Source organism: Castellaniella hirudinis, assembly GCF_042651965.1.
Lineage (GTDB): Bacteria > Pseudomonadota > Gammaproteobacteria > Burkholderiales > Burkholderiaceae_B > Castellaniella > Castellaniella hirudinis.
The window spans coordinates 55,968-111,869 of the sequence record NZ_JBHSDY010000002.1; the positions used below are offsets into that span (position 1 = coordinate 55,968).

Sequence of the window (55,902 nt, forward strand, 5' to 3'; positions counted from 1 at the left end):
AGCTGAACAATCCGGTGCCGCGCTTACTCCTGGGCCTGATCGCCGCCTTGTTCGCCTGGGGCATCTATTACATCGTGGCATCGGCCCCCGACAGCCCCGCCGCGCTGGGCGACCACCGCGACCCGGGCCTGCTGGCCGGCACAGCCGTCCCACAGGACCAGACCATCGACGGCCGACGGATCTTCACGACGGCCTGCCAGGCCTGCCATCAGGCCGAAGGCCAGGGCCTGCCAGGCGTCTTCCCGCCTCTGGCAGGCTCAGAATGGGTCCAGGGCGCGCCCGAAGTCCTGACCCGCATCGTCCTGCATGGCGTGACGGGGGCCCTGACGGTATCCGGCACCCTGTACCATGGCGAAATGCCGGCGTTCGGCCATCAGTTCAATGATGCCGAACTGGCGGCACTGCTTTCCTACATCCGCAGCGCATGGGGCAACGACCAGCCGGCCATCGAAGTCCCGCTGGTCGCCGCCGTCCGCAAAGCCACGGCCTCCCGGAATCATCCCTGGGCCGGAGAAAATGAACTCCGGCACGAACCACCCTAGCCTCTTCATCACATCATGACCAGCTTCATCACACTGCTGCTGTTCCAGGTTCTGGGCGAGGCGGCGGCCTTCGCGCTTTCCGTCCCCATCCCCGGGCCCGTGATCGGCATGATCCTGCTGCTTCTGTGGCTCATCGCGCGGCAGCAGCAGGACAGCGAGCTGATCCGGTTTTCCTCGCGCTTCCTGCGCCACCTGGCCTTGCTGTTCATCCCGGCGGCCGTCGGCATCATGACGCAATTCGAACGCCTGGCGAACGAATGGCCCGCCATCCTGGCGGCCGTGTTCGGCAGCACCCTGGCGTCCATCGTCGTCACGGCGTATCTGGTGCGCGGCCTGGACGGCGAGGACTGACATGCACGCCACCTTCGAGCACGTCATCCGCCTGCCGATCACCTGGCTGCTGGCGACCCTGGCCGTCTACCGCCTGGCCCTGACGATCCAGCGCCGGGCGAACTTCTCGCCGCTGCTGCATCCCGTCGCCGTCTCGACGGCGCTTCTGGTCACGGTCCTGATCCTGGCCGAGGTCGATTACGACACGTATTTCAGCGGCGCCCGCATGATCCATCTCTTGCTGGGACCGGCCACCGTGGCGCTGGCCATTCCGCTGTTTCACCAGATGAAGATCATCCGGCGCCATTGGTTCAGATTCTGCCGGGGCGCGCTGCTGGGTTCGGGCATCTCCATCGCACTTGCCATGGGATTGGCCGCCCTGTTCGGCGCGTCCAGGACCACGGTGCTGTCGATCTCGGCAAAATCCGTGACCATGCCCATCGCGCTGGAGTTGTCGGAGAAACTCGGCGGGCTGGCCTCGCTGACCTCCGCGCTGGTCATGTTGACCGGCGTGGCGGGCGCCCTGATGACGCAGGCCGTGCTGGCCCGGCTACGGCTCTCGGATCCCTGCACGCACGGTTTCACCCTGGGCGTGGTCGCCCACGGCATCGGCACCGCCCGAGCCATGCAGGTCAGCCCGCGCGACGGGGCCTTCGCGGGGCTGGGCATGGGGCTGGCCGGTTTGCTGACCGCCGTGTTCCTGCCCCTGGCCTTCCGCCTCGCGGGCTATTGAATACGGGCCCGCCGAGGCGGGCACCGGGTCTCAGGCGGAAAAACTTATTCCGCGCCGATCACCTTCAGGCCTGCGGCCGCGCAGCCGGCGTCGATGTCGCCCGAGGGCGCACCGCCGACGCCGATACCGGCCACCAGCGCCTTGCCGAACTTGACCGGCAGACCGCCGGCCTGGATGACCATGCGGGAATCCATGTCGCGCAGACCGTCATTGGCGGGCTTGGAGGCGATGAACTCGGCCAGGCCGGCGGTGTCGCGGCCCATGCCGGCGGACGTGAAGGCCTTGCCGATGGCGCTGCTGGCGGTGTGAGGACCGGCGTTGTCGCCCTTCAGCAGGACCTTGGTGCTGCCGTCACGCGCCACGATGGCGACGCTGACGTTGTGGCCTTGGGCAACGCACGCCTTCAGGGCGGCGTCGGCGGCCTTGGTCGCCAGTTCCAGCGGCAGGTACGGCGCGGTGGGCAATTGGGTCGCGGCGGAGGCCAGGATCGGCGAGCACAGGAGAGCGGCGAGGGAGAGTTTGCGGATCATGTCGGTTCCTTTCAAGGGTGTTCGGGGTTGAATGAGTGAACACGTGAAAGGTTACCGGCCGCCCGGCCGCGCGGATATTCGTGGGGTTCGCGCGCAGGTCCGTAGTTCTACGGAGTCCCCGGCTGGCCCTCGATCCACAGACGCGTCAGTTCGGCCTGCGAGGTGGTGCCCAGCTTGGCGCCGATGGCGGCGCGGTGGGTCTCGACAGTGCGCGGCGACAATTCCAGCGCGTCGGCGATCTGGCGCGTGGTGTAGCCCTGGGCGACGCGATCCAGCACCTGGCGCTCGCGCGGCGTCAGCGCCGCCAGCAGTTCCAGGGTCTCGGCTTGCTGCGCGCGCCGCCGCAACTGGCCGTCCAGCGCATCCTGCCCGCGCTGGATGGCATCGATGAGGTCCTGTTCGTCGATCGGCTTGGACAGAAAGTCGATCGCGCCGTTGCGAAACGCGCGCCGGCACGCGTCGATGTCGCCATGGCCCGAGATGACGATGATCGGCCAATCCACGCCCTGGCCTACCAGACGTTCCTGCAGCTTGAGCCCGGAGATCCCCGGCATGCGGATGTCCAGGATCAGGCAACCGGGGGCCAATCGATCGGCCTGGGCCAGGAACAGGCCCGGATCGGCGAAACCCCGGGCCTCGATGCCGACCGTGGACAGCAGCAGGCACAGGGCCTCGCGCACGGCCTCGTCATCGTCCACCAGATAGACGGGACAGGTCATGACGGATCCTCCTCTTGCGCCCCGGCCAGCGGAATCGCCATCCGGAAGGTCGCGCCCGGATTCGGCCCATCGATCAGATCCAGGTCGCCGTCGATCCGCTCGACCAGGCGCCGGCTCAGCGCCAGGCCCAGCCCCATGCCGCCTTCCCGCGTGGTGGCGAACGGGGTGAACAGGTCCGCGCGGATGTCGGGCGCAACCCCGGGGCCGTTGTCCACCACGTCGAGCACGGCACGGCCCCCCTGCGGCCGCAGATCGACGGCGATCCGGGCATCCGCCCGCCCCTCCACGGCCTCGATCGCGTTGCGCACGAGATTGAACGCCGCCTGTTCCATTTCCACCGGATCGGCCCGCACCAGGACGGGATCGCCGGGCACGGAGAACTCGATCCGCACCCCGCTGGAGGCGGCCTTGGGCGCCAGCAGCGCCTGGACGTTGCGCACGGTTTCTCTCAAGTCGAACGCGGCGTTCGACGGCGGCCGGGGACGCGACCAGTCGCGGAACCGGTCCAGAATGGCCGAGGCGCGGCGGGCCTGGGCGATCATGCCGTCCAGCACGGATTCGAGCGCGGCGCCCTGCCCCGACGCCGCCAGGCGCCGGCCGGCCTGCGCCTGCGCCAGAATCGCCGTGAGCGGCTGCGTCAGTTCATGCGTCAGGCCGCTGGCCATCTCGCCCAAGGCATTGACCCGCGAGGCGTGGGCCAGGCGTGACTCCAACGCGTTGATCCGCGCCTGTTCCGCCACCACACGGGCGCGCGCCCGCTGCCGCCAGGCGCCAAGCGCCGCCCAGTAGAGCAGGCTGACGAGGGCCAGCAGCAGCGCGGTCGGCGCAGGCGGCAAGCGATCGGCCCAGCCGACGTTCAGGCCGGTTTCCAGGATCAGCGGCTGGGACGCGCTATCGATGACGCGGCCGGACCGCACGACGCCGGAAGGATGGCTCTGGCCCGCCAGCGGCCGGCCGTCGGGCATGGCCAGGGCCAGAACGACACCCGGCCGGTGCCAAAAGGCGCCCGCCTCGTCGACCAGTTTTTCAGCGTTGATCCCCAGCGCCAGGCCGTAGCGCGCCGCAGGCGTGTTGGGACTGCGCTTGACCATCAGATAATGATGCGCCCGTCCCGGATAGGGCATCAGCGCGATGTCCCCCGTGGATGCGCGTGCGGCCGCGCGTATCCTGTCCGCGAGATCCGGGGCCAGGGGGCCGGTGCCGATCACCGGCGCCTGCGCATCGAGCGGCACGAGCTGCACGTCGTCGATGCGCGGATAGAAATGGGTGATCGTGGACGCGACCTCCAGGAAGAGTTCGCGCTCCGGCTCGGCGGACGCCGAAGCAATGGCCGACAAGGCCGTCAGGTGCGCATCGTGCTGGCCCGCCCGCTGGGACAGCAGCCGGTTCAGGGCACCGCTTTCCCGTTCCAGTTCCTGAGCCAGCGACCGCTGCTGCCACAGCGCCATCGCGCCGATCGCCAGCAACAGCAATAAGCCCCAGGCCAGGATCGCCCAGGGTCTCGCGCGCATCGATCCACGCGACGTCGGCCGATCCCGCATAGGCACGCTCCGGAGGCAGTTGATCCAAGAGTCAAATGATACCTTGGTGCGTGGTGCACACCGCCCAGACGCACTTGAGCGCAACGCCGGCCATCAGGGCCGTTCAGGCTTGCGACGTCAAGACGATGCGACAGACATCCAGCAGCAAGGTCTTCAAATGCTGGATGGCGGGATCTCGCAGGCTGTCTGACCGCCACCCCAGTTCGATGACATAAGGCCTGAGCGAACTGGCGAAAGCCCGCTACGACTTCGACGTGGTGGGCCATGACGCGCGGCAGGACGTGTTCTCACGTAATGACCGGTCCGTGTGTAACCATCAAGGGGGTATGGCACTAACAGCACACAGACAGTCGCGGTGCTCATACGCGACGTTCATACTGCGGATGATCCGAGTGCGCCGACCTGCCGAACAGGCGGCAAATCGGCGCCAGACAATCATTGGGAAGCGACAGCCCCAGGAGCCCACGTGACGAGCGCCCAAACCCAAAAACCCACGAAAGACCCCTCTTGCCTGCCGGCTATGCCGGCATCCACGGCGACATCGTGGAACTGCTGGACGCTGCGCGCCGGGCAGCAACGCGCAGCGTCAATGCGTTGATGACGGCCAGCTATTGGGAAATTGGCCGACGTCTCGTGGAGGCTGAGCAACAAGGCAGGCGACGCGCAAGCTACGGCGAGCAGTTGATAGAACGGCTGTCCAACGACCTGACCACCCGGTTCGGGCGGGGATTCGGTGTCAACAACCTGGAAAATATGCGGCGGTTCTTCCTTGCATATCCCGCCTCCGAAATTTCCCAGACACTGTCTAGGAAATTGGGCGGCGTCCCTGTCTTGGAGAATTCCGCGACGGTGTCTCGGAAATTCACCCTGGCCGAACTGGCCGGGGCGTTCACTCTGCCGTGGTCGGCCTATGTCCGGTTACTGTCGGTGAAAGACGAACACGCCCGCCAGTTCTACGAGGTCGAGGCGCTGCGCGGCGGCTGGAGCGTGCGCCAGCTTGACCGGCAGATTGGCAGCCAGTTCTACGAGCGCACCGCGTTGTCGAAAGATAAGGCGGCAATGCTGACTAAGGGCGCCTTGCCCAAGTCAGAAGACGCCGCGACGCCGGACGATGCCATCAAAGACCCCTACATGCTGGAGTTCCTGAACCTCAAGGACGAGTATTCCGAATCCGATCTGGAGGCGGCGCTCACCCAGAGGCTGGAGGATTTCCTGCTGGAACTGGGCGAGGGGTTTACCTTCATCGGGCGGCAACGACGGCTGCGTATCGACCAGACATGGTATCGGGTGGACTTGCTGCTGTTCCATCGTAAGTTGCGCTGCCTGGTCATCATCGACCTGAAACTGGGCAGCCTGTCGCATGCGGATGTAGGCCAGATGCACATGTATTGCAACTACGCCAAGGAGCACTGGGCCTATCCCGATGAAAACCCGCCTGTGGGTTTGATCCTGTGCGCCGACAAAGGCCAAGCCCTAGCGCGGTATGCGCTGGAAGGCTTGCCGTCGAAGGTGATGGCGGCGAACTACCGTACTGTGCTGCCGGATGCCGAACTGTTGCAGAAGGAGTTGGAGAATACGCGGCGCTTGCTCGAATCGCGCACATCGCATTAGCCAAGAAAAGGCCATGCGCTGTAATGCGGAACGTTGATCATCAGCAACTTTCCAAGCTGTTGATTTTAAATGGTGCCCGAGGCGGGAATCGAACCCGCACGGCCGAAGCCGAGGGATTTTAAGTCCCTTGTGTCTACCAATTTCACCACTCGGGCAGATGTGATGCGGCATTGTACCGAAAAGGGCCCCCACGCCACGCATGCTGACGCAGGCTCGCTGCCCCCCGAGGGGGCTCTTTCGCCTTGGAGCGGCCCGGCGGCGAAAGGGGCTCCCACACCCACCCTAATTCAACACCACCGCGTGCACCCGATCCCGCCCGGCCTGCTTGGCGGCGTAGAGCTGGGCGTCGGCGGCGGCCAGCAGTTCCGATGCGTCGGCCCGACCGCCTGCCAGGGTGGCGATGCCGATGCTCAGGGTCACGCGCGGGCGGTCTCCCTGGGTATTCAACAGTTCGGGCCGCGCCACGGCCGTACGGATGCGCTCGGCCACGATCCGGGCCGACTCTGAATCGGTCTCGGGCAGCAGGCAGGCGAACTCCTCGCCGCCGTAGCGTGCCGCCAGGTCGGCGGAGCGGGCCACGTTGTCACGCAGCACCTGCGCGATGGCGCGCAGACAGTCGTCGCCGACCTGATGGCCATAGAGGTCATTCACGCGTTTAAAGTAATCCACGTCCAGCATCATCAGGCTCAGGGGCGAGCCCGTACGCCGCCAGCGCGCGTGCTCACGCGCCAGCGCCTGATCGAAATGCCGGCGATTGGCCAGGTGGGTCAGGCCGTCGGTCTGGCTTTGTCTTTCCAACTCCTGGTTGGCGGCCTGCAGGGCCTCCTGCTGCCGCAGAATGTGCTGGTTGCGCTCGGCCAGCAGGTGGGACAGCCGGCGGTAGCGGCGCAAGGCCAGCACGCACACCAAGGCCAGCAGCACGGCAACAACGCTGGCGACCTGCAGCAGGGTCCGCTGGCTGCGCTGGGCCACGTAGCGCTCGATGAGCTGGACTTCGCCCTCCTCGTGCCGCGCGATGGATGCCGACACGTCCAGCGCCGCGAGATACCGGTCGAACACCCGCACCAGTTGCCGATGCTCAGAGGTGTCGCTGACGTAGAACCGATAGGCGCGCGGATATTCGTGCAGCACCAGGACGACCTCCAGGTCGAAATATTCGTGGCTGTAGCGCTTCTCGGCAAAAATGCTCTGGTTGAACACGGCCACGTCGATCTCGCCCGCCCGCAGCGCCTTGAACAGGCCGTCGCTGGAGGACTGGTCGTAAGTCCGCAGCCGATCCGTCGGCACCATATCCCTGAGCATGGGCTCGAATGCGACGCCATGCATGACGCCGACGCGGTAGCGCGCCAGATCGGCCATCTGGTGAATCTGCGGCTGCACGCCCTTGCGGGCGATGACGGCGTAGTGGCTTTTGTAATAGGGCTGGGTAAACAGGCCACGCAGCGCCCGGTCGGGCCGCAGGCTGAGCGGAATCATGACGTCGGCGCGATGTTCCTGAACCCCGGCGATCTTCTCGGCCACGGTCCAGCCCGGCGCCGGATCGATCTCATAATGCAGCCCGAGCTGGGCGGCAATGAAACACCAGGTATCGATGCCGACACCGGTATAGACGTTCCGGTCCGGGTCGAAGCGCGTCATGGGCGGGGCGTCCAGCACCACCACGCGCAAGGGCGGCAAGGCGCTGAGTTCGGCTCGCTCATCGGTACTGACGATGACGGGCTCACGCAGACGCACATGCTGCGCACCCGCGCAGTCAGCGGCCGGAGCAGCCAGCGCGGCCCACGGCAGCATGCACCCCAGCAACAATCCCGACAGAATCGACGGAATCCGCCCTATAGCAAGCATCCTTCGCCGGTGTCCAGAAAATGCTCGATCCGCGCGCGCCATCCGCTGATGTCCAGGTGCTGCGCGCGCAGCCAGTCTTCGTCGTAGTACGTCGTGGCGTAACGGTCGCCGCTGTCGCAGATCAGCGTCACCAGGGACCCGGTCCGCTCCTGCCGCCGCATGAGCGAGGCCATGCACAGCACACCCATGAAGTTCGTGCCCGTCGACCCGCCGACGCGGCGGAACAGCCGGTCGGACAGCACGTGCGCAGCCGCGATCGAAGCCTCGTCGGGGATGCGGATCATCTCGTCGATGACCGTCGGGATGAAGGAAGGCTCGACGCGCGGGCGGCCGATCCCTTCGATGCGCGAGCCGGTCGCCGTGATGCCCATGTCGCCGCTTTGCCAGGCCTCGTAAAAGGCGGAGCCTTCGACATCGACCACGCAAAGCCGGGTGTCCAGGTTGCGGTAGCGGATGAAGCGCCCCAGCGTGGCCGAGGTGCCGCCGGTGCCGGCGCTCATGACCACCCATTCGGGGACGGCATGGAACTCGCCTTCCATCTGGCGGAAGATGCTTTCGGCGATATTGTTATTGCCGCGCCAGTCCGTGGCGCGCTCGGCGTGCGTGAACTGGTCCAGATAATAGCCGCCCGATTCGTCCGCAATGGACTGGGCCGCGTCATAGACTTCCCGGGCATGGTCCACGAAATGGCAGCGCCCGCCGAAACGTTCGATCGCCTCGACCTTCTGCCGGCTGGTCGAACGCGTCATCACGGCGACGAAGGACAGGCCCAGCAGCCGGGCGAAATAGGCTTCCGACACCGCCGTCGACCCCGACGAGGCCTCGACCAGCAGCGTGTTTTTGCGAATGCGGCCGTTGCAGATGCCGTACAGGAACAGAGAGCGCGCCAGACGGTGCTTGAGGCTGCCGGTCGGGTGCGTGCTCTCGTCCTTGAAGTAGATGTCGATACCGCGCAACCCCGGGAAATCCGGCTTGACCAGGTGCGTGTCGGCGGAACGCCGGCCATCTGCTTCCAGAATGCGGATGGCCCGACGCGTCCAGTCCCGATCTTCGGGCGCCAGGACGCTGCGCCCCTGAGTGCAGTGATTCATTTTGTGTTTTTCCCTGGACCCGGTCACGAGCGGATGATGACATATTACAAGTTCTGTCGTCACCAGGCAGGCGTTTGTACACTAACGGCAGGCGAACCGATGATGCTGGCGGAGGCGGTGAGATTCGAACTCACGAACGGTTGCCCGTTGCCGGTTTTCAAGACCGGTGCAATCGACCACTCTGCCACACCTCCGCATGAAGACCGAGAGTGTAGCGCATAATGCCGCTTGCACATTCGAAGGAGCGCCACATGCAAGCCATTGAAATCACCGCGCCGGGCGGCCCCGAAGTCCTGCGCCTGACGGACCGCCCCACCCCGGCACCCGGCCCCGGCGAGGTGCTGATCGAAGTCGAAGCCGCCGGGGTCAACCGGCCCGACGTCTTCCAGCGCCAGGGCAGTTATCCGCCCCCCGCCGGCGCATCCGACCTGCCCGGCCTGGAAATCGCCGGCCGCATCGTCGGCGGCGATCCGGAATCCGCCGGATTCAAACCGGGGGATGCCGTCTGCGCCCTGGTGACCGGCGGCGGCTATGCGCAATACTGCGTGGCGCCCGCCGCGCAATGCCTGCCCGTGCCGGCAGGCCTGTCCATGGTCGAGGCCGCCGCGCTGCCGGAAACCTATTTCACGGTCTGGAGCAATGTCTTCGACCGGGGCGCCCTGACGGCCGGCGAGACCCTGCTGGTCCACGGCGGCGCCAGCGGCATCGGCACCACGGCCATCGCGCTGGCGCGCGCCTTCGGCCACACGGTCTATGCCACGGCCGGCAGCCCCGAACGCGTCCAGGCCGTCGAAGCCCTGGGCTGCGCGCGCGGCATCGACTACCGCACGCAGGATTTCGTTGCCGAGATCAAGGCGCTGACGAACGGCCGCGGCGTGGATGTGATCCTGGACATGGTGGCGGGCAAGTACCTGGAGCGCAACATCGACGTGCTGGCCGACGACGGCCGGCTGGTGATGATCGCCCTGCTGGGCGGCGCGAAAGGCACGCTGAACTGCGGCGACGTGATGCGCCGCCGCCTGACGGTGACGGGCTCGACGCTGCGGGCGCGCCCCGTGGCCTTCAAGGCCCGCATCGCGCAGTCGTTGCGCGAGCGCGTCTGGCCGCTGCTGGAGTCCGGCGCGGTACGGCCCTCGATCCACGCGACTTTCCCGCTGGCCGAGGCGTCACGCGCCCACGCGATGATGGACGCGGGCGAGCAGATCGGCAAGATCGTGCTGACGGTGCGCTGAAGCGCCGGCCCGCTCATCCGGCGCTGCGCAGCAATTCGGAGAAACGGGTCTCCACCCATCGCGCCGACGCGCCGGGCCGCGTGCCCCGGCGCCACAGTACGCGCACCGGCAGCGGGGGCAGCGTCAGCGACGGACACTCCAGTTGCCTGAGCGACTTCGGGTAGCTCTCCTCCCGTGCGATATTGACCGGCAGGATCGCCCATCCCAGCCCATCGGCCACCATGTCGGCGATGCTGTAGAAACTGTCCGAGCGCCACACGCGGGGGCTGTAGGCCTGCTCCCGCATGTCGTCCGCATGCATCAGGATCTGGCGATGACGGGCCAGTGCCTTGCGGCCGGCCAGCCCCGCCTCCAGCAGCGGATGGCCGCTGGACACGAACACGCCCTGCGGCACCGCGCCGATATGGTGCTGGTCGCAGTGCGCATAGGCAGGTCCCCTGTCGAAGTGAAAGGCCGCGTCGGCCCGCCGGCCGGCCACATAATCCGCGACTTCCGCAGCCGTGCCGTTGAGCAGGGTCAACTCCAGATGAGGGAAACGGTCCGACAGTTCCCTCACCAGGGCGCTGATGGCCATGTAGGGCAGCGCCTCGTCGAACGCCAGCGCCAGCCTGGCGTCGTCGCCGGCCGCCAGGGACAGGGCGCGCTGGTCGAGCTCGGACGCCTGCCGCAGGAGTTCCCGGGCCTCCAGCAGCAGCACCCGGCCGGCGTCGGTGGGGCGCGCCCGGTGGCCCGAGCGATCGAACAGCATCACGCCGAGATCGGCTTCCAGCAGCGCGATCGCCGTGCTGACGGCCGATTGGGCTTTTCCCAGGCTCCGGGCGGCGGCGCTGATCGAACCACTGTCCGCCGTGGCGATGAACTGGCGCAATTGGTCTAGATCCCAGCGCATGAGTCGTGGATTATCTATCTATTAATCAGATCGATTCCATCTTTATGGATCGCAAAACAAGAAAGATAATGTCTTCAGCTCCTTGTATTGTCAAGGAGGAAGGATATCGATCATGCACGCCGAACACATCAAACTGCGCCCGCTGGAGCGGGTGGATCTGCAATTCGTACATCAGTTGGACAACAACGCCAGTGTGATGCGCTACTGGTTCGAAGAACCGTACGTGACCTTCACCGAACTGCAGTCCCTGTACGACCAGCACGTCCACGACCAGAGTGAGCGGCGCTTCATCGTCGAATGCGATGGCCAGCGCGCGGGCCTGGTGGAACTGGTGGAAATCGACCACATCCACCGGCGCGCGGAATTCCAGATCATCATCGCGCCCGAACACCAGGGCCGGGGCCTCGCCACCCGCGCGACACAACTGGCGATGGAATACGGCTTCAGGGTGCTGAACCTCTACAAGCTCTACCTGATCGTGGACATCGAAAACAAGAAGGCGATCCGGATCTATACCCGGATGGGTTTCCAGACCGAGGGCGAACTGAAGGACGAGTTCTTCGTCAACGGCGAATACCGCAGCGTCCTGCGGATGCGCCTGTTCCAGCACGACTATCTGGGCAGGCATCCGCCGTCGCACATCCGCCTGACGGAGACGACCGTCTACTGATCCGACGGCCGTGCGGCGGACGAGACCGGCCGCTGTCACGAAAATGGGCGTCCCGGAGGACGCCCATTTTGCTTTCCCCGCACGGCCCGAAGACCGTGCGAAGGATACGGACAGCGATTACTGCGCGGCCGGGGCGGCCGGACCGCCTTGGGCTTCGATGCCGCCGATCGCCTTGACCGACAGGCGCAGACGGCCGCGTTCGTCGGCCTCGATGACCTTGACGCGCACCGACTGGCCGACCTTCAGCACGTCGTTGATGTCGGCAATGCGGTAGTTGGCGATCTCGGAGATGTGCAGCAGACCGTCACGGCCGGGCAGGACCTGGACGATGGCGCCGAAATCCAGCAGGCGCTGGACGGTGCCCTGGTATTCCTGGCCCACTTCGACGTCGGCGGTCAGTTCCTTGATGCGGCGCTCGGCTTCGTGGGCGCGGTCCAGGTCGGCGCTGGCGATGGTGATGCTGCCGTCGTCGCTGATGTCGATCTGGCAGCCGGTTTCCTCGGTCAGCGCGCGGATGGTGGCGCCGCCCTTGCCGATCACGTCACGGATCTTTTCCGGATTGATCTTGATGCTGAGCATGCGCGGCGCGAAGTCGGACAGTTCCTGGCGGGAGCCGTCGATGGCTTCGCGCATCTTGCCCAGGATGTGCAGGCGGCCTTCGCGGGCCTGGGCCAGCGCGACCTGCATGATTTCCTTGGTGATGCCCTGGATCTTGATGTCCATCTGCAGGGCGGTGACGCCGCTGACGGTGCCGGCCACCTTGAAGTCCATGTCGCCCAGGTGATCCTCGTCACCCAGAATGTCGGTCAGGACGGCGAACTTGCCGCCTTCCTTGATCAGGCCCATGGCGACGCCCGCCACGTGATCCTTGACCGGCACGCCGGCGTCCATCATGGACAGGCTGCCGCCGCAGACCGAGGCCATGGACGAAGAACCGTTGGATTCGGTGATCTCGGACACCAGGCGCAGGGTGTACTGGAAGTCTTCGGCGGCGGGCAGCAGCGGCGACAGCGCGCGCTTGGCCAGACGGCCGTGGCCGATTTCGCGGCGCTTGGGCACACCGAAGCGGCCGGTTTCACCCGTGGCGAACGGCGGCATGTTGTAGTGCATCATGAAGCGGTCACGGTACTCGCCCATGATCGAGTCGATGATCTGCTCGTCCTGCTTGGTGCCCAGCGTGGTGACCACCAGCGCCTGGGTTTCACCACGCGTGAACAGGGCGGAACCGTGGGCGCGCGGCAGCACGCCCAGGCGGATGCTGATCGGACGTACGGTGCGCGTGTCGCGGCCGTCGATGCGCGGTTCGCCGTTCAGGATCTGGCCGCGGACGATTTCCGATTCCAGCGCGAACAGCATGTTCTCGACTTCGACGTGGTCGGGGGCGGCGTCGCCGCGGGCGGCGGCGTGCTCGGCCAGCTTGGTGCGGACTTCGGTGTAGACCTGGCGCAGGCGCGTGGTGCGTTCCTGCTTGTCACGCAGTTGGTAGACGGCCTGCAGGGGTTCGAAGGCGGCGGCGCGCACGGCGGTGGCCAGGACTTCGTTGCGCGGGGCGGCTTGCCAATCCCATTCGGGCTTGCCGGCTTCGGCCACCAGTTCGTGGATGGCGTTGATGCAGGCCTGCATTTGTTCATGGCCGAACACCACGGCGCCCAGCATCACGTCTTCGGACAGTTGCTTGGCTTCGGATTCGACCATCAGCACGGCCGCTTCGGTCCCGGCGACCACCAGGTCCAGCTGGGACTCGCCGCGCACTTGCGAGGCGCTGGGGTTCAGGACGTACTGGCCGTCGATGTAGCCCACGCGGGCGGCGCCCACCGGACCGTTGAAGGGGATGCCGGAGATCGCCAGCGCAGCCGAGGCGCCGATCAGGGCGGGAATGTCGGGATCGACTTCCGGGTTGACCGAGACAGTGTGGATGATGATCTGGACGTCGTTGTAGAAACCGTCCGGGAACAGCGGGCGCAGCGGGCGGTCGATCAGGCGGGAGGTCAGGATTTCCTTTTCGGAGGGCTTGCCTTCACGCTTGAAGAAACCGCCGGGGATCTTGCCGGCCGCATAGGTCTTTTCGACGTAATCGACGGTCAGCGGAAAGAAGTCCTGGCCGGGCTTGGCGGTCTTGGCAGCCACCACTGTGGCCAGCACCACCGTGTCGTCGACGGACACCAGCACCGCACCGCCGGCCTGACGGGCGACTTCGCCGGTTTCCAGGACGACGGTGTGCGGGCCGTACTGGAACGACTTGCTCACTTTGTTGAACATTTTCTGATCCTATAAAAGGGACGCCTGCGGGGCTCTTGCCCGCGACCCGCCCACCAGAGGCGGGGCCGATTGCGGCGACCCATGACAAAAAGCCGCGCACGCTGCCAAAAACGATGCAGCGTACACGGCTCGTGCAAAGGGAGCAAAGCCCCCGGGCATTACTTGCGCAGGCCGAGTTTTTCGATCAGTGCGCGGTACGAATCGGGGTTGCGGCCCTTCAGGTAGTCCAGCAGCTTGCGACGGCGGCTGACCATGCGCAGCAGGCCGCGACGCGAGTGGTGGTCTTTCTTGTGGGTCTTGAAGTGGCCGGTCAGTTCGTTGATGCGGGCCGTGAGCAGGGCGACCTGGACTTCAGGAGAGCCGGTGTCGCTGGCGGCGCGCTGGAATTGCGCAACGATGTCGGACTTGACGATATCTGCAACAGACATTTCTATTCCTCAATGGACAAGCGGCAGCACCGAGGCGCGCTGCCGTGGGATCAAATGAAAACGCCACGCAAAACGTGGCGCGGAAAGATTATAGCGGATTACGGCCGGGAATGCGCGCCCGTCAGGACTGTTCTTCTGCGGAACCGTCACCGTTGTCGGCGCCCCGCATGCGCTGCCCCAGGCGGCGCGCCCGGCGCACGCGCCAGACCCACAGCACCCAGCCCGACAGGCTGTAGACCACGAACAGCAGGAACAGCACCACCGGCGGATCGCTGGACACGAAGACGAAGACCGCCACCACCACCAGCATGACCCAGAACGGCACGCTGCGGCCCAGCGCGAAAGACTTGCCGCTGAAGAACGGCGCGTTGGACACCATGGCCACGCCGGCGTAAATCGTCGTCCCGAAGGCGACCCAGGCGATGATGCCGTCGGACAGGGACAGTTTGTTGTCCACCGACAGCCAGACGAAACCGGCGATCAGGGCGGCCGCCGCCGGGCTGGGCAGCCCCTGGAAGTATTGCTTGTCGACCTTGCCGATATTGGCGTTGAAGCGCGCCAGGCGCAGCGCGGCCCCCACCACATAGACGAAGGCGGCCAGCCAGCCCCAGCGGCCCAGGCCCTGCAGCGACCATTCGTACATCACCAGCGCGGGCGCCATGCCGAAGGAAATCATGTCGGCCAGGGAGTCGTACTGCTCGCCGAAGGCGGACTGGGTATTGGTCAGCCGGGCCACGCGTCCGTCCATGCTGTCGAACACCATCGCCAGGAAGATGGCGATGGCCGCCACCTCGTAGTGCTGGTTCATGGCCTGGACGACGGCGTAGAAACCGGCGAACAGGTTGGCGGTGGTGAAAGCGTTGGGCAGCAGATAAATGCTGCGGCGGCGCTGCGGTTCGTCAGGCATCAAGTGTGTTGGATCGAGTGCGTTGAGTCAGATGCAGATCAAGCTGCGGGGGCGTCATCGCCGGCCGAAGCGACAGGCAGTTCGGCCAGGACCGTGCGGGTGGCCTTGACCTTGTCGCCCAGGGCGACCCTGGGGCGCGTCCCTACGGGCAAGTATACGTCCACCCGCGATCCGAAGCGGATGAAGCCGTAGCGCTGCCCCGCATACAGGGCCTGTCCGGCCCGGGCATGACACAGAATGCGCTTGGCCACCAGCCCGGCGACCTGAACGGCCGTGACCGTCTGCCCGTCGGCCGTGCGCAGCACCATGGCGTTGCGCTCGTTTTCCAGCGAGGCCTTGTCCAGCGCCGCGTTGAAGAACTTGCCCGGAAAGTACTCGATCGACTGCACCTCGCCGTCCACGGGGGCGCGGTTCGAGTGCACGTTGAAGACGTTCATGAAGACGCTGATCTTCAGCGACGGACGCCCGCCTGCATAGGGGTCGGCCGCGTCCTCGACGCAGACGATGCGGCCGTCGGCCGGACACAGCACCAGGCCCTCGCCCTCCGGCGCCTCGCGCGCGGGGTCGCGGAAGAACTGCAGGGCGAACACGGTGAACACCCAGAACGGGAGGGACGCCCACGGCGACCACCAGGTCACCAGCAGGGACACGATCAGCGCGCCGGCCAGAATGGGCCAGCCTTCGCGGGCGATCAGAGGATGCGGATAAGGAGGGATTTTCATGGTAGGCGCAAGAATAACCCAAATGAGGGGCGATGTCGGAAAACCGACGCCCCGCCCCTCAGGCCGCCAGCGGCGGCGTCACGTTCAATATTGATACGACACGCTGACGCGCAGGCTGCGGCCCGGCTGGGTGTACCAGTCGATGGGCCGGGATGGATTGCCATCGGGCACGTCCAGCGCATTCCAGTATTTCCTGTCGAACACGTTGAACACCCCGGCCTGCACGCGCAGTCCCTTGACGGCGGCGGGCGTCCACCAGGCGTTCAGATCCATGACTCCATAACCGGGCGCCTGGAAATCGGCCTTCGGATCGGCGACCTGCGTGCGCCGCCGCGCCAGCGTGGAGACCGCCTCGGCCCCCCATTGCGGCGTCCGGTAGCCCAGCGCCAGAATGGCCTTGAGCGGCGCCACGGAGTTCAGGTACTGGTCTTCGTCCAGATCCCGGCCATGGGTCCAGGCCAGCGAACCGCGCGTGTACCAGTGCGTATCGAAATCCCAGTGACCTTCCAGCTCCACGCCGTAGATGCGCACCCGGGCGCGGTTGACGGTGCCCGTGACCCCCAGGGGGTACACCCCCGCCCAGGCGGAATCCCAATTGGGAGAATCCGGCCCGATGGCCACGCTGTCGATATAGTCCCGGTAGCGGTTGTCGTAGAAACTCAGGCGCGCGCCGCGCGCCGCATCGCCCGCCTCGATCCCCAGTTCATAGCCGTGGCTGACCTCGGGCTTCAGGTCCGGATTGCCCACGCGCAGGTACGAACCCGGCGCGCCGTAGTTCAGATACAGTTGGGACGCCGAGGGCACCTTGTAGCCATAGCCGTACTTGGCGTAGAAGGACAGGTCTTCACGCGGCGCGTATTTCGCCAGCAGGGACGGTGAGACACGCTGACCGCTGCTGTCCTTCAGCGAGGTCACGTCCGCATTGGGATTGGCCGCATAATCGCCGCCGCTTTGCGGCGACTGGCGGTAGGCGTCGAAACGCAGGGAAGGCGTCAGCGCATAGCGGCCCTGCGCCCACGAGATCTCGTCCTGGGCCCAGACCGACCATTGATGGCCTTTCACTTCTGGCATGTCGGCCTGATTGGTGTGCAGGAACTCGCAACTGCGCGGGCCCATGAAAGCGCCGGAAGGCAGCGTCGCCGGGCAATTATCGTAGCCGCTGGAATACTGCGAGTTGCGGTTCCGGCTCCAGTCCAGCCCCGCGGACCAGTGATGCTGCACCGATCCCGCGATGAGATAACCATCCGACTGGCTGACCAGCCCGTAATCCATCTCCTTGACCGAATTGCCGCGGCCATACGGACCATAGGGATATTGATAAGCAAACATCGACCCTGGCGGCCTCGCCCCGCGCGCATCCGGGATGCGCACGCCGTCGTTGCCGCCCTCATGGCGGCTGCGCTGCCAGTACAGCTTGATCTCGCCATTCTGAATCGCGGCCTTGGAGGCTTGCGCGTGAAACCCGTAGGACAGCACCGCCCGCCGGCGCGAGTCCTTCTCGAAACCATTGTGGCCCTGCTCGTAGGAAGTGCCCGTCCCCTGTTCGGACAAGAGCTCGCTGTCGCTGCTGCGGTCGAACAGCTCGCCGCTCAGGCCCAGGCTGTGCTCGGCATTCAGGTCATGCTGCAGCTTGACCAGCAGGTTGCGCTGCGTATAGGCCAGGGGATTCGGCTTGTCGCGCTTCGTCCCCAGGCCGCCGGTCTCGCCCCAGTTCTTCAATTCGTGTCCCCGGCGGATACCCGCCTGCAGCAGCCAGCGGGTATCCCCCTGCCCCAGGCGGCCGGCCAGCGCCGCCGCCACGCTCTGGCTGTCATCGGCGCCATCGAAGCTGCTCTTGACCAGGGCGCCGAAATCCCGGCCCGAGGACAGCAGGTCGTCGGGCGCCAGCGTGCGCAGGTCCAGATAGCCGGCCAGGGCGCCGGACTGGGCTCCGGCGGCGCCGCGCACCAGGTCGATGCTGGACAGGGTGTTGAAGTCGATGGTGTTCAGGCCGCCCTTCTCGCCCCGGGCGCCGTCGTTCAGCCAGGGAATACGGATGCCGTCCACACGGGTCACGACGCGATCGCCATCCTGGCCGCGCACATTGATGCTGTTGGTCTCGCGGCTGAAACCGACCCCTGGATCGCCCCGGCGGGCGAAATCTTCCCAGCTGTCGATGCCGCGTTGTTCGAGCGCTTCCTTGGCGATGACCGACGATCCGGGCGGCAGCGCCCCGTCGGCCTGCCCTTCCACCCGCAACGGAGACAGCGTCTGGACCTCCGGCGAGGCCTGCGGACCGGACGGCGTCTGCGCCAGACCGACCGGCGCAACCAGCGCCAGGCAGATGCCCATGCCTATTCTACGTGCCATGCTCTTTCTTCCCTTATTTTAAATTCAAATGATTTTTAACTTGAAAATGATACTTGTTCTTATTTGCAATATCAATAACTCAAGTAGGGATACTTCAACAAGTTTTGATACCCTTGAAGCTGCAAGCAAAAAAAAACACATCCGATGACATCGAGGAGACATGCCATGCGTAGTTCTCTGGGCCTTGCCCATTCCCGAAAAGCACGCACAGGCCACAGGCTCCACCCGATTGCCGGCGCGGTGCTGATCCTGGCATTGGCGGGGCTTTGCGCCCCTGCCCTGGCGACTGACTACACGGGAGCCAACGGCACCTCCGGCGCCGATGCCACAGCAGGGGCGCTCCAGGAGGCAACGGCGGCAGCGGCGGTCCAGCCCTCTTTTCCCCTGGGCCATCCATCGGCAGCGGCCACGTGCGTGGCGGCGCCGGCGGCAACGGCGGCGCGGGCGCGGGCGGCGGCACCAACACCCAGGCCGGTGCAGGCGGTGACGGCGGCAACGGCGGTCAGAGCCTCGTGTTCACGGGGGTCTCGGGTCCGTCCCTGACCAGCGAAAGCGGCGCGCTCATTCAAAGCGGTGTCGGCGGCGCGGGGGGCAGCGGCGGCGCAGGGGCCACGGGCCTCAGCGGCGCTCCAGGCAGCAACACCAACGGCAGCAGTGGCGGAAGCGGCGGCAACGGCGGCAATGGAGGCGACGGCAGCGCAGGCATCAGTGCCACGGCTGTCACCATCACCAACCGGGGCGAGATCACTGGCGGTGACGGCGGCAGCGGCGGCAGCGGCGGTGCTGGCGGCAACGGCGGCAACGGCGGCGATGCGGGCGGCGGCGGCGGCAATGGCGGCAATGGCGGCGACGGCGGATTCGGCGGATGGGGCGGCGCAGGAATCTCTGCCACCGACACCACGATCATCAACAGCGGCACCATCTCCGGCGGCGCAGGCGGCAACAGCGGCGCAGGCGGCAGTGGCGCCAACGGCGGCAACGGTTCTCCGACTGGCCTGACCGCCCCCGACGGCCCCTCTGGGATTCAGGGGCAAGGCGGCGTCGGCATCAGAGGCAATGACCTTGCCATCGTCAACAGCGGCGCCATCTCCGGCGGCCAGACCGGAGGGAGTGGCGCCCGCGCCAATGCCATCGAATTCACCGGTGGGAACAACAGCCTCGAACTGCAAGCCGGCTGGTCCATCGAAGGCAATGTCGGCGGAACCGGCACGAACACGCTGATCCTGGGCGGCCACACCACCGATGCCACGACGTCCTTTGACGCGTCCCGGATCGGCGGCTCCCAGCAATTCCGGGACTTCGCCCTCTTCCAGAAAACCGGCGCCGGCACCTGGACGCTGACGGGCAGCGGAACGCAAGACTGGACCATCGATGACGGCAGTCTGGTGGTCAATGGCACGGCCGGCAACATCATGCTCAACGGTGGCACGCTCAGCGGCATCGGCACAGTGGGCCATGTCAACGCCGCACCCGGCAGCACGATCGCCCCGGGCAACTCCATCGGCACGCTCAATGTCGCCAGTGTCACCTTCGACGCCGGTTCAATCTACCAGGTCGAAGTCAACGCAGCGGGGCAATCGGATCGGATAGAAGCCGGCGGCACGGCCACGATCCATGGCGGCACCGTGCAGGTCCTGGCCGGGTCCGGCAACTACGCGGCCCGGACCGACTACATCATCCTGAGCGCCGCCAATCCCCTGATCGGCACTTTCGACGGCGTGACCTCGAACCTGGCCTTTTTGACGCCTTCGCTCCGCTACGACACCCACCGCATCACCCTGTCGATGGCACGAAACGCTGTCCGCTTCCCGACCGTCGGCCGCACCCCCAACCAGCGCGCGACCGGCGCCGGCGTGGAAAGCCTGGGCGCGGGCAATACGGTCTACGACGCCGTGACCAGTCTGTCGGCCGATCAGGCACGCACGGCCTTCGACCAGCTTTCAGGCGAGATCCATGCCTCGGCCGGCAGCGCCCTGACCGCCGGCAGCCAGGCCATCGGCAACGCACTCGGCCAGCGGCTCCAGTCCGTCCTGGGATCGGTGGGCGCCGGACACTCGGGGAACACCACCGCCGCCGCCCCGCGCCTGCTGGCCTACGGCTACGGCGCCACGGCCGCGGACAGCGGCGGCCTGGCGACCCTGGGATCGCCGCAAGCATCGGCCGACAGCGGGCGCTTCAGCGCCTGGGGTTCGACCTTCGGCACCTGGGGCCGCACCGACAGCGACGGCAACGCCGCCGGTCTGCACCGGTCCAGCAGCGGCTTTCTGGCCGGTGTCGATGGGCTGGTCGCGCCCAAGCTGCGCCTGGGCGTCCTGGTGGGCTACAGCCACGACCGCTTCGACACCGACGGCAGCGACGCGTCCGGGTCGAGCGACAACTATCACCTGGGCCTGTACGGCGGCTCGCAGCACGGCGCGCTCAGCCTGAAGGCGGGTGCGATCTACACCTGGCACCAGGTCTCCACCCGACGCTCGGCCGCCTTCCCCGGCTATACCGACCGCCTGACGGCCGACTACGACGCCCGCACCTTCCAGGCCTTTGGCGAGGTCAGCTATCGCATCGACGCGTCGGCGGCCTCGTTCGAGCCCTTCGCCAATCTGGCGTACCTGCGACAGCACACCGACGGCTTCACCGAACAGGGCGGCGCCGCGGCGCTGCACAGCGCGTCCGGCAACAGCGACACCACCTACACGACACTGGGCCTGCGGGCCGCCATGCCCTTCGACCTGGGCCGCGCAACCGGGACGGCACGCGGCCTGATCGGCTGGCGCCATGCCGCCGGCGACACCACGCCGCGCACGACGCTGGCCTTCTCCGGCGGAGAGGCCTTCTCCGTCGCCGGCGTGCCGATCGACCGGGATGCCGCCGTCCTGGAAGCCGGCCTGGACTTCACGGTCGGAAAGCGCACCACGCTGGGCATCGCCTACACGGGGCAATTCGGCGCGCGCAGCCACGACAACGGCGCCCGGGCGCATCTGAACATCCGGTTCTGAAGCCCCCCGGGGAAGTCCCCCGCGCCTTCGGCTTGCCACCCACCCACGCGATCCGGCCATAAAAACGGCCGGGGCCGCCCTATCCAGGCAGCCCCGGCCGTTTCCTGGACCGGGCCGGAACCCGGCCTGAGCCGGGCGATGATCAGTTCTTGGACTGGTCGACCAGCTTGTTGGCGGCGATCCAGGGCATCATGGCGCGCAGCTTGGAGCCGACCTGCTCGATCTGCGATTCCGCGTTCAGGCGGCGACGCGAGGTCAGTTCCGGGGCGCCGGCGGCGTTTTCCAGGATGAAGTTCTTGGCGTAGACACCGGATTGGATGTCGGCCAGGCACTGGCGCATCGCGGCACGGGTTTCGTCGGTCACCACGCGCGGGCCGGTGACGTATTCACCGTATTCCGCGTTGTTGGAAATCGAGTAGTTCATGTTGGCGATGCCGCCCTCGTAGATCAGATCCACGATCAGCTTCAGTTCGTGCAGGCACTCGAAGTAGGCCATTTCCGGCGCGTAGCCGGCGTCGACCAGGGTTTCAAAACCGGCCTTGATCAGTTCGACGGTACCGCCGCACAGCACGGCCTGTTCGCCGAACAGGTCGGTTTCGGTTTCTTCACGGAAGTTGGTCTCGATGATGCCGGCACGGCCGCCGCCGTTGGCCATGGCGTAGGACAAGGCCAGGTCGCGGGCCTTGCCCGAGACGTCCTGGTGCACGGCCACCAGGTGGGGCACGCCGCCGCCCTGGGAGTAGGTGTTGCGCACGGTGTGGCCCGGAGCCTTGGGGGCGATCATGATGACGTCCACGTCGGCGCGCGGCACGACCTGGCCGTAGTGCACGTTGAAGCCGTGGGCGAAGGCCAGCGCGGCGCCCGCCTTCAGGTTGGCGGCGACTTCGCTGCGGTAGACCTGGGCGATGTTCTCGTCGGGCAGCAGCATCATGACCAGATCGGCGGCCTTGACGGCTTCGGCGACTTCCTTGACGGTCAGGCCGGCGTTCTCGGCCTTCTTCCAGGACGCGCCGCCCTTGCGCAGGCCGACGACGACCTTGACGCCGGAATCATTCAGGTTTTGCGCGTGCGCGTGGCCCTGGGAGCCATAACCGATGATGGCAACGGTCTTGCCCTTGATCAGGGACAGGTCACAATCTTTGTCGTAGAAAACTTTCATGTTGGATACTCCGATTTTTTAATTCTGAAAAGAGAGGTTAGGTACAACTGGGCGCCCGTACAGCAAGACGCCCGTGCGAGGTTTAGAGCGCTTTTAGAGTTTTAGAACCCGTTCGCCGCGGCCCACGCCGGAGACGCCGGTGCGGACCGTTTCCAGGATGGCGCTGCGATCCAGCGCCCCGATGAAGGCGGCGATCTTGTCCTGCACCCCGGTCAATTCGATGGTGTAGGTCTTGTCGGTGACGTCGATGATGCGCCCGCGGAAGATTTCCGCCATGCGCTTCATTTCCTCGCGCTCCTTGCCGACCGCGCGGACCTTGATCAGCATCAGTTCGCGTTCGACGTGGGGGCCTTCGGACAGATCGACGACCTTGACCACGTCCACCAGACGGTTCAGGTGCTTGGTGATCTGCTCGATGATCTCGTCGGAACCGACCGTGACGATGGTCATGCGCGACAGCGTGGCATCTTCGGTGGGCGCAACGGTCAAGGTTTCGATGTTGTAGCCGCGCGCCGAAAACAGCCCCACCACGCGCGACAGGGCGCCGGGTTCGTTTTCCAGCAGAATGGAAATCACGTGTTTCATGGTCTTATCCCCTCACAGATCCTCGGAACCCAGCAGCATCTCGGTCAGGCCGCGGCCTGCCTTCACCATGGGCCAGACGTTTTCGGTCTGATCAGTGATGAAATCCATGAACACCAGACGGTCCTTGTATTTCGTGAACGCTTCGCGCAGGGCGGGCTCGACGTCGGCCGGCTTGTCGATGCGCATGCCGACGTGGCCATAGCTCTCGACCAGCTTGACGAAATCCGGCAACGCATCGACGTAGGATTCGGAATAGCGCGAACCGTATTCGATCTGCTGCCACTGGCGCACCATGCCCAGATAGCGGTTGTTCAGGCACAGGACCTTGGGCGTCAGGTGATACTGCTTGCAGGTGGACAGTTCCTGGATGTTCATCTGGATCGAGCCCTCGCCGGTGATGACGGCGACGTCGCGGTCCGGATTGGCCATCTGCACGCCCATGGCGTAGGGCAGGCCCACGCCCATGGTGCCCAGGCCGCCGGAATTGATCCAGCGGCGCGGTTCCGGGAAGGGATAGTACTGGGCCGCCCACATCTGGTGCTGGCCCACGTCGGACGTGACGAAAGCCTGGCCGCCCGTGACTTCCCAGAGCTTCTGCACCACGAACTGCGGCTTGATGAGCGTGTCGGAGTTGTCAAAGTCCAGGCACTTGCGGCCGCGCCAGGTGTCGATCTGCTTCCACCAGGCGTCCAGGCGCTGTTCGCTCAGGCCCTGCTCGGCCATCGACTGGGCGTACAGGCCGATCAGGTCCTGCAGGACTTCTTTCACGTCGCCCACGATGGGCACGTCCACCCGCACCCGCTTGGAGATCGAGGACGGATCGACGTCCACGTGCACGATCTTGCGCGGCACCTGGGCGAAGTGTTTGGGATTGCCGATGACGCGGTCATCGAAGCGCGCGCCGATGCCGATCAGCACGTCGCAGTTCTGCATCGCCATATTGGCTTCGTAGGTGCCGTGCATGCCGGGCATGCCGACGAAACGCTCGTCCGTGCCCGGATAGGCGCCCAGGCCCATCAGGGTCGTGGTGCAAGGAGCGCCGGTCAGCCGGACCAGCTTGCGCAGTTCGTCCGCCGCGTTGGCCAGCACGACCCCGCCGCCGGCGTAGATCATCGGACGCTCGGCGGCCAGCAGCATCTGCACGGCCTTCTTGATCTGCCCCTGGTGGCCCTTGGTCACCGGTGCGTAAGAGCGCATCTGGACCGGGCCGCGCGGCGGCGTGTATTTGCACATGGCCACGGAGACGTCCTTGGGAACGTCCACCAGCACCGGGCCGGGACGGCCGGAGCGCGCGATGAAGAAGGCGCGGCGCATGGTTTCAGCCAGATCCTTGACGTCACGCACCAGGAAGTTGTGCTTGACGCAGGGCCGGGTGATGCCGACCGTGTCGCACTCCTGGAACGCGTCCTGGCCGATGGCGTGCGTGGGGACCTGACCGCTGATGATCACCATCGGGATCGAGTCCATGTAGGCCGTGGCGATGCCGGTGACGGCATTGGTCACGCCCGGGCCGCTGGTCACCAGACAGACGCCGGTCTTGTGGGAGGATCGGGAATACGCATCGGCCGCGTGGACGGCCGCCTGTTCGTGCCGCACGAGCACGTGCTGGAATTTGTCTTGCTTGTAGATCGCGTCGTAGATGTAGAGGACTGCCCCGCCGGGGTAGCCAAACACGTGGTCTACGCCTTCCTCGATCAGACAACGCACGACGATGTCGGCGCCATTGAGTTCCATGATGATTCCTTTCTTGACCTGTGTCGGACACCAAGCGGCCTGTCGGCAGCCCGGGCCAGTCCCGGCGATCCGCCACATGATCCGACGCTGGGCGATTCACGGAATCGCTTTGCCCGGACACATTGCGGGACCAGTCTGTACCCCTTGGCACCAGACACTTCGCGCCTTCAGGCGCAATGTGGTGGAAATGGACGCCCCGGACCGCGCTTGTGACACATCCTGGGACATATAAAACGGAAGACGAAAAAAACCGGGTGTGTGACCCGGGAGTGCTCGCCACGCCGGACGACCGCGATGGGGTCGACCGAAGGGCCTAATTTACCGCGTTGCAACATTGGCCGCAAGCGGACCCATCCAGCGGGCCAGATCAGCACCGCGCCCTAGCGACCCCGCCCGGCAAGCAGCCCCGGACTCGGAACTTCCTTAGATACTTAAAACAGCGGGTTCTCTATACTTCTCATTCGCTCTACTTCCCATTCGTTCACCCGCTCCCCGGATGCCGGCCGCATGATCCTGCCCACTTCGCAGTTGCAGCGCTTTTTCTACAGCCACTATTTCTTCGGCGGGCTGCGCCAGGCCACGGGCGTGCTGCTGCCGGCCCTGGTGCTGTCGGGCCTCTTCGGCTGGCACGCTGCCGGCTTCGTGGCGGCGGTCGGCGCCGCCTGCGTCGCCATCCTGGATCAGCCCGGCGGCCCCCGGCGCTACGGCATCAACGGCATGTTCGCCGCGCTGTGCCTGGGTTCGGCCACCACCGCCCTGACCGGCCTGGCGTCCAGCCACCTCCTGGCCATCTGGCTGCTCGTGCCCGCCCTGTGCTTCGGTTTCTCGATGCTGACGGTCTACGGCAAGCACGGCGGCCTGCTGGGCTTTGCCTGCCTGCTGATCATGACCCTGACCCTGCGCACGCCGCTGACGCTGGCCGACGTGCTGCAGCACACGCTGACCTCGTTTCTGGGCGGGGCCTTTTACCTGCTCTACAGCGCCGCCGCCCACCGGCTGATGTGGCACCGCGAGGAGCAGCAAGCCCTGTCCGTGGCGTTGTTCGCCACGGCCGATTACGTCGCCGCGCGGGCGCGCTTCTACGACATCCACCTGGACCTGGACGACAGCTACCGCAACCTGATCCGCCGCCAGGCCCTCATGACCGAAGCCCACCAGGCCGCCCGCGACATGGTGCTGCGCGAACAGCCGCGCGGCACGGCCTCGCACGCGGACCGCCTGCGCCAGGGGCTGCTGAACCTGTTCGTGGACATGATCAACCTGCTGGACAGCATGGTGGCGACCCACACGGACTACGCCACCCTGCGGCGCGCGCTGCCCGACAGCGACATCCTGCTGTTCGTGCGCGACGCCATGATCAAGCTCTCCGCCAACGTGGCCGAGCTGGCCCTGAACGTGGCGCGCAACCGCCGCCACCGGGTGCGCAACAGCGTCAAGGCCGAACTGCGCGCCCTGGAATTCGAGCTGCAGCAACTGCGCGAAGGCGGCATGCCGCACTCCGACCCGGAACTCTATGCCCTGCTGGTCCAGGTGCTGCGCCGGCTGCGCAATATGGCCCGCCAGGTCGACCGGATGGCGGACCATTCCGTGAACCCCTTCCCGCCGCAGGCCAACCCGCTGCGCGCGAACCAGTCCCTGAACCGCTTCCTGACGCGGCAGAAATGGCGCGCGGGCCTGCTGACGCGCAACCTGAACCGCCAGTCCGCGCACTTCCGCTACGCGCTGCGCGTGGCGGTCGCGGCGCTGCTGGCCATGCTGGTGGGCGCGATCCTGGCCCACACCCCGCTGGTCAGCACGATCGACCCGGGCATGGCGGGCCACGGCTACTGGATTGTCCTGACGGTACTGATCATCATGAAGCCCGGCTTCGCGCTGACCCGCCAGCGCAACGGCTGGCGCCTGATGGGGACGCTGATCGGCTGCGGCCTGTCGCTGCTGCTGTTCAGCCTCGTGCACAACCCCTATCTCTTTCTGCTGATCCTGGTGGCCTGCAGCGTCCTGGGCTACAGCCTGGTCCAGGTGAACTACACCCTGTCGGCGGTGTTCAACACCCTGTTCGTGCTGCTGATCTTCCATTTCCTGGCGCCGGGCTCCAACGCGGTCGTGGGCGAACGCCTGGTGGACACCGTGATCGGCAGCATCCTGGCGCTGACCTGCAGCTACATCCTGCCGTCCTGGGAACGCAACACCCTGGACGAACTGGCCCGCGCGCTGCGCGCCGCCAACGAAGCCTTTCTGCAAGCGGGTCTGGATCACGTCCACGCCGCGCGCGCAGCGCGGTCCGCAGACACGGCGGATGCGATGGACCCCGGCGAGGCCGACGTGCGCTGGCGCCTGGCCCGCAAACACGTGCACATTGCCTTCAGCAATTTCGCCGCGGCGTTCTATCGCATGATGGACGAGCCCGTCAGCCGCCAGCGCCACGTGCCCGAGCTGAACCGCCTGCTGATCCAGAACCATACGCTGGCCTCGCAGATCGCCGCCGTGATCCCGAACCTGGCCTTGATCGACGACGAGCCCGACGGCATCCGGCAAGCGCTAGCGGCCACGCAGGACGCACTGGCGGGCCGGGAGGCCTCGCCGCCCAAGGTCATCGAGACCGAGGGCGACTACGCCGCCCTCGCCTACCCCTTGCGCCAGATGATCAAGGCCGCGCAGCGCATCGAGGAAAACATGCAGGCGCTGGAAGCGCCGCCGGCCGGGACGGCGGCGCAGGCCCGGCCGGCGATGACCGCCTGACGCCGGCCCCGGCGCACGGGGCCTGCGCCGGCTGCGTCTATGTGATCGCCGCGCCCATGATCAGGTCGGGCAGCCAGGTGACGATGCCCGGGAACACGCACAGCAGCACGATGGCGACCATCATCACCAGCACATAGGGCAGCGCCCCCCGGAGGATTTCCTGGGTGGGCACGTCCGGCGCGATGGCGTTCAGGACGAACAGGTTCAGCCCCACGGGCGGCGTGATCAGGCCGATTTCCATATTGATCGTCAGCACCACGGCGAACCAGTAGGGATCGAAACCCGCCTGGGTGATGATGGGCAGCAGCAGCGGCGCGGCCATGACGATGATCGCTACCGGCGGCAGGAACATCCCCGCCACCAGCAGAAAGACGTTGATCAGCCCCATCAGCAGCCAGCGGTTGATCTCCAGCGCCGCGATCGCCGCCGCCAGCGACTGGGTGATGAACAGCGACGACAGGGCAAAGGCGAACAGTTCCGCCGAGGCCATGATCATCATGATCATGACGCTTTCGCGCATCGCCGAACTGAACACGTCGACGTAGGTCTTCATGCGGAACAGGCGGTAGATCAGGACGACCACCACCAGCGTCAGCAGCGCGCCGGCCCCGGCGGCCTCGGACGGGGTGGCCACCCCGCCGTACAGCACGAACAGCATGCCCAGGATGATCAGCAGCAGGGGGAGGACCTTGGGCAGGGAGGCGAGTTTGTCGCGCCAGGAATAGTGCTGGGTCCCGCCGCCGAAGCGAAAGCCCTTGCGGCGGGCGTCGTACAAGGCCCAGGCCATGAACATGCACGTCAGCAGGATCCCGGGCAGCACGCCGGCCAGGAACAGCCGGCCGATCGAGGTCTGGGTCGAGATGCCGTAGACGATCATGGTGACCGAGGGCGGGATCAGGATGCCCAGCGTGCCGCCCGCCGCAATCGAGCCGGTGGCCACCGAGGCCGGATAACCCCGCCCCAGCATTTCCGGGATGCCCATCTTGCCGATGGCGGCGCAGGTGGCCGGGCTGGATCCGGTCATGCCGGAAAAGATCGCGCAGGCGCCGATGTTCGACAGCACCAGGCCGCCGGGCACTTTGTGCAGCCAGCGGTCCAGGGCCTTGTACAGGTCGCCGCCGGCCGGCGTGCCGGCCACGATGGCGCCCATCAGCACGAACATGGGGATGGCGACGTAGCCCAGGTTGGCGATGCCGGCGAACATGGTTTCCGCCAGCACGTAGATCACGTCCGGCCCCATGTCCAGGAACAGGCCGACCACGGCGGCCAGCCCCAGGGCGAAGGCGATGGGCATGCCGGTCGCCAGCATCAGGCACAGGCCCAGGATGATGCAGATCCCCGCAAGGGCAGGCGTCATGACGGCTCTCCCGACAGTTTCATGAGTTCGACGACGTACTGCAGGCTCAACAGGACAAAGCCGAACACGACCGGCGCCAGCGGCATCCACAGCGGCACGGCGGCCACGCTGGGCGTCGTCCAGCCGCCTTCCAGGGCCTCGAACAGGTGCAGCCCGGTGGCTGCGGTCATCAGGAGGCAGAACGCCAGTCCCAGCCAGGCGCCCACGCGGTCCAACCAGCGGCGGGTCCGGTTACCCACCAGCATCTGGATGAAATCCACACCGACGTGCCCCTTGGTCATGAGCACATAAGGCGCACCCAGGAAAATCGCCGCCGTGGCGCTGAACACCACGGCCTCGGTCTGCCAGATCGTGGGTGCGCGGAATACGTAGCGCATCAGGATCATCTGGCAGACCACCAGCATTGCGAACACCAGCAGCAGGGCCGACAGCACGCCGCAGGCGCGCGACAGACCTTCCACCCAGCGTGTAAAGGTTCGATTCATGCAAACTCCTCGTGCGTCGCGCAAGGCGGGGGAAGCCGGCGGCTTCCCCCGGACGGACCGGACGCTACTGAACGGCCAGCGCCTTTCTCAGCAGTTCGTCGCCGCCCTTCACCTTCTCGGCGAACAGGCGGTAGGAAGAGTGCTTGGCCACCGCCATCCAGGCCTGGTAGTCCTCGGGCGACATGGTCACGATCTCCACCCCGGCCTTGGCGTAGATGTCGCGCATCTTCTGTTCGCCCTTGAGCGATTCGGCGGTGAAGTAGTCCTCGGCCTTCTTCGCCGCAGCCAGGATGGCCTCGCGCTGCTTGGGCTCCAGACCGTCGAAGACCTTCTTGGACATCAGCACCGGCTCGTACATGAACCACAGCGCGTTCTCGCCCGGCGCGGTCAGGCACTTGGCCTGCTCGTACAGGCGGTAGGACACGAAGCTGTCGTTGGACGTATTGGCCGCGTCCAGCACGCCCGTCTGCATGGCCGAATAGACCTCGGACGAAGGCATGGACGAGATCGATGCGCCCGCCGCCGCCAGCATCTGTTCGAAGGCCGGACCGGCGGCGCGGATGACCTGGCCCTTGATGGTGTCAGGCCCGGTGATGCAGTTTTTCTTGGAGGCGAAACCGCCCGCCAGCCAGGCGTCTGCGATCACCACGGCGCCCTGCTTCTCCACCAGCGCCTTGATGTCCTTCATGAAGTTGGACTGGTTCAGGCGCTGGGCATGCTCGTAGTTGCGCACCAGGCCCGGCATCAGGGTGGCGGAAAACTGCGGCACGCGGCCCGAGGCGTAATCCAGAGGAAAAGCCGCCATGTCCAGTTGTCCGCGCGTGAGCGCGCCCCACTGTTCCGTGGCCTTGTACAGTGAAGAACCCGGGAAGACCTGGATCTTCAGTCCCACATTGGCTGCCTCGACCTCGCGGGCGATGAGCTGCACCATTTCATCGCGCGGATCGCCCTGCCCGCCCGGGAACTGGTGCGAGGCCCGCAAAGTGGTCTCCGCCAGAGAAGTGCCCGAGCCGGCCGCCAGGGCCAGCCCCAGCATGGCGCATAGCATGTGTCGCTTCATGGTTGTCTCCTGATGATTTTTATAAAGGTCGCCGGCCCGGGTCCGGGCGCGGCCATGGCCCCGGCGGGGCCTATCGAACGCCCCTTTTCATTTCAGGTCCGCGTACTGCTGCCGCAGCACGTTCTTCTGGACCTTGCCCATGGCATTGCGCGGCAGCGCATCGATCACGTGAATTTTTTTCGGCACTTTGAAGTTGGCCAGCCCCGACTTCAGCCCCGCCTGGATGGCGGCCGGGTCCACCGACGCCCCGGCGCGCGGCACCACCACGGCCACCACCGCCTCGCCGAAGTCCGCATGCGGCACGCCGATGACGGCGGATTCCTGGACGCCGGGCATGACGTCGATGACCATCTCGATTTCCTTGGGATAGACGTTGTAGCCCCCGGAAATGATCAGGTCCTTGCTGCGGCCGACGATGCTCAGATAGTCGTCGGGGATGCCCGAGCCGCCCAGCATGCCGATGTCGCCGGTGCGAAACCAGCCGTCGGCGGTGAATTCCTCGCGGGTCTTTTCCGGCATGCGCCAGTAGCCGGCGAACACATTGGGACCGCGCACCTGGACGTGGCCCGGCTCGCCCGCCGCGACGGGCCGGTCGGCATCGTCCACCACCCGCACCGTCTCGCCCGGCAGCGCCGGCCCCACGGTGCCGGGGATGCGCTCGCCGCGCGCCGGGTCCCAGGGGTTGGATGTGATCATGCCGGTCTCGCTCATGCCGTAGCGTTCCAGGATGGTCATGCCGGCACGGTCCTGGAATTCGCGGAAAGTATCCACCAGCAAGGGCGCCGAGCCGGAGATGAACAGCCGCATATTCGTGCAGGTCCCGCGCGTGAAGCGGGGATCGGCCAGCAGGCGGACGTAGTAAGTGGGCACCCCCATCATCAGGGTGCAGCGCGGCAGGTAATGCAGCGCCTGATCCACGTCCAGTTTCGGCAGCCAGATCATGCGCGCACCCGCCAGCAGCGCCCCATGCGACGCCACGAACAGGCCGTGGACGTGGAAGATCGGCAGCATGTGCAGCAGCACGTCATCGGCGCGCCAGCCCCAGAAGTCCCGCAGCGTCAGCGCATTGGCTGCCAGATTGGCGTGCGTCAGCATGGCGCCCTTGCTGCGTCCCGTGGTGCCGGAGGTGTACAGGATGGCGGCCAGGTCCCCGGGCGCGCTGTGCGCGGTCTCGAACACCGGGTCCATCGTCGCGGCCGCCTCGACCAGCGACCCGCCGCCGTCAGCGTTCAACGTCAGCACCTGCAGGGCGCCCCGGGACCGCGCCAGGGGCTCGCACCAGTTCTTGGCGCCGTCCCCGCAGACCACCACGGCAGGCTCGGCATCGCCCAGGAAATAAGCGACTTCGGCCTCGCGATACGCCGTGTTCAACGGCAGGTAGACCAGACCGGCGCGCAAAGTCGCCAGATACAGCATCAGCGCCTCGGGGGATTTCTCGACCTGGACGGCGACGCGCGCGCCCGCCGGGGCGCCGAACGAGCGCAGCAGCGCCGCCATGCGGCCGCTGATCTCATCGATGTCCGCCCAGCGATAAGTGCGCTCGGGGGTTTCGATCGCCACCGCGTCCAGATCGGACGGGAAGCCGCCCCGCAGCACGGTGTAGAGATTCGCGTTGTCCAAGTCATTCTCCTGTGAAAACGGGGTCGCTGCCCTGCAGAAAAGCCTGCACACCCTGCCGATGGTCGGGACCGTCGGCGTAGGCAAAGCAGGCTTGCCATTCGGCGTCGCTCAGAGGCGCCGGGTCGCCGGCCAGACGCGCGGCAGTCCATTTGTTCAGGCGCGCGGCGCGCGGCGCGCCCGCGCACAGGCGCGCCACCGTGGCCGCCAGCTCGGAGTCCAGGGCATCGGCCGCCACGACCCGCGTCAACAGGCCCTTGACCAGGGCTTCGTCGGCGTCGAACACCCGCCCTTCGAGCAGGATTTCCAGCGTCACGGCGCGGCCCGCCAGTTCCAGCAGCCCGCGCATCTCGTCGGGCGCCATGGGAAAGCCCAGGCGATTGATGGGCGCGCCGAAACGCGCGCCCCTCGCGGCCAGGCGCAGGTCGCAGCGGCTGGCGATCTCCAGCCCGCCGCCCACGCAGACGCCCTCGATCGCCGCGACCACCGGATGGACGCAGTCCGACACCGCACGCAAGGCCGGAGCCAGGGTCTGCCGGTGATAGGCCATGACACGCGCCTGATCGGCGCGTACCCGGGGGAATTCACGGATGTCCGCCCCGGCGGCAAAATGCCCGCCCGCACCGCGCACGACCACGCAGCGCAGGCTATCGTCGGCCGACAGGCGCGCAAAGGTCTGCGTCAGTTCGCCCCACATGGCGACCGTGATCGCATTCAGCCGCCCGGGATGATCGAGCGTGACGGTGGCCACCGCGCCCTCGACGCGCAGGCGCACGCGTCCCGCGCCGGGATCCGGATGCATCGAGTCGGGACTCGGGGTATCAGGGCTTGCGGGTTCAAGACTCATAGCCACTGCACGCCTCGGGACATGCGGGGCTTGCCCTCGGCCAGGCGCGCCCGGTTCTCGTCGAGCTGTTCGGGTTCGTACACGTAGTTCACCATCATGCCGCAGGACTGCTCCAGCCCCCGGGCCGAGGCGTCCGCCGCCCAGTTCACGCGTTCGATGCGGGCGCCGTTGCCCAGGTGGAAACGCGCCACCGCATCCAGCGGATCGCCGTCACGCAACTGAATCAGATAGTGAGCCGCCAGCCGCAGTCCGCTGCGGCGCACGGCGTCCGGCGCCTCGCCCTGCGCGGCGGCGCGCAGGCGTTCCAGCCAGCGGACGCCGGCTTGCGCATCGTCGGCGGCGGCCTGGCGCTCGGCCTTGTCCTTCAGCAGCGCCTGGAGATCCCCGCCGGACTGGCGGCTCAGCCAGTCGGCAAAGCCGGGAATCGGCGACAGGGTGGCAAAGGACTTGAGCTGCGGCAGTTCGCCCAGCAGTTCCTCGATCACCCGCTTCAGCAGGAAATTACCGAAGCTGATGCCGCGCAGGCCTTTCTGAGTATTGGAAATCGAATAGAAGATCGCCCAGCGCGCCTTGCCCAACCCGTCGACCGGCCGCGCCGGGTCGATCAGGGCCTGCACGTCCGCCGCCATCTGTCCGTCGAAGGCGACCTCGACGAAGATCAGCGGCACGTCGCTCATGCGCGGATGGAAAAAGGCATAGCAGCGCCGGTCGGCGGCCACCCGGCGGCGCATGTCGTCCCACGAGCGGATTTCATGAACGGCTTCGTAGCGGATCAATTTTTCCAGCAACGAGGCGGGCGAATCCCAGTTGATGTGGCGCAGTTCCAGCATGCCGACGTCGAACCAGTTCGACAGCAGGGCCGCCAGTTCCTGTTCCAGCACCGACAGCCCAGCGACCTGGTTGCGCCAGCGCAGCATGTCGGCGCGCAGTTCCACCATCAGTTCCAGCCGGTCGCTTTGCGCATACAGGCGGCGGAACAGCCGCGCGCCCCGGTCGCCGCGCGGCTCGATGTCCACCCCGGCGCGCACCAGGCAGGCCAGCAGGGAACGGCGCTCGTCGGCATCGGCGGCGCGGTAGCGTTCCGCCCATTGACGCGCCAGTTGGTTGGCGCCGCCGTCGGTCAGCGAGGCCTCGTAGAGCGCGCGCAGCGCGTCCGGATCGGGCAGATGGTCACGCTCCAGCCAGCGGCCCAGGCGCGCCAGCAGGCCGCCGGCCCGGGGAGCCTGCGGCGCGTCGTCGGGGACGATGGCCCGGCCGCCCGAGGACTCGGCGGATTTTTCGGTGTGCGCAGCCCGTGCGGCCGGCTTCAGATCAACGGTGTTCATGAGGAGTCTCCACGGCCTGAACGGCACGCAGCCCCGACGTCATGGCGGCCGGCTCGTCCCGGTGCGCCAAGGCACGCAAGGCGTCGAGCTGGCGCATCAGGTGCTTGCGCGTCACGGCTTCGGCGCCTTCCGGGTCGCGCGCCTTCAGGGCGGCGAAGATCGCCAGATGCTCGGCGCAGGATTCATCGATCCGTCCCGGATAGGTCAGGCTGCGGTGGCGCGACAGGCTGAGCACCTGGCGCAGTTTGTCGATCAGGCCGGACAGCCAGGGGTTGTCGGCCAGATCCTGGATGGCGACGTGAATCCGGGCGTTGGCCGCGTAGTATTCATCGATCGAACCCCGCTCCGCGTAGCGGCGCAGATCGTCATGCAGGGGTTCGAGCCGCCGCAGGTCGGCGTCCGTGATTTTCCGGGCGGCTTCGAAGGCGCACCGGCCCTCGAGCATCGCCATCAGGGGGAAGATGTTTTCCAGGTCGCGGCCGGACAGTTCGTTGACGAAACAGCCCCGGCGCGGCTCGATGCGCAACAGGCCCTCGGCCACCAGCACTTTCAGCGCCTCGCGCAGCGGCGTTCGGGAAATACCCAGCGACTCGGTCAGGCGGACCTCGTCGATCCATTCCCCCGCCCGCAACTCCTCGGCCTGGATCATGCCGCGCAGGCGATCGGCGACTTCCTGGTAGAGAATCTTCTGGACGATCCTGGCTGCCATCGAGGCCTCCTGCGCAGAGCCCGGAAATTAATAATTCATAATTACAGGGATAGCGTGCCATGGCCTTGGACGGCCCGGCAACCCGCGTTATCCCTACGTGATGCCCAGGGATCAGGCGGAACGCCGGAACACCAGCCGGTCGGCGGTGGATTCGCGCGGCGCGTAGGCATAGCCCTCGGACGTGAAATCCCGCAGGCCGGCGACGTCATTGATGCCATGATCGATGACGTGGCGCGCCATCAGGCCGCGCGCCCGCTTGGCGTAGAAACTGATGACCTTCCAGGCGCCGTTTTTCTCGTCCTGGAACACGCATTCGACCACACGCGCATTCAGCGCCTTGAGGTCCACGGACTTGAAGTATTCGCCCGAGGCCAGGTTGAGCAGAATGCGGTCGCCGGGCAGCGCGTCCAGGCGCCGGTTCAGCTCGCCGGCAATGCGGTCGCCCCACCAGGCGTACAGGGTGGCGCCCCGCTCGGTCCGCAGCCGCGTGCCCATCTCCAGCCGGTGGGGCTGGATCAGGTCCAGCGGCCGCAGCGCGCCGTACAGCCCGCTGAGAATCGCCAGGTGCGCCTGCGCCCAGTTCAGTTGCGCATCGGACAGTTCCGGCGCGCGCAGGCCCTCGTAGACGTCGCCGTTGAAGGCCAGGACGGCCTGGCGCGCATGACGGGCGTCAGGCGCGTCCACCCAGGCGGCATAGCGGTCGGCGTTCAGGCTCGCCAGGGCGTCGGACAGGCCCATCAGGCCCGCCAGATCGCCCGCCGACAGCGTCTGCAGCGTCCCGATCAGCGCCCGCGTCTGCTCGGGGAACACCGGCTGCGACTGCAAGGTCGTGCGTACCGGCGTGTCATAGTCCAGCTTCTTGGCCGGGGACAAGACCATCAACATGCGGCGTCCCTCGGCGTCAGCGGGCGGTCCAGCCGCCGTCGATGGACAGCGTGGTGCCGGTCATCTGCGCGGCGGCGTCCGAGGCGATGAAGACCGCCGCCTGGCCCAGTTGTTCAGGCGTGACGAATTCCAGGGACGGCTGTTTTTCGGCCAGCAGTTCCTTGGCGGCGGCTTCGATGTCGATGCCCTTTTGCTGCGCGATCGCCTGGATCTGCTTTTCGACCAGGGGGGTGCGCACCCAGCCCGGGCAGATGGCGTTGCAGGTCACGCCCGTGCCGGCGTTTTCCAGTGCGGTGACCTTGGTCAGGCCCACCACGCCGTGCTTGGCGGCCACATAGGCCGACTTGTTGGCCGAGGCCACCAGGCCGTGCGCCGAAGCGATGTTGATGACACGGCCGAATTTCTGCTGCTTCATCGTCGGCAGCGCGGCGGCGGTGCAATGGAACACGGCCGACAGGTTCAGGGCGATGATGGCGTTCCACTTGTCGGCGGGAAAGTCCTCGATCAGGTCCGTGTGCTGGATGCCGGCGTTGTTGACCAGGATGTCGAGGCCGCCCAGCGCCTTGATCGATTGCGCGATGAAGTCGCGCGCGGCCTGGCCGTCCATCAGGTCGGCGTTCAGGTACGCGGCCTTGACCCCGAAGTCCTTTTCCAGCCCGGCGCGCTCACGCTCGATGGCGGCGGCCTCGCCGAAACCATTGATGACCACGTCGGCGCCCTGGCGCGCCAGTTCACGGGCAATGGCCAGACCGATGCCGCTGGTGGAACCGGTGACGACCGCTTTTTTACCTTTGAGCATGATGCTCTCCTTCCGCAAGAATTCGGGAAAAACCACCGGATCAGTGTAACGCGGTGCGGCTGAATGCCGCCTTGCACCTCCATGGAGGCGCTGCTAATATGAACGCCGTCTGGAGATGGCATTCCTCCATGAAACCGCCGCGCATTGCGGCTGATGATGCCTACGGCCTTCGGCTCACCGCCGGACCGTAGGCATTTTTCATTTTCATCACCGGAGTCCTCATGCCCGCATCCCTGCTTGCCATCTCTCTGGGCGCATCGCTCGGCGCCATCCTGCGCTGGGTGCTCGGGCACGCCCTGAACGGCGTGTTCCCCGCGCTGACGCTGGGCACGCTGGCGGCCAACCTGCTGGGCGGCTACATCATCGGCATCGCCATCGCCGTGTTCGGCGGACACGCGGGCCTGTCTCCCCAGATGCGGCTGTTCGTCATCACGGGCTTCTGCGGCGGGTTGACGACCTTCTCGACCTTTTCCGCCGAACTGGCGGTGATGCTGGAACAAGGCCGATTGGGATGGATGGCCGCCGCGATCATCCTGCACGTCGCAGGATCATTGATCATGACCCTGCTGGGCATGGCCACGGTGGCCTGGCTGCGCGCCCTGTCCTGAAGACCGTCAGCCGGCCGCCTTGGCCATTTTGGCCGCCTTGCGGCCGGCCAGCCAGCGGCCCAGGATCACGACCAGCAGCGCACCGGCGGCTTCCACAGCCAGTTTCAGCGCCGTGGACGGCGTTCCCAGGTGCTCGATGACCATCACGTCGGTGACCAGCATGCCGCCCGCGATCCAGCCCAGCAGACCGCCGCCGAACGTCACCACCAGCGGATAGCGATCGATCAGCTTCAGCACCAGCGTGCTGCCCCAGACGATGATGGGCACGCTGACCAGCAGGCCGAAGATCACCATGCCGATCTGATGGCTGGGATCAGCGCCCTGGGCCGCTCCGGCAATGGCGATGACGTTGTCCAGGCTCATGACGAAATCCGCAATGATGATGGTCTTGATCGCTGCGAGGACCGAGGAGCCCCCGTTGATCTTGTCGTGATGACCGTCATCGGGCAGCAGCAGCTTGACGCCGATCCAGAGCAGCAGCAGCGCGCCGGCGATCTTCAGGAAGGGGATGTTGAGCAGCGTCAGGGCAAAGGCGATCAGCGCCACGCGCATGATGATGGCCCCGGCGGTGCCCCACAGAATGCCCTTCATGCGCTGGGCGTGCGGCAGATTGCGGCAGGCCAGGGCAATGACGACGGCATTGTCGCCACCCAGCAGGATGTCGATCAGAATGATCTGGAAAATACCTGCCCAATGTAGCGTTTCGAGAAATTCGAGCATGAAGATCCTCTGGTGAGAGATGGTCGGTTATTGAAACGAACCGCCTGGAGGATCAAGCCATTTTCATGGCGGGAAGACGAACCTTGCCCTAGGCGGCAAGGTCTTGCTCGCAACCGGAATCTGTTCGAAGGATTCCCTGGGTTGCCCGGGCACCGGGTGTTGCGCGCGAAGCGCAAACGCCGTCATGACGATGCCGCGGAAAGTGAGCTACTCCCCTTGAAGACGCCATTATAGACGAATTCAAGCGCGAGGGGCTCAATCCGGCCCGGCCGCCACGCAGCGATCACGCCCCTGACGCTTGGCCTCGTACAGCGCGGCATCGGCCTGCGTGATCAGCGCCGCCGAGCCGCTGGCGCCGTGCTCGCCAGAGTTGGGCACCTGGCTGCACACGCCGGCGCTGATGGTCACCCAAGGCCCCGCCATGGAATCGGCGTGCGGCATCTGGACGGCGCGCACGGCGTCCACCATCTTCCGGGCTATCGAGGCAGCGCCTTCCGCGTCGGTGTCGGGCAGCACCGCGACCAGTTCCTCCCCGCCATAACGCGCCACCAGATCCGTACCCCGACGCAAGCAGCTCTTCACGGCGCGCGCCACCGCCTGCAGGCAGGCATCGCCCTGCTGGTGACCATAATGATCGTTGTACCGCTTGAAGCAATCCACATCGATCATCACCAGCCCTACCGGGCGCTGAGCGCGGCGCGCCAGGGCGCAGATCTGCTCCAGCCATTCGTTGAAATGCGCGCGATTGGCGATGTCCAGCAGCGCATCGGTACGCGCCAGGGTGTTCAGGCGCGCATTGGCGTCTTCCAGTTCGCGGGTGCGCCGGGCGACGCGCTCTTCCAGGTGCAGGTTGGCATCGATCAGTTGCGCATTTTGTTCCGACAGCGCGGAATAGAGCTTGCCCACCATTTTGATGAGCACCTGGGCGCTGTGATCATGCGAATTACGTTCGCGTTCATACGCTTCCCCGGGGCTCAGACCCCGGCGGATCAATGCCATCTGCCGCGCCATGCTCTGGTCGATGCCCAGGATGTGCAGCCCCAGCCAGGACGTCAGAAAATCAATCAACGCGGTGCCCGCCTTGGTGTTGCCCATGTAGGCACGGCGATTCCCCTGCCCACGCACCTGATCCACGAACTGCTGATGGGCCATGCGATGGCCCTCGACATGGCGTTCGTCCAGGCGGAACCGCATCATCATCCCTTCTTCTTCACGGAAATGATATTCGGCGTAGGACAGCAGCCGGGCGTAGATATCGGCCAGCAACGTCTCATCGCTGCCTGCGGGTGAAAGCAAGGCCGCATTCAACTCATTGAACAAATTGATCAAAGCATGATGCTGTTCATCCACGGAATCCAGCCCCGTGACGAAACCGCCATCCCACGCGAAAACGGTATCCATGCCAGCCGCCTGTCCCGGTATTCGAAATAGATAAGCCAACATACTAAACGCTGCTCCCGGTGGCATGACGACGCCGGGCAGAAGTCTTGATATGGATTAAGAAATACCATCCTGCGCGAGAGCTTCCGGCATCACGCGCGATCCGAGCTTGGGATAAGATGACGGGAACTCGCAGGACAGGATTCGCCACACATCAAAGGGGTTTCTCATGCCGGGCCGTATTGCCATTCACCTGAACGACGACACCGTTTGCGAACGCCGCATGGACATCGGCCTGCGGCTGGCCAAAGAACGCGGGGCGCAAGCCGTCGGGGTCTACCCCTCGGCCAGCGTCGCCGGCCTGCAGCAGGATGAAAACATCCTGCCCCAGGACGTCCGCGCCAAACTGCGCACACGCCGCGACGAGCACCGCGAAGCCACCCGCGTCCAGTTCCTCGACAAGGCCCAGGCGCTGGGCGTCCAGGCCCACTGGCGCGCGCCCCACGGCGACGCCGAGGACGGCCTGACCCTGCACGCCCGCTACTGCGACCTGATCGTCATGAGCAAGGCGGATACGACCGACAGCCTGTCGTCGCTGCGGCTCAACCTGCCGGAAGCCGTGGTCATGGCCTCCGGCCGCCCCGTGCTGCTGCTGCCCAATTTCGGCACCATCGACACCATCGGCCAGCGCGTCCTGTTCTGCTGGGACCAGCGCCGCGAAGCCGCCCGCGCCTTCTCCGACGCGGCGCCGCTGCTGCGGCACAGCCAGGCGCTCACCATCGTGGAAATCGACCGCGACGACAAGCTGGCGCGCGACCTCGACATCCACGAAAACGACCTCGCCGACTACTGCGTCAGCCTGGGCTATCCCAAGCCCAAACACGTGCTGAAGGACAGCAAGGGCTACGGCGTCGGCAACGTCATCCTGAACACCGCCACCGATACCGACGCCGACCTGATCGTCATGGGCGCCTACGGCCACAGCCGCATGCGCCAGTGGATCATGGGCGGCGCCACCAGCACCCTGCTGTCCACCCTGACGGTGCCGGTGCTGCTGGCGAATTGAGGTCTTGACCGGATCGATCGGGCCTTTTCCCCCTGGAGTTCTGCTTGCTGCACCGGTTCGAAAGCCTGCTTGATCCGTTCCCGCCCGAGGACGCGCCCCCGCCGCCCAAAGGCCTGTTTCCCTTCTTGTGGGCCTGCACGCACGGCGCGCGCCGCGCCATTGCCGCGCTGGCGCTGCTGAGCGCGGGCGTTTCCATCTACGAAGCCTGGCTGTTCGCCTTCCTGGGCCAGGTGGTGGACCTGCTGGAGGCCTGGCGGACCGGGGCCGAGGCCGCCGCGCACGCCCAGCGCGTGCTGTGGGGCATCGCCGCCATCCTGGTCGCCAGCATCGCCCTGGTGACGCTGCGCACCCTGATGCAGCACCAGGTCCTGGCCATCAACCTGCCGCTGCGCTTGCGCTGGAATTTCCACCGCCTGATGCTGCGCCAGAGCCTGGCCTTTTTCTCCAACGAATTCGCGGGCCGGGTCACGACCAAGGTCATGCAGACCGCCCTGGCAGTGCGCGACGTGCTGCTGACCTTCAGCGAAATCGTGCTCGGCATCGGCGTGTATTTCATCACCCTGATCGCCGTGGCGGGCGGCTTCGACGGGCGGCTGATGCTGCCCTTCATCGGCTGGCTCGTCCTGTACGGCCTGGCCATGGCGTATTTCGTGCCGCGCCTGGGCAAGGTCGGGCAGGAGCAGGCCCACGCCCGCTCATCCATGACCGGGCGCGTCACCGACGCCTACGCCAACATCGCCACCGTCAAACTGTTCTCGCACACCCGGCGCGAAGCCTGGTTCGCCCGCGCCGCGATGGAAGATTTCCAGGACACCGGTTACCGCCAGATGCGGCTGGTCAGCCAGTTCGAAATCGTCAACCAGACGCTGGTGGCGGTCCTGATCCTGTCGACGGGCGGCTACGCGCTGTGGCTCTGGCACGGCGGGCACGTCGGCACCGGCGCGGTCGCCGCCGTCACGGCCATGGCCTTGCGGGTCAACGGCATGTCGCACTGGATCATGTGGCAGATGGCCTCGCTGTTCGAGAACATCGGCACCGTGCAGGACGGCATCGCCACCCTGACCCATCCGCCCAAGGTGCTGGACGCGCCCGACGCCCAACCGCTGAAAATCAGCCGTGGCGAAGTCGTCTTCGAACAGGTGTCCTTCAACTACAACGGCGAACGTCAGGTCTTCGACGGACTCGACCTGCACGTGCGTCCCGGCGAAAAGATCGGCCTGGTCGGCCGATCCGGCGCCGGCAAATCCACGCTGATCAATCTGCTGCTGCGCTTCTACGATGTGGACGGCGGCCGGATCCGGATCGACGGCCAGGACATCGCCCACGTGACGCAGGACAGCCTGCGCGGCGCCATCGGCATGGTGACGCAGGATACCTCGCTGCTGCACCGCTCGATCCGCGACAACATCGCCTACGGCCGCCCCGACGCCGGGGACGAAGCGATCCGCACGGCCGCGGTGCGCGCCCAGGCCGATGAATTCATCCAGCAACTGGGCGACCCGGGCGGCCGCCGGGGTTACGACACCCTGGTGGGCGAACGCGGCGTGAAGCTGTCCGGCGGCCAGCGCCAGCGCATCGCCATCGCCCGCGTGATGCTCAAGAACGCGCCCATCCTGCTGCTGGACGAGGCCACCAGCGCCCTGGATTCGGAGGTCGAGGCCGCCATCCAGGAAAGCCTGGACGAGATCATGCAGGGCAAGACCGTCATCGCCATCGCCCACCGCCTGTCCACCATCGCCGCCCTGGACCGGCTCATCGTCCTGGACGAAGGCCGCATCATTGAACAGGGCAGCCACACCGAACTGCTGGCGCAAGACGGCGTGTACGCACGCCTGTGGCGCCACCAGAGCGGCGGCTTTCTGGCGCAGGACATGGACGACGTCGCCACCGGGACGGCCTGACCCGCGTCCGCGCCGGTGTGCCGCCTGGTGCTCAGCCGTACGCCCGCACGAAGAACGCCACGGTGATGAAAGCGGTCAAGAGCAGCGTCCCGGCCCGGACGATCGGGGCCGGGATGCGTTTGCCCAGCAAGGCCCCGCCATAGCCGCCCAGGATGGCGGCCACCAGCATGATCAGGGTTTCGCGCCACTGCACCGCGCCGGCCGCGATGAAGATCAGCACCGCCATGGTGTTGGCGGCGGTCACCATCAGCGTGCGCGGCGGATGCATGCTTTTGATGTCGTGCGTGCCCAGCAGGCCCCAGACCGCCATCATCATGATGCCGACCGCGCCGCCGAAATAACCGCCATACACCCCCAGCCCGAATTGCAGGCCCAGCACCAGGGCCGGGCGCACGCGCCAGCGCGCGCGCATCCATTCGCCCAGGCGGCGGCCGAACCCCAGGGCAAAGGCCGCCACCAGCAGCAGCCAGGGCAGCACCAGGTCGAAGGCCCGTGTGGAGGTATGCAGCAACAAGAAGGCGCCCGCGATGCCGCCCAGCAAGGTCGCCACCAGCAGTGGCCGCAGGCCGACGTCGCCCACGCCGACGAGCCCGTCGCGGTAGGCCCAGGCGCTGGCCATGCCCCCGGGATACAGCGCAACCGTGCTGGACGTATTGGCCAGCACCGGCGGCACGCCGGCGGCGATCAGGGCGGGCAGGCTGACGAACGAGCCGCCGCCGGCCAGGGCGTTCATGGCGCCGGCCGCCACGCCGGCCCCCGCGACCAGGATCAGAGGGTCCATCGGACGGACGCGGAACGGTCGAGGATGAGGACGAGCGGCATGGGGTCTCCGGGGCGGTTGGACAGGCGAGAGTCATCCAGGACCGGAGGCCGATGCGGCAGGCCCCGATCCAATGCGAAAGCGTACTGTCCAGCCCCACGATCCTGCAAGCCTGCCGGTTTTCGTCCAGCCGGACATCAGGGAAAGCCCTTTATCCACCATGAAACCATGGTGCGCAGGCATTCGTTCAGACAAAATAACAATCAGTCATACTTTCACCCACACTGGAATCTCTCTCCACAGTCTTCGTGGCGGCTCCATGCGCCCGGATGGAGCCGGTCGGCCGGCAAGGTTCAATCTCCGTGGAAAACGCCAGCATGCTCTTCGATATCGTCCACACCAGCGGCACCGTGGTCTATTTCATCTTCGTGATCCTGTTCTGGTGGATGAGCCGCGTGCCCAGAACCGATCCGGGCGCGGGCTGGTGGGCCTGCGCGCTGCTCAGCATGGCGTCCGCACGGCTGCTGCTGTTCGCCCTGGAAGGCATCGCCACCCCACGCACGGTCACCCTCACCTATGCCGCATTCATCTGCCTGGAAAAAGTCCTCTTCGTCCTGGGCCTCATCCGGTTCCTGAAGCTGGGCATCCGCGACCGCTGGATATTCGGGCCCGCCGCGCTCATGGGCCTGTGGACGGGCGTCGCCTGGCTGACCCCCGCCTCCCTGTCGGCTTACAGCATCGGCCTGACCGCGTTCAACGCCGCCGCACTCGCCTTCGCGGCCGCCTGCTGCCTGCGCCAGCGCCACGCGGTGTCCGGCCGCCTCATCCTCGTCACGGCGCTGGTCTCCGGCGTGCTCGCGCTGCACTGGACCACCTTTCCCCTGGCCTTCTTCCAGGCCCACTGGCGGATCATCGGCCTGGCCATCGGCTCCGCCCTGTCCCTGGTCCTGTATCTGTCGCTGCTGGCCAACGTCCTGCAGCAACTCCAGCACCGGCTGCTGGACGCCGAAGCGCACGCGCTCGAACTGGCCTACTACGATCCCCTGACCGGGCTGAACAACCAGAACTACCTCGGCAAGCTGTTCGAGCAGGCCTTGCTGCTGGCGACCCGCCCCCACCATTTCGTGGCCGTGTTCTACATCGACCTGGACAACTTCAAGCCCATCAACGACAGCGCGGGGCACCGGACAGGCGACGAGGTGCTGAAAGCAGTCGCCCGGCGGTTGAAGGCCTGCACGCGCAGCACGGACATCAGCGCCCGCATCGGCGGCGACGAATTCATCGTCGTGGCCACGCAACTGGAACAGAACGCCCAGATCGACCTGATCGCGCGCAAGCTGCTGGCCCGCCTGAGCGAGGACATCACGATCGAAGGGGCGGCCTACACCCTGGGCGCCAGCATCGGCATCAGTCTGTACCCGGCGCACGGAACCTCGCTGACCGCGCTGATCGAAGCCGCCGACGCAGCGATGTACCAGGTCAAATACCACGGCAAGCACGGCTATGCGATCCACGGCCGCGACGGGCCGCGCAGCGCAGAGGCGGCCAGCGCCGCCTAGTGTGGCGAACGCAGCACGAATTGAGTGATCTCGGACGGCCGTCCCAGACGGATCGCCAGGCCGTTCCACAGACCCGTGCCATTGCTGACGTACAACTGCATGCCGCCCACCTGGTACAGGCCGGACACGAAGCCCGCGTTGGCCCACTTCGTCAACAGGTGTGGTCCCAGGATCTGCCCGCCATGCGTGTGGCCGGACAATTGCAGCGCCACCCCGGCCTGCGCGTGCTGCGCCGCGCCCTCCGGGCGGTGGTCCAGCAGGATCACCGGCACGCCCGGCTCCAGGCCCTTCAGGGCTGCGTCCAGGTCGGGACGCGGCAGCCCGAACGGCACCGCTTGGCGGTCGGTGATTCCGGCCACCGCCAGCGCGGCGTCGCCGCGCCGGATGAGGACGTGGGCGTTCTCCAGCATGTCCAGACCCAACGCCCGGTAGGCCGCCATCCAGCGCTGGTAGTCGGCGTAGTACTCGTGATTGCCGGGGATCGCCAGCACGCCGTCGCGCGCCCGCAAATCATGCAGGGGGTGCACGTCGGCCGCCCGAGCCTCGGGCGAGCCGTCGGCCAGGTCGCCCGTGATCACGATCAGGTCGGCATTCAGGGCATTGGCCTTTGCCACCACGGCTGCCTGCCAGTATTCCGGCAACAGGCGGCTGGCATGCAAATCGGTCAGTTGTACGAGGCGGTAGCCATCGAAGGCCGGCGACAGGCCGGGCAGCGTCAGTTCCAGGGTCTTGACGTCAGGCACCCGGACCGCCTGCCAGATGCCGAGGGTCGCCAGGATCAGGGCCAGCGCGCCCAACGACAGGTGCAGCGCCCGCCCGCCCAGGATGGCCCGCCCTGCGTCGCGCGCCACCAGGAACACCAGCCCGCCCGCCACGTCGCGCAGCAGCAGGAGCATCGCCAGCAACAGGAACGCGCCAAAGGCCCAGCCCAGGCCGATGAGGACGCCCTGGGGCAGTTCCGGCGACGCCAATGAACCAAAGAAGCGGCTGGTGAACCAATGGTACTGGGCCACCAGGAAGATCAGCAGCGCCAGGGCGACCCGCGTGCCGACCCCGCACGGCAGGGGCCAGATGAAACGCCCCAGCACGTACAGCCAGATGGCGCCGGTGATGAACGGCAGCGTGGAACCCATGGATCGACCCGGAATGCGAAGGAAAGCGTCATGTTAACAACATCACGCTTCCGGCCGATCCATTCCGGGATGCGTGCCGCGCGGGTCGAAGATCAGCGGGCGGGCGCTCTGGAGACCGGTTCAGGGGGCTGAATCAGGGATGCGTCGCAGAGATTCGTCTCAGGGATTTTCGAGGGCCCGATTGATGCGTTCGGGCTCCACCGCCGAAACGCCCTCGATCGCGGCCAGGGCGGCCAGCAGGTTTTCCTCGATGCTGCCGGCGATCACGCCGACGGCGACCAGTTCCCGCTCCACCGTCAGCCCCGCTTGGCGGCAATGCTCCACGACCTGGGGATAGCGGTCGCGCCAGGTTTCGTGCACCAGCACTGTCAGGTGGATCCGGGCCATGTCACGTCTCCGTCATGTCAGTCATGTTTCCGATGGCGCCTGCACCAGGCCGGCGCCCACATCACGGGCGGAATCCTGCAGGGCCCGGGCGGACTGCGCCAGCCGCTCGCCCAGGCGGGCGGCGCGCGCGTCCGGGTCGGCCTGCGCGTGCAGCGCGGCCACGCCCGCCACGAACGGCGTCGCCATGCTGGTGCCGCTGATGCTGTTGTACAGCTCCGGCGCGGGCCAGGACGACAGGATGTCCACGCCGGGCGCCGCCACGTTCACCTCGCCGCCGTCGCCTTCCAGCCCGGCGCAGGAAAACGGCGCCACACGCAATTGCTCATCGACCGCGGCCACCGCCAGGATCGAAGGGCAATTGGCCGGATGGCCGACCGGCGCGACGGATTCCGGCCGATGGCTCTCGTTGCCTGCGGCCGCCACGATCAGGGTGCCGGCGGCCAGCGCGCGCCGGGCGACTTCTTCGAACACGGCCGAATAGCCCTGCCCCGGCTGCACCGGACTGCCCAGCGACATGGAGACGATGTGGCAACCGTGCTCGACGGCCCAGTCGATGCCTTCCAGGATGCCGCTATCGCCGCCGCTGCCTTCGTCGCCCAGCACCTTGCCCACGTACAGTTCCGCCTCGCCGGCCACGCCGTAACGGGGCTGCGAAGCGGGCGCCGCCGGACCGGCTGCGATGCCCGCGCAGTGCGTGCCGTGGCCGTTGCCGTCCTGGACGGGCTGGCCTTCCACGAAGGACTGCGACACGATGTCGCGGCCGGCGAAATCCGGATGGGACAGGTCCAGGCCGGTATCCAGCACCGCGATGCGGATGCCCTTGCCCGTATAGGGCGAGGCATCCGCGCCCACCGCATGCACGCCCCAGGTCGCGCTCGCCTTGGCCTGCCGGCCGGCCTGTCCGCGCGCGGGGGCCGGCGCGCGGGCCCCCGCGGCAATGGCATAGACGGTGCGTTCGGGCTCGATCGCCAGGATGGCGCTGTTCCCGGCCGCCGCCGCATCGACCAGGCGCTGCCGGGTCTGCTCGGTGCACTGCACGCGCGCGACGCCGATGCGATCAAAGACCAGGACGCAGGGGGCGGCCCGCTCGGCCGTCGTCGCGCTCGAACGGTTGATCACGGTGACCTGGGTCAGTTCGGCGAGCGCACGGGCGCCCCCGACGGGGTCATCCGGACGCAGCAGGACGAGATAGCGCGCTGCCGCGACCCGGGCTGTGGACTGTGTGCTCGGCATGGATTGCTCCTCGCTGTCCGCTGACGGGATAAGCCACATTAGCACGATGCCCCAGGCCGGACAGCCCCTGGAAATGCGCGCTTTCAACATGATGGATCCTGCCATGACCCTGTCGGCCGCCCCGCGCCGCCCAATATGAACGCCGGATGAACGACGACTTCACGAAGGATTCAGGCGCCGGACTCCATACTGCCTCCATCACCGATCCGCATCGGTCCGCGCACAAGGAATCACGTATGAAAATTCGAACCATCCTGACCGCTTTTCTCGGTATCCTGGCCCTGGCCTGGGCCTGGGACGCCTTGGTCCTGAACCCCATGGCAGGCGACTGGCCGTGGGTGGTCCGCAAACAGGCGATTTACCTGAGCGGCGTCTGGGCCATGGGCCTGATGTCCCTGGTCATGATCCTGGCCACCCGCCCCGCCTGGCTGGAGCCGGCGCTGGGCGGCATGGACCGCATCTACCGCCTGCACAAATGGGCCGGCATCCTGGCCATCGTCCTGGGCGCCCTGCATTGGCTGCTGGAACTGGGCGGCGGCACCCTGCGCGCCCTGATCGGCGCCGCTGTGAACAAGCCGCCCAAGGTCGCCGTGCCGGACTTCATGACATCCAGCCACGGCCTGGCCAAGGACGTCGGCGAATGGGTGATCTACGCCCTGCTCGTCTCCCTGGTCATCACGCTGTGGAAGGCCTTCCCCTACAAGTCCTGGCGGCTCCTGCACCGCGTCATGCCCCTGCTCTACCTGGCCCTGGTGTTCCACTCCGTGGCCCTGACGCCGCTGGTCTGGTGGACGCAGCCCCTGGGCCTGATCATGGGCGTACTGATGCTCGCAGGCAGTCTGTCGGCCATTCCCGCCCTGCGCCAACGCATCGGCCGGCGCCGCCGCCACGCCGGACGCATCGAGTCCGTGCGTGCCCTGCCGGCCGGCATTACGGAAGTGACCTGTGCCATGGACGCCGGCTGGCCCGGCCACCGGGCGGGACAATTCGCCTTCGCCACCTTCGACCCTCGCGAAGGCGCCCACCCCTACACCATCGCCAGCGCCGACTCGGCCGACGCCCGCCGCCTGACCTTCCAGATCAAGGCGCTGGGCGATTACACCCGCGATCTGGCGCAGCGCCTGGAACCCGGCCGGCCGGTCCAGATCGAAGGCCCCTACGGCCGCTTCGACCACCGCCGAGGCGACGCCCGCCAGGCCTGGGTGGCCGGCGGCATCGGCATCACCCCGTTCCTGGCCTGGCTGGAATCGCTGCAGGCCCGCCCGGACAGCGCGCCCCAGGCTCAACTGCACTACTGCGTCCGGGACGCCGCGCACGATCCCTTCATCGAACGCCTGCGGACACTCTGCGCCGCCCTGCCGCACATCACGCTGCACGTCCACGATGCCGGCGCCGGCCAGCGCCTGGACGCCGAAACCCTGCGCCGCGCAGCCGACGCCCGCCCCGGCGACGCCCTGGACGTCTGGTTCTGCGGCCCGGCCGGCCTGGCAAAGCATCTGGAAGCCGGTTTGCGGTCCCTGGGACTGAAGGATGTTCCGGTGCACCGGGAGGCGTTCGAGATGCGATGAAAAGTATCGTATAATGCTGGACTTGGCCTGGGGCACCCCAGGCCCCAGTCGTCACCGGCGCAATGGCAGAGTGGTGATGCAGCGGATTGCAAATCCGTGTACGTCGGTTCGATTCCGGCTTGCGCCTCCAGGCTTTACAGAGATTTGATGATTCGCAGTGTGGGGGATTTTTGACATACCCCAGATAATGCCCGCCACTGAGCGGGCTTTTTTGTGTCTGGATTGAGGGTGCTACTGGCCGCGCCCGAGACGATGCGTTCCAAGCCATGGGAGAGACGGAGGCTTGGTTTGAGGTGCGGGTGGCAAAGCCACGTCCGATGAAAACACATCTCCACAATGCTAAGCGGCCCAGAGACAACTGATACAAAGTAAAGCTAGCTATCCATCTCTATAAGTCCCAGACTGAATGAAACGAGGCAGCAATCACTCAAGGCCGATAACTAATCTAACAGATTGTGCCAACGCCTCTATAAAAATCGCATGCTTAGCGCGTGCGGCCCTTTGCACACTGATTTCGTCGAAATCGGAACGTTTCGCGATGGGCAACCCTGGCTCAGATGTGCATAACAAACCGGCCAGGCTACTTGGAGCCCTTATGATCCTCTACCTCTCGCCCGCTGGCGTTTTCGCCCCGAAACTTCAGGCAGCAGACATGGATTGCCCGCCGTCGCCCCCCTCCCCGTTCGACGAGCTCGAACGCAACAGGCGCCGTATTAAGCACCGTGCCCATTTTCTCAAGCTGATGAAAGAAAAATTCCCTGGATTGCCCTACTAAACCTGCAATCTGGCCACGCAGTGGTACTGCCAAACTCTTAACCTAACACCCATGCCATCAACCCATTTTGGGCGACGGCAACCGAAATCTCGGAGTACACCATGGAACAAATCAGACCCCTCAACACCCCTTCCGCCAACGAGAAGAAGGATGAATTGCAACCGAAGCCCGCCCCCAAGGGCGGTCCTCAGGAATCCACTGGGCATGAGCGCAAGGATCAAGCGCCGAAAAAGTAACGGTAGCCAAAAGGCTACTGGAGGAAGACCCAGCAATCCTTCCTTCATCTGCGCCACCAGCCGCCTTCGGGCGGCTTTTCTTCGCTCTCACCAGCGTGGCCCTATTTGCAGTGCCGAAACTGATAGCGCTCGTTCGACAGGATGCGCTCCTGATACTTGCGATCCAGCCGCTTGGCCTGGTCCCCAGGCATATCCACCACCCGGTACACGTCGCAGAAATTACCGGCGACGGGCGCGGTGCAGCCGGTCAAACTCGTCAGGCAGAGAATCATCATCCAGCCGATCCACTTCATTGGCCACGGCATCGGCCTCTCGTTTTGCTTGCTGATCACGTCGCATTACCTCCGTTTCTGCCTCTTGCCTGCCCGCGGACTTGCCCGACTGCCAGATAGCCAGCGCCGCGACGAGCGCAGCACCGGCCCCGGCGACCCAGGGCCAGATGCGGCCCCACAGGCTGGTAAAAAATGCGGCGATCATGATTCCTCCTCAGCCGCCCAGTCGCCCCACCCCCAGGCCCGCTTGTCCTCAGTCGGATGATCGTCGGCGCGCGGGCGGCTCGCGCATGACCAGCCACGCCCCCGCACATCCCACAGATGACGCCAGCCAGCAGCCCGCAGGCTGGTGCCGGGTTCACTGGCCAGCGTGTATGTGATGCCCCGCCGATATCCCAGCGCCAGGGCTACGCGGCGAGAAGCGCCCAGCAGGGCGCTGCATGCGTTGCGCGTGCCGTCCGTGCACACTCTGGTCACCTCGACCGTCAGGCCATCAGCCAGTGCGCGCGCCACCGGGCGGCCAGCAACCGCCACGCCCACCAGGCGGCCATCAGCATAGGCGGCCTGCTGCCATATGGAGCCGACCGGCGGCTTGTGGTGCCGGTGGTGCCGGGAAATCCACGCGAACGCCTCGCGCTGTCAGGCGGCATTGGAAGGGGACGGCGAAAGCCGCGCTCAAGCCCTGGTGGCGTCGTAGCCAGGGAGACGATCTGACGGAAACCAGCCGCCAGACGCTGTGCAAATCAGCGACCCGCGCCCAGGCATCGCGGCATCTTGCCGGGCGCGGAGTTATCCGAAATCAGCTTGGAAGCAGGCTGATTCCTGATGACACTCAATACAGGCCGCTACCGGTCCGAGTGCATCTGAATTGCTTTGGTCCAGCGCGACTCCAGGTCGTCAATCTTGACCTGGAGTTCTCGATGCTTGGCTGCGGTCTTTTTAAGCACAGCCCTGGCAATAACCAGGGCATATGCCCCCGACCCGGCAAAAACACACACGCCGAAATTCGCAATATCCGCATTCGTGGGTTCCGCAACCCGATACATGAAATGGTATAGGCCCGTGAAAAAGACGATGAAAAGCCAGAGCACTGTCCCGTTCTCAAGAACCCTTCTTGCTCTCCAACTGATCTTATCTGGCGTCCTTTTGGTCTGTGCTGCGGGAAACATGATGACCAGCTGGATGACAGCTACAACCAACGTGATCGTGGCAATCACCGCCATAAACACTTCCATTTTTGTCGTCATTTATTGGCTCCACTCCAAGGCAGAGCCATAGCTTAAGACAAGGAGTCCACCATGTCCGCATTCTGCGTATTCGGCATGACCGAGCCGCTGGCAAAGGCGCTAGCTGCCAAGAAAAGCCCCCTCCGGAAGCAAGATGACCACCGCCTGACGCCTCGATGAAATCGAGGCGTGGCGACACGACGAGGCCAAGCGGATCTTCTCAAAGGGCCGCGCCCGTCAGGTATCCGCCCTGTTCGACGCGCCGCAGTTCTGCGAAGACTGGATGGCTTTGGCCCGGCGCACCACGAAAACATCCCGCCTGAAAACCATGGTCCGCAACATCAAGCGAGACGGCGCCGGAAACCCGGTATTGAACAAAAAGACGAAGCGCCCGGTGATGGCCTGGTGCCCGCTTTGAAAACGCCTGCATGACTCGGATATGAGTAGTGCCGAGGTCCAGGCCGCACCCGATTGCGTCAAGTCGGGAAAACAACAGGGGGCCAATGTTTCAAAGGCCCCCTTCACATCCAATCTGATTAGATCGCTTTAACCTTCGTTGCGCTGGGGCCTTTTGGGCCTTGGCCGACGACGAATGAAACACGCTGGTTTTCATTCAACGTCTTGTGACCAGATCCTTGAATTTCGCTGAAGTGTACGAAGAGGTCCTTCCCGCCATCATCGGGCGTGATGAAGCCGAAGCCCTTGTCGTTGTTGAACCACTTAACGATGCCTGTTGTTTCCACAGTAATTCCTAGAGAGTACGGGTCTGACGAGTGTACTCCGCTAGGGCCTCGCCAGACTGCGATAAGTCGGGGCCATCGCACAGGCTGACGAACTGACCCCAGAGATTAATCCTAGCGGTGACGTTTGCCGGGATTTTTCTTGTGGTGAGTGTGCGCGCCACGCTCTTTACTCACATGTCGGCCGCTGCGAGTGCTAAGGGTCACGCCTTTGGGATCGACGGGACGGGGAGTGCGCTTACGGTCGGCTTCAGTAACGATCTTGTTGCCCATGAAAACCTCTCTCAAGTTTATGTAAATCCCGTCATTGTCACACATTTGCACTCAAACGACAGCATGTACGGCGTCACCTCGTCCGCCAGAACGCCGGGGCCAGCAACAAAGGAGAACGCCATGGGCGGCGATGCAGCGTAGCGGCGCAACCCGGCACCACCACCAAATTTCAGACCTTCAGCAGACCGTACCGGGCTGCCGCCTAGTGCTGTCTGCCGAGGGCTGAACTCCTGAACCCGCCAATACCGCCCCGTGCACACGGGCGTGACGGCGGGGAACGCAAGCAACCCTCGACCTTTTGGAGACTGACATGAGCGCTCTCGACTCGCTTTTCATGTGGCTTTCGCTGATTTCCTGCGCCGCCGTTGGCGACCATGCCTGGGTGAGTCGCATCCGCCCTGCCCAGGCGGCCGATCCGGCCTGCGACCGGAAGGCGGCCGAGATTGAGCGGCAGATCGGATATGCCCAGGGAGCCGGGAACCGCGCCCGCCTGGACGGTCTGCGGAAGGCGCTTGCCGCGAACCGCGAGAACTGCACCGACAGCCGGTTGATCGAGGGACTGAAACAGGACATCGCGGAACAGCAAGAAGAAATCGACGCGCTACGCGCCGAGGTCCGCGAAAAAGAATCCGAAGGGCGGTACGACAAGGTCAAGAAACTCGAGCGCAAGCTGGCGGACGCACAGCAGGACCTGAAGGATCTCCAGCAGTCGCTGGCGGAGATGGGCAAGCCATGAAAAAACCGGGCCTCCTGCTTCAGGAGGCCCGGCTATTTCGTGCTTTCCCGCGCATCCCCGCCGAAGGCGGAAATGCGCCGGAGATCAGAGCACCTGGATCTTGGTGGCCTGGGGTCCCTTCTGTCCGGGTGCGGACACGAAGGAGACACGCTGGTTTTCTTCAAGGGACTTGTGGCCGGAGCCCTGGATCTCCGAGTAGTGCGCGAACAGGTCCTTGCCGCCGGATTCGGGCATGATGAAGCCGAATCCCTTTTCGCTGTTGAACCATTTCACGATGCCGATTTCTGTAGTCAATGTCATTCCTAAAGGATAAAAGGGAAATATTCCCCGCCCCCACTATGGGGGCTTGTTGCGTGCGGCACAATCTCGATTTCAATTTGTCGCAAACACGGTACCGGGCGGATACGGCGCGACAGGCGCTTGCAGACGCGATCGCGCCGGCCTGGCGGGCAGCGCGCGCGCCCGGATATAACTGAAGGCCTCGGCCTTGGCGAAGTCGACCGCCGCCTGGGCCGATTCGAAGCGCGGCGTGAACCGCATCAGGCGATCCTGGGTCATGCTGGCATGGCCGCTGCGAATCGAGACGGAGGCGATATACCGCCCGGTCTGATCGCGTCGGACCAGCGGAGAAACCAGGTACTTGCCGACCTGTATGGATGGATACATGAAAACCTTTCGATGCCGGCGACAACGGCCTGGCATCCGATGAAAACAATGAGAGCGCGAAGCGCGTGCGGTTGAACTCTACCCGCGGCTGGCCCGCAGGGGTGTTCGCTGCGGGCGAGAGGCTGCCGAAACGGAAAACCCGGGGGCCGGGAATGCCTGGCAAAGGAAGAAGGACAGAATCGTGTGCCGCGCGTTTTTCATGGAATCATTCTGCACGTCGCGGCAAACTCCTGGAAGTATACTACATGGAGACCATGTTCACCCATTTTTTTGGTATCACCCTCGAAACAGAAATCGAGAAGCTGGTCTCCAACCGACCCCGGGAAACCCCATGCGGCACATCCTCGTCTATTCCGACTCGCTCACCTGGGGCATCGTGCCCACCACGCGGCAGCGGCTGCCGTTCGAGCGGCGCTGGCCGGGGGCGATGGAGATCGGGCTGCGTGCGGCCGGGCATGATGTGCGGGTGATCGAGGATTGCCTGAACGGTCGGCGCACGGTCTGGGATGATCCTTTCAAGCCGGGCCGGAACGGGCTGGAGGGCCTGGCCCAGCGCATTGAAATCCACTCGCCGCTGGACCTGGTGATCCTGATGCTGGGCACCAATGATTTCCAGTCCATGCACCCGCACAACGCCTGGCATTCGTCGCAGGGCATCCTGGCGCTGATCGACGCGATCCGCACGGCGCCGATCGAGCCGGGCATGCCGGCGCCGCGCATTCTGGTCGTCGCGCCGCCCGCGATCCGCACGCCCAAAGGCCCCATCGCGCCCAAATTCGCCGGAGGGGAACACAAGTGCCAGGGGCTGGCCGAGGCCTACCGCATGGTCTGTGAACAGACCGGGTGCGATTTCTTTGACGCCGGCAGCGTCACCCCGTCCAGCGAGGTCGATGGCGTCCATCTGGACGCCACGCAGCATCTGGCGCTCAGCCAGGCGCTGTGCGGCATCGTCGGCGATCTGCTCGACCGCGTCGACAGCGCAGCCACGGCCTGAGCCGTCCGAACCACGGCACCGCAACACCGCCGCCTGCAGCCTCCAGGCAACGGCACCTCGCCCGCTACCCCAGCGCCGTATCCAGAAACATCATCACGGCGAAGCCGGCCATCAGGCCGACGGTGGCCGCTGTCTGGTGGCCATTGCGATGGGTCTCGGGGATGACTTCGTGGGACACGACGAAAATCATGGCGCCGGCGGCCAGTCCCAGGCTGACGGGATAGGCGATGGGCAGGCCGCTGGCGATGCCGACGCCCATCAAGGCGCCCAGGGGCTCCATCAGGCCGGAGGCGACGGCGACCAGGACCGCTCGCCCGATCGGCAGGCCGATAGCGCGCAGCGCCAGGGCCACGGCCAGGCCTTCGGGGATGTCCTGAATGGCGATGGCCGTGGTCAGCGGCAGGCCGACTGCCAGGTCGCCCCGGGCGAAGCCCACGCCGATTGCCATGCCTTCGGGCAGGTTGTGCAGGATGATGGCGAACACGAACAGCCAGACGCCGCCGATGCGCGCGGCGGCCGGGCCATGGGCGCCGGAACTTTCGTGCTGGTGGGGCGTGAAGAAATCCAGCCCCAGCATCAGCAACACCCCCAGGCCCAGGCCGACGGCGACCGTCAGGGCCGCGCCCGTGCCGCTGTCCAGCAGATCACGGGCGGCGTCCAGGCCGGGCAGGATCAGCGAAAACGAGCTGGCGGCCAGCATCATGCCGGCGGCGAATCCCAGCATGCAGTCCTGGGCGCGCGTCTCGACGGACCGCAAGCCCAAGGCCAGCAAGGCGCCCAGGGCCGTGGCGCCGAAACCGGCCGCGCCGCCCAGGGCCGCATAGCCCAGGTAGCCCCGCTTTTCTTCTGAAAAAGATTCCGCGCCGCCGCCGAGCAGCAGCCAGAACATGGCCAGCAATGCCACCCCCAGGCCCAGGGCCGCGATCCGGTGCTCACGCAGTTGACGCAGCCAGGCCTGGATCAGCGGCGCCGGAGCC

52 protein-coding genes, 3 tRNA genes, 1 pseudogene and 1 riboswitch (1 of these 57 cut by a window edge) are annotated in these 55,902 nt (G+C 66.1%); of the genes and pseudogenes, 18 read left to right on the forward strand and 38 right to left on the reverse strand.

From position 1 onward, the window contains the following. The 3 genes in view from ACFO0J_RS02500 to ACFO0J_RS02510 are tightly spaced (at most 15 nt apart) and all read left to right on the forward strand, a layout consistent with a single transcriptional unit that may run on beyond the window. Positions 1-542: the 3' portion of a c-type cytochrome gene (locus ACFO0J_RS02500; RefSeq protein WP_376811482.1), read on the forward strand. 49 nt of this gene lie to the left of the window's left edge; only the last 542 of its 591 coding nucleotides appear in the window; the start codon falls outside the window, past its left edge; the stop codon is at positions 540-542. A 15-nt stretch (positions 543-557) separates the two neighbouring features. Then, positions 558-893, forward strand: a complete 336-nt coding sequence (locus ACFO0J_RS02505; RefSeq protein ID WP_376811483.1) for a CidA/LrgA family protein — start codon at positions 558-560, stop codon at positions 891-893. Position 894: 1 nt separating this feature from the next. Then, positions 895-1,605, forward strand: coding sequence for an LrgB family protein (locus ACFO0J_RS02510; RefSeq protein WP_376811484.1), 711 nt, complete (start codon positions 895-897; stop codon positions 1,603-1,605). A gap of 44 nt (positions 1,606-1,649) precedes the next feature. On the opposite strand, the gene ACFO0J_RS02515 is transcribed toward ACFO0J_RS02510, so the two are convergent. From ACFO0J_RS02515 to ACFO0J_RS02525, 3 genes are all read right to left on the reverse strand, one after another. Continuing rightward, positions 1,650-2,135 carry a GlcG/HbpS family heme-binding protein gene (locus tag ACFO0J_RS02515; protein ID WP_376811485.1) on the reverse strand — a complete coding sequence of 162 codons (486 nt, stop codon included), beginning with the start codon at positions 2,133-2,135 and terminating at the stop codon, positions 1,650-1,652. A 107-nt stretch (positions 2,136-2,242) separates the two neighbouring features. After that, the gene (locus ACFO0J_RS02520) at positions 2,243-2,854 is read right to left on the reverse strand and encodes a response regulator transcription factor (RefSeq protein ID WP_376811486.1); all 612 of its coding nucleotides are present in this window, start codon (positions 2,852-2,854) and stop codon (positions 2,243-2,245) included. After that, complete coding sequence (locus ACFO0J_RS02525; protein WP_376811487.1) at positions 2,851-4,365, reverse strand: sensor histidine kinase; 1,515 nt, start codon at positions 4,363-4,365, stop codon at positions 2,851-2,853. Before ACFO0J_RS02525 ends, ACFO0J_RS02520 begins: the two co-directional genes overlap by 4 nt. Before the next feature lie 537 nt (positions 4,366-4,902). On the opposite strand from ACFO0J_RS02525, the gene ACFO0J_RS02530 reads away from it, so the two are divergent. Then, entirely contained in the window at positions 4,903-6,006 is a 1,104-nt protein-coding gene (locus ACFO0J_RS02530) for a PDDEXK nuclease domain-containing protein (protein ID WP_376811488.1), read from the forward strand. 70 nt (positions 6,007-6,076) lie between these two features. Here ACFO0J_RS02530 and ACFO0J_RS02535 read toward each other — a convergent pair. From ACFO0J_RS02535 to ACFO0J_RS02550, 4 genes are all read right to left on the reverse strand, one after another. Beyond that, positions 6,077-6,161: transfer RNA gene (locus ACFO0J_RS02535), tRNA-Leu, on the reverse strand. Between the two features lie 127 nt (positions 6,162-6,288). Next, complete coding sequence (locus ACFO0J_RS02540) at positions 6,289-7,797, reverse strand: diguanylate cyclase (protein ID WP_376811489.1); 1,509 nt, start codon at positions 7,795-7,797, stop codon at positions 6,289-6,291. Positions 7,798-7,838: 41 nt separating this feature from the next. Continuing rightward, complete coding sequence (locus ACFO0J_RS02545; protein ID WP_376811490.1) at positions 7,839-8,942, reverse strand: PLP-dependent cysteine synthase family protein; 1,104 nt, start codon at positions 8,940-8,942, stop codon at positions 7,839-7,841. Between the two features lie 106 nt (positions 8,943-9,048). Then, positions 9,049-9,136: transfer RNA gene (locus ACFO0J_RS02550), tRNA-Ser, on the reverse strand. Positions 9,137-9,193: 57 nt separating this feature from the next. Between ACFO0J_RS02550 and ACFO0J_RS02555 the strand changes: the two genes are divergently transcribed. Next, positions 9,194-10,174 carry an NAD(P)H-quinone oxidoreductase gene (locus ACFO0J_RS02555; protein WP_376811491.1) on the forward strand — a complete coding sequence of 327 codons (981 nt, stop codon included), beginning with the start codon at positions 9,194-9,196 and terminating at the stop codon, positions 10,172-10,174. A gap of 13 nt (positions 10,175-10,187) precedes the next feature. Here the strand turns inward: ACFO0J_RS02555 and ACFO0J_RS02560 are convergent, their stop codons facing one another. Further along, complete coding sequence (locus ACFO0J_RS02560; protein ID WP_376811492.1) at positions 10,188-11,063, reverse strand: LysR family transcriptional regulator; 876 nt, start codon at positions 11,061-11,063, stop codon at positions 10,188-10,190. A 103-nt stretch (positions 11,064-11,166) separates the two neighbouring features. Here ACFO0J_RS02560 and speG point away from each other — a divergent pair, with 103 nt between their 5' ends. Then, complete coding sequence (speG, locus tag ACFO0J_RS02565) at positions 11,167-11,733, forward strand: spermidine N1-acetyltransferase (protein WP_465251282.1); 567 nt, start codon at positions 11,167-11,169, stop codon at positions 11,731-11,733. 117 nt (positions 11,734-11,850) lie between these two features. Here speG and pnp read toward each other — a convergent pair whose 3' ends face one another. The 5 genes from pnp to ACFO0J_RS02590 all read right to left on the reverse strand — a co-directional run bounded on the left by pnp (position 11,851) and on the right by ACFO0J_RS02590 (position 18,398). After that, positions 11,851-13,992, reverse strand: coding sequence for a polyribonucleotide nucleotidyltransferase (gene pnp, locus ACFO0J_RS02570; RefSeq protein WP_376811494.1), 2,142 nt, complete (start codon positions 13,990-13,992; stop codon positions 11,851-11,853). 158 nt (positions 13,993-14,150) lie between these two features. After that, positions 14,151-14,420: a 30S ribosomal protein S15 gene (rpsO, locus tag ACFO0J_RS02575; protein ID WP_043683847.1), complete on the reverse strand. Its 270-nt coding sequence runs from the start codon at positions 14,418-14,420 to the stop codon at positions 14,151-14,153. Positions 14,421-14,541: 121 nt separating this feature from the next. Beyond that, positions 14,542-15,327 carry a CDP-diacylglycerol--serine O-phosphatidyltransferase gene (gene pssA, locus ACFO0J_RS02580; RefSeq protein WP_376811495.1) on the reverse strand — a complete coding sequence of 262 codons (786 nt, stop codon included), beginning with the start codon at positions 15,325-15,327 and terminating at the stop codon, positions 14,542-14,544. A 38-nt stretch (positions 15,328-15,365) separates the two neighbouring features. After that, complete coding sequence (locus ACFO0J_RS02585) at positions 15,366-16,049, reverse strand: phosphatidylserine decarboxylase (protein WP_376811496.1); 684 nt, start codon at positions 16,047-16,049, stop codon at positions 15,366-15,368. Positions 16,050-16,133: 84 nt separating this feature from the next. Then, complete coding sequence (locus tag ACFO0J_RS02590; RefSeq protein ID WP_376811497.1) at positions 16,134-18,398, reverse strand: TonB-dependent hemoglobin/transferrin/lactoferrin family receptor; 2,265 nt, start codon at positions 18,396-18,398, stop codon at positions 16,134-16,136. 410 nt (positions 18,399-18,808) lie between these two features. Here ACFO0J_RS02590 and ACFO0J_RS02595 point away from each other — a divergent pair, with 410 nt between their 5' ends. Beyond that, entirely contained in the window at positions 18,809-21,391 is a 2,583-nt protein-coding gene (locus ACFO0J_RS02595) for an autotransporter family protein (protein WP_376811498.1), read from the forward strand. A 142-nt stretch (positions 21,392-21,533) separates the two neighbouring features. On the opposite strand, the gene ilvC is transcribed toward ACFO0J_RS02595, so the two are convergent. From ilvC to ACFO0J_RS02610, 3 genes are all read right to left on the reverse strand, one after another. Continuing rightward, complete coding sequence (ilvC, locus tag ACFO0J_RS02600) at positions 21,534-22,550, reverse strand: ketol-acid reductoisomerase (protein ID WP_376811499.1); 1,017 nt, start codon at positions 22,548-22,550, stop codon at positions 21,534-21,536. A gap of 93 nt (positions 22,551-22,643) precedes the next feature. Further along, a complete protein-coding gene (gene ilvN / locus ACFO0J_RS02605) occupies positions 22,644-23,135 on the reverse strand; it encodes an acetolactate synthase small subunit (RefSeq protein WP_043683853.1) in 492 nt (163 codons plus the stop codon). A gap of 12 nt (positions 23,136-23,147) precedes the next feature. Then, positions 23,148-24,869 (reverse strand): acetolactate synthase 3 catalytic subunit, encoded by a 1,722-nt coding sequence (locus ACFO0J_RS02610; RefSeq protein ID WP_376811500.1) that lies wholly within the window; start codon positions 24,867-24,869, stop codon positions 23,148-23,150. A 507-nt stretch (positions 24,870-25,376) separates the two neighbouring features. Between ACFO0J_RS02610 and ACFO0J_RS02615 the strand changes: the two genes are divergently transcribed. Further along, positions 25,377-27,608 (forward strand): FUSC family protein, encoded by a 2,232-nt coding sequence (locus ACFO0J_RS02615; RefSeq protein ID WP_376811501.1) that lies wholly within the window; start codon positions 25,377-25,379, stop codon positions 27,606-27,608. A 37-nt stretch (positions 27,609-27,645) separates the two neighbouring features. Here the strand turns inward: ACFO0J_RS02615 and ACFO0J_RS02620 are convergent, their stop codons facing one another. From ACFO0J_RS02620 to ACFO0J_RS02660, 9 genes are all read right to left on the reverse strand, one after another. Then, a complete protein-coding gene (locus ACFO0J_RS02620) occupies positions 27,646-28,965 on the reverse strand; it encodes a TRAP transporter large permease (protein WP_376811502.1) in 1,320 nt (439 codons plus the stop codon). Further along, a complete protein-coding gene (locus tag ACFO0J_RS02625) occupies positions 28,962-29,450 on the reverse strand; it encodes a TRAP transporter small permease subunit (protein WP_376811503.1) in 489 nt (162 codons plus the stop codon). Before ACFO0J_RS02625 ends, ACFO0J_RS02620 begins: the two co-directional genes overlap by 4 nt. A gap of 64 nt (positions 29,451-29,514) precedes the next feature. Beyond that, entirely contained in the window at positions 29,515-30,510 is a 996-nt protein-coding gene (locus ACFO0J_RS02630) for a TRAP transporter substrate-binding protein (RefSeq protein WP_376811504.1), read from the reverse strand. Positions 30,511-30,597: 87 nt separating this feature from the next. After that, the gene (locus ACFO0J_RS02635) at positions 30,598-32,130 is read right to left on the reverse strand and encodes a malonate--CoA ligase (RefSeq protein WP_376811505.1); all 1,533 of its coding nucleotides are present in this window, start codon (positions 32,128-32,130) and stop codon (positions 30,598-30,600) included. A 1-nt stretch (position 32,131) separates the two neighbouring features. Next, positions 32,132-32,929 (reverse strand): enoyl-CoA hydratase/isomerase family protein, encoded by a 798-nt coding sequence (locus tag ACFO0J_RS02640; protein ID WP_376811506.1) that lies wholly within the window; start codon positions 32,927-32,929, stop codon positions 32,132-32,134. A 41-nt stretch (positions 32,930-32,970) separates the two neighbouring features. Further along, entirely contained in the window at positions 32,971-34,299 is a 1,329-nt protein-coding gene (locus ACFO0J_RS02645) for a malonyl-CoA decarboxylase domain-containing protein (protein ID WP_376811507.1), read from the reverse strand. After that, positions 34,286-35,008 (reverse strand): GntR family transcriptional regulator, encoded by a 723-nt coding sequence (locus ACFO0J_RS02650; protein WP_376811508.1) that lies wholly within the window; start codon positions 35,006-35,008, stop codon positions 34,286-34,288. The genes ACFO0J_RS02645 and ACFO0J_RS02650 overlap by 14 nt, the downstream gene beginning before the upstream one ends. Positions 35,009-35,119: 111 nt before the next feature. Beyond that, positions 35,120-35,893, reverse strand: coding sequence for a peroxide stress protein YaaA (yaaA, locus tag ACFO0J_RS02655; protein ID WP_376811509.1), 774 nt, complete (start codon positions 35,891-35,893; stop codon positions 35,120-35,122). A gap of 16 nt (positions 35,894-35,909) precedes the next feature. Further along, positions 35,910-36,692 carry a 3-hydroxybutyrate dehydrogenase gene (locus tag ACFO0J_RS02660; RefSeq protein WP_376811510.1) on the reverse strand — a complete coding sequence of 261 codons (783 nt, stop codon included), beginning with the start codon at positions 36,690-36,692 and terminating at the stop codon, positions 35,910-35,912. A gap of 102 nt (positions 36,693-36,794) precedes the next feature. Beyond that, a riboswitch (Fluoride riboswitch) is annotated at positions 36,795-36,862 on the forward strand. A 51-nt stretch (positions 36,863-36,913) separates the two neighbouring features. On the opposite strand from ACFO0J_RS02660, the gene crcB reads away from it, so the two are divergent. Next, a complete protein-coding gene (gene crcB, locus ACFO0J_RS02665) occupies positions 36,914-37,300 on the forward strand; it encodes a fluoride efflux transporter CrcB (RefSeq protein WP_376811511.1) in 387 nt (128 codons plus the stop codon). A gap of 6 nt (positions 37,301-37,306) precedes the next feature. Here crcB and ACFO0J_RS02670 read toward each other — a convergent pair whose 3' ends face one another. Continuing rightward, positions 37,307-38,020: a TerC family protein gene (locus tag ACFO0J_RS02670; protein WP_376811512.1), complete on the reverse strand. Its 714-nt coding sequence runs from the start codon at positions 38,018-38,020 to the stop codon at positions 37,307-37,309. Between the two features lie 255 nt (positions 38,021-38,275). Next, complete coding sequence (locus ACFO0J_RS02675) at positions 38,276-39,421, reverse strand: GGDEF domain-containing protein (protein ID WP_376811513.1); 1,146 nt, start codon at positions 39,419-39,421, stop codon at positions 38,276-38,278. A gap of 208 nt (positions 39,422-39,629) precedes the next feature. Between ACFO0J_RS02675 and ACFO0J_RS02680 the strand changes: the two genes are divergently transcribed. Beyond that, the gene (locus ACFO0J_RS02680; protein ID WP_376811514.1) at positions 39,630-40,466 is read left to right on the forward strand and encodes a universal stress protein; all 837 of its coding nucleotides are present in this window, start codon (positions 39,630-39,632) and stop codon (positions 40,464-40,466) included. A gap of 44 nt (positions 40,467-40,510) precedes the next feature. After that, entirely contained in the window at positions 40,511-42,367 is a 1,857-nt protein-coding gene (locus ACFO0J_RS02685) for an ABC transporter ATP-binding protein (RefSeq protein WP_376811515.1), read from the forward strand. 31 nt (positions 42,368-42,398) lie between these two features. Here the strand turns inward: ACFO0J_RS02685 and ACFO0J_RS02690 are convergent, their stop codons facing one another. Then, on the reverse strand, positions 42,399-43,148 hold the full coding sequence (locus ACFO0J_RS02690; protein WP_376811516.1) for a sulfite exporter TauE/SafE family protein: 750 nt from the start codon (positions 43,146-43,148) through the stop codon (positions 42,399-42,401). A 356-nt stretch (positions 43,149-43,504) separates the two neighbouring features. On the opposite strand from ACFO0J_RS02690, the gene ACFO0J_RS02695 reads away from it, so the two are divergent. Next, a complete protein-coding gene (locus ACFO0J_RS02695; RefSeq protein WP_376811517.1) occupies positions 43,505-44,686 on the forward strand; it encodes a diguanylate cyclase domain-containing protein in 1,182 nt (393 codons plus the stop codon). On the opposite strand, the gene ACFO0J_RS02700 is transcribed toward ACFO0J_RS02695, so the two are convergent. The 3 genes from ACFO0J_RS02700 to ACFO0J_RS02710 form a co-directional block, all read right to left on the reverse strand. After that, positions 44,683-45,819, reverse strand: a complete 1,137-nt coding sequence (locus ACFO0J_RS02700) for a metallophosphoesterase (protein WP_376811518.1) — start codon at positions 45,817-45,819, stop codon at positions 44,683-44,685. The genes ACFO0J_RS02695 and ACFO0J_RS02700 overlap by 4 nt on opposite strands. A gap of 159 nt (positions 45,820-45,978) precedes the next feature. Beyond that, complete coding sequence (locus ACFO0J_RS02705) at positions 45,979-46,206, reverse strand: hypothetical protein (protein ID WP_376811519.1); 228 nt, start codon at positions 46,204-46,206, stop codon at positions 45,979-45,981. A 21-nt stretch (positions 46,207-46,227) separates the two neighbouring features. Beyond that, positions 46,228-47,439: a S8 family serine peptidase gene (locus ACFO0J_RS02710; RefSeq protein ID WP_376811520.1), complete on the reverse strand. Its 1,212-nt coding sequence runs from the start codon at positions 47,437-47,439 to the stop codon at positions 46,228-46,230. A 236-nt stretch (positions 47,440-47,675) separates the two neighbouring features. Between ACFO0J_RS02710 and ACFO0J_RS02715 the strand changes: the two genes are divergently transcribed. The 4 genes from ACFO0J_RS02715 (at position 47,676) to ACFO0J_RS02730 (ending at position 50,018) form a co-directional block, all read left to right on the forward strand. Then, on the forward strand, positions 47,676-49,007 hold the full coding sequence (locus tag ACFO0J_RS02715) for a ferredoxin reductase family protein (RefSeq protein WP_376811521.1): 1,332 nt from the start codon (positions 47,676-47,678) through the stop codon (positions 49,005-49,007). A gap of 56 nt (positions 49,008-49,063) precedes the next feature. Continuing rightward, positions 49,064-49,137, forward strand: a tRNA-Cys gene (locus ACFO0J_RS02720). A 465-nt stretch (positions 49,138-49,602) separates the two neighbouring features. After that, positions 49,603-49,782 carry a hypothetical protein gene (locus ACFO0J_RS02725; protein WP_376811522.1) on the forward strand — a complete coding sequence of 60 codons (180 nt, stop codon included), beginning with the start codon at positions 49,603-49,605 and terminating at the stop codon, positions 49,780-49,782. A gap of 101 nt (positions 49,783-49,883) precedes the next feature. Next, on the forward strand, positions 49,884-50,018 hold the full coding sequence (locus ACFO0J_RS02730; protein ID WP_376811523.1) for a hypothetical protein: 135 nt from the start codon (positions 49,884-49,886) through the stop codon (positions 50,016-50,018). A gap of 219 nt (positions 50,019-50,237) precedes the next feature. Here ACFO0J_RS02730 and ACFO0J_RS02735 read toward each other — a convergent pair whose 3' ends face one another. From ACFO0J_RS02735 to ACFO0J_RS02750, 4 genes and pseudogenes are all read right to left on the reverse strand, one after another. After that, complete coding sequence (locus ACFO0J_RS02735; protein ID WP_376811524.1) at positions 50,238-50,495, reverse strand: hypothetical protein; 258 nt, start codon at positions 50,493-50,495, stop codon at positions 50,238-50,240. Beyond that, positions 50,492-50,914 (reverse strand): annotated as a pseudogene (locus ACFO0J_RS02740) (XF1762 family protein); the annotation flags it as partial. The gene ACFO0J_RS02735 and the pseudogene ACFO0J_RS02740, both read right to left, overlap by 4 nt. Positions 50,915-51,135: 221 nt before the next feature. Then, positions 51,136-51,537, reverse strand: a complete 402-nt coding sequence (locus ACFO0J_RS02745; RefSeq protein WP_376811525.1) for a hypothetical protein — start codon at positions 51,535-51,537, stop codon at positions 51,136-51,138. Positions 51,538-52,052: 515 nt separating this feature from the next. After that, the gene (locus tag ACFO0J_RS02750) at positions 52,053-52,259 is read right to left on the reverse strand and encodes a cold-shock protein (protein ID WP_376811526.1); all 207 of its coding nucleotides are present in this window, start codon (positions 52,257-52,259) and stop codon (positions 52,053-52,055) included. Between the two features lie 580 nt (positions 52,260-52,839). Between ACFO0J_RS02750 and ACFO0J_RS02755 the strand changes: the two genes are divergently transcribed. Continuing rightward, on the forward strand, positions 52,840-53,265 hold the full coding sequence (locus ACFO0J_RS02755; protein WP_376811527.1) for a DUF1090 domain-containing protein: 426 nt from the start codon (positions 52,840-52,842) through the stop codon (positions 53,263-53,265). 84 nt (positions 53,266-53,349) lie between these two features. Here ACFO0J_RS02755 and ACFO0J_RS02760 read toward each other — a convergent pair whose 3' ends face one another. Together ACFO0J_RS02760 and ACFO0J_RS02765 are read right to left on the reverse strand one after the other, a co-directional pair. Next, positions 53,350-53,559 (reverse strand): cold-shock protein, encoded by a 210-nt coding sequence (locus ACFO0J_RS02760; RefSeq protein WP_376811528.1) that lies wholly within the window; start codon positions 53,557-53,559, stop codon positions 53,350-53,352. Positions 53,560-53,637: 78 nt separating this feature from the next. Beyond that, positions 53,638-53,931 (reverse strand): hypothetical protein, encoded by a 294-nt coding sequence (locus ACFO0J_RS02765; RefSeq protein WP_376811529.1) that lies wholly within the window; start codon positions 53,929-53,931, stop codon positions 53,638-53,640. A 331-nt stretch (positions 53,932-54,262) separates the two neighbouring features. Here ACFO0J_RS02765 and ACFO0J_RS02770 point away from each other — a divergent pair, with 331 nt between their 5' ends. Continuing rightward, positions 54,263-54,925, forward strand: a complete 663-nt coding sequence (locus tag ACFO0J_RS02770; protein WP_376811530.1) for an SGNH/GDSL hydrolase family protein — start codon at positions 54,263-54,265, stop codon at positions 54,923-54,925. A gap of 64 nt (positions 54,926-54,989) precedes the next feature. Here ACFO0J_RS02770 and ACFO0J_RS02775 read toward each other — a convergent pair whose 3' ends face one another. Beyond that, positions 54,990-55,814, reverse strand: a complete 825-nt coding sequence (locus ACFO0J_RS02775) for a ZIP family metal transporter (protein ID WP_376811986.1) — start codon at positions 55,812-55,814, stop codon at positions 54,990-54,992. Positions 55,815-55,902: the final 88 nt, after the last annotated feature.

Bases quoted from the DNA above. Each gene is read 5' to 3' on its own strand.
- ACFO0J_RS02725 (WP_376811522.1), top strand. From the start codon at position 49,603: ATGATCCTCTACCTCTCGCCCGCTGGCGTTTTCGCCCCGAAACTTCAG.
- ACFO0J_RS02775 (WP_376811986.1), bottom strand. From the start codon at position 55,814: ATGTTCTGGCTGCTGCTCGGCGGCGGCGCGGAATCTTTTTCAGAAGAA.
- rpsO (WP_043683847.1), bottom strand. From the start codon at position 14,420: ATGTCTGTTGCAGATATCGTCAAGTCCGACATCGTTGCGCAATTCCAG.
- ACFO0J_RS02730 (WP_376811523.1), top strand. From the start codon at position 49,884: ATGGAACAAATCAGACCCCTCAACACCCCTTCCGCCAACGAGAAGAAG.
- ACFO0J_RS02590 (WP_376811497.1), bottom strand. From the start codon at position 18,398: ATGGCACGTAGAATAGGCATGGGCATCTGCCTGGCGCTGGTTGCGCCG.
- ACFO0J_RS02650 (WP_376811508.1), bottom strand. From the start codon at position 35,008: ATGGCAGCCAGGATCGTCCAGAAGATTCTCTACCAGGAAGTCGCCGAT.
- ilvN (WP_043683853.1), bottom strand. From the start codon at position 23,135: ATGAAACACGTGATTTCCATTCTGCTGGAAAACGAACCCGGCGCCCTG.
- ACFO0J_RS02670 (WP_376811512.1), bottom strand. From the start codon at position 38,020: ATGCTCGAATTTCTCGAAACGCTACATTGGGCAGGTATTTTCCAGATC.
- ACFO0J_RS02615 (WP_376811501.1), top strand. From the start codon at position 25,377: ATGATCCTGCCCACTTCGCAGTTGCAGCGCTTTTTCTACAGCCACTAT.
- ACFO0J_RS02640 (WP_376811506.1), bottom strand. From the start codon at position 32,929: ATGCATCCGGATCCCGGCGCGGGACGCGTGCGCCTGCGCGTCGAGGGC.
- ACFO0J_RS02700 (WP_376811518.1), bottom strand. From the start codon at position 45,819: ATGGGTTCCACGCTGCCGTTCATCACCGGCGCCATCTGGCTGTACGTG.
- ACFO0J_RS02520 (WP_376811486.1), bottom strand. From the start codon at position 2,854: ATGACCTGTCCCGTCTATCTGGTGGACGATGACGAGGCCGTGCGCGAG.
- pssA (WP_376811495.1), bottom strand. From the start codon at position 15,327: ATGCCTGACGAACCGCAGCGCCGCCGCAGCATTTATCTGCTGCCCAAC.
- ACFO0J_RS02505 (WP_376811483.1), top strand. From the start codon at position 558: ATGACCAGCTTCATCACACTGCTGCTGTTCCAGGTTCTGGGCGAGGCG.
- ACFO0J_RS02620 (WP_376811502.1), bottom strand. From the start codon at position 28,965: ATGACGCCTGCCCTTGCGGGGATCTGCATCATCCTGGGCCTGTGCCTG.
- ACFO0J_RS02755 (WP_376811527.1), top strand. From the start codon at position 52,840: ATGAGCGCTCTCGACTCGCTTTTCATGTGGCTTTCGCTGATTTCCTGC.
- ACFO0J_RS02675 (WP_376811513.1), bottom strand. From the start codon at position 39,421: ATGGATACCGTTTTCGCGTGGGATGGCGGTTTCGTCACGGGGCTGGAT.
- ACFO0J_RS02610 (WP_376811500.1), bottom strand. From the start codon at position 24,869: ATGGAACTCAATGGCGCCGACATCGTCGTGCGTTGTCTGATCGAGGAA.
- pnp (WP_376811494.1), bottom strand. From the start codon at position 13,992: ATGTTCAACAAAGTGAGCAAGTCGTTCCAGTACGGCCCGCACACCGTC.
- ACFO0J_RS02710 (WP_376811520.1), bottom strand. From the start codon at position 47,439: ATGCCGAGCACACAGTCCACAGCCCGGGTCGCGGCAGCGCGCTATCTC.
- ACFO0J_RS02745 (WP_376811525.1), bottom strand. From the start codon at position 51,537: ATGACGACAAAAATGGAAGTGTTTATGGCGGTGATTGCCACGATCACG.
- ACFO0J_RS02770 (WP_376811530.1), top strand. From the start codon at position 54,263: ATGCGGCACATCCTCGTCTATTCCGACTCGCTCACCTGGGGCATCGTG.
- crcB (WP_376811511.1), top strand. From the start codon at position 36,914: ATGCCCGCATCCCTGCTTGCCATCTCTCTGGGCGCATCGCTCGGCGCC.
- ACFO0J_RS02695 (WP_376811517.1), top strand. From the start codon at position 43,505: ATGCTCTTCGATATCGTCCACACCAGCGGCACCGTGGTCTATTTCATC.
- ACFO0J_RS02690 (WP_376811516.1), bottom strand. From the start codon at position 43,148: ATGGACCCTCTGATCCTGGTCGCGGGGGCCGGCGTGGCGGCCGGCGCC.
- ACFO0J_RS02660 (WP_376811510.1), bottom strand. From the start codon at position 36,692: ATGCTCAAAGGTAAAAAAGCGGTCGTCACCGGTTCCACCAGCGGCATC.
- ilvC (WP_376811499.1), bottom strand. From the start codon at position 22,550: ATGAAAGTTTTCTACGACAAAGATTGTGACCTGTCCCTGATCAAGGGC.
- ACFO0J_RS02625 (WP_376811503.1), bottom strand. From the start codon at position 29,450: ATGAATCGAACCTTTACACGCTGGGTGGAAGGTCTGTCGCGCGCCTGC.
- ACFO0J_RS02715 (WP_376811521.1), top strand. From the start codon at position 47,676: ATGAAAATTCGAACCATCCTGACCGCTTTTCTCGGTATCCTGGCCCTG.
- ACFO0J_RS02630 (WP_376811504.1), bottom strand. From the start codon at position 30,510: ATGAAGCGACACATGCTATGCGCCATGCTGGGGCTGGCCCTGGCGGCC.
- ACFO0J_RS02585 (WP_376811496.1), bottom strand. From the start codon at position 16,049: ATGAAAATCCCTCCTTATCCGCATCCTCTGATCGCCCGCGAAGGCTGG.
- ACFO0J_RS02545 (WP_376811490.1), bottom strand. From the start codon at position 8,942: ATGAATCACTGCACTCAGGGGCGCAGCGTCCTGGCGCCCGAAGATCGG.
- ACFO0J_RS02735 (WP_376811524.1), bottom strand. From the start codon at position 50,495: ATGATCGCCGCATTTTTTACCAGCCTGTGGGGCCGCATCTGGCCCTGG.
- ACFO0J_RS02705 (WP_376811519.1), bottom strand. From the start codon at position 46,206: ATGGCCCGGATCCACCTGACAGTGCTGGTGCACGAAACCTGGCGCGAC.
- ACFO0J_RS02680 (WP_376811514.1), top strand. From the start codon at position 39,630: ATGCCGGGCCGTATTGCCATTCACCTGAACGACGACACCGTTTGCGAA.
- ACFO0J_RS02555 (WP_376811491.1), top strand. From the start codon at position 9,194: ATGCAAGCCATTGAAATCACCGCGCCGGGCGGCCCCGAAGTCCTGCGC.
- ACFO0J_RS02525 (WP_376811487.1), bottom strand. From the start codon at position 4,365: ATGCGCGCGAGACCCTGGGCGATCCTGGCCTGGGGCTTATTGCTGTTG.
- ACFO0J_RS02515 (WP_376811485.1), bottom strand. From the start codon at position 2,135: ATGATCCGCAAACTCTCCCTCGCCGCTCTCCTGTGCTCGCCGATCCTG.
- ACFO0J_RS02765 (WP_376811529.1), bottom strand. From the start codon at position 53,931: ATGTATCCATCCATACAGGTCGGCAAGTACCTGGTTTCTCCGCTGGTC.
- yaaA (WP_376811509.1), bottom strand. From the start codon at position 35,893: ATGTTGATGGTCTTGTCCCCGGCCAAGAAGCTGGACTATGACACGCCG.
- ACFO0J_RS02560 (WP_376811492.1), bottom strand. From the start codon at position 11,063: ATGCGCTGGGATCTAGACCAATTGCGCCAGTTCATCGCCACGGCGGAC.
- ACFO0J_RS02645 (WP_376811507.1), bottom strand. From the start codon at position 34,299: ATGAACACCGTTGATCTGAAGCCGGCCGCACGGGCTGCGCACACCGAA.
- ACFO0J_RS02540 (WP_376811489.1), bottom strand. From the start codon at position 7,797: ATGCTGCCGTGGGCCGCGCTGGCTGCTCCGGCCGCTGACTGCGCGGGT.
- ACFO0J_RS02510 (WP_376811484.1), top strand. From the start codon at position 895: ATGCACGCCACCTTCGAGCACGTCATCCGCCTGCCGATCACCTGGCTG.